The following is a 57,341-nucleotide window of genomic DNA, read 5'->3' as shown; positions in this document are numbered from 1 at the left end:
GGCAGCTAAATGCAAGGGCAACTACAGGTAACATCATGAGCGACGCTGCTTTTAACTTCCAGACCCTGAATCCCGATGTGTTGCTTGATGCAGTGTGGGAGACAGGGATCCGCGTTGAATCAGGTCTGACTGCCCTGAACAGTTATGAAAACAGGGTTTACCAGTTCAGTGATGATGAAAAACGCCGCTACGTCGCCAAGTTTTACCGTCCGCAGCGTTGGCGTGCGGAACAGATAGCGGAAGAGCATCAGTTTGCGCATGACCTCCTGGCTGACGACGTGCCGGTTGCCGCACCGCTGCGTTTGCAGGGCGAGACATTGCACCGTCACTCGGGCTTCTTTTTTGCCGTTTTCCCGAGTCTCGGCGGACGACAGTATGAGACAGACAACGAAGACCAGATGGAGTGGGTTGGCCGCTTTCTGGGACGCATGCATCAGACCGGGCGTAAAGCCCTGTTCAGCCATCGGCCTGCTATAGGGCTGGATGAGTATCTGCACGAACCCCGTCAGGTGCTGGAGCACGCTCTGCTCGTGCCTGAATCGCTTAAAGACGCATTACTACAGGCTGTCGATAAACTGGGAAACACGCTGCAGCAACAGTGGCACACTGCGTGGCAGCCGCTACGATTACATGGTGACTGCCATCCGGGAAATATTCTGTGGCGTGACGGGCCGCTGTTCGTCGATCTGGATGATGCCCGTAACGGCCCGGCTGTGCAGGATCTCTGGATGCTGGTCAACGGCGATCGGCAGGAACAGCGTATTCAGTGGGATATCCTGCTGGAGGCTTACAGCGAATTCAGCGACTTTGATATTAATGAATTGTCACTGATTGAGCCTTTACGCGCCATGCGCATGGTTTATTATCTGGCCTGGGTTCTCCGACGCTGGGAGGATCCCGCTTTTCCGCGCGCGTTTCCCTGGATGACAGATGAAAATTTCTGGCACAGGCAGATTTTACTCTTTACCGAGCAGGAGAAGCTGTTGCAGGAACCTCCTCTGCAGCTGACACCGCAATATTAATGACGTAGTCAGGAGATTTTTTCACGATGAAGAAAATTTGGTTTGCACTGATGGGTTTAGTGCTGGCATTCAACGCCTCTGCTGCCCAGTTCACCGAAGGTAAACAATATGTGAGTCTGCAGAAACCGGTGGCTGGCGAACCTCAGGTGATGGAGTTCTTCTCCTTCTTCTGCCCGCACTGCTATCAGTTTGAACGCATTTATCACGTTAATGACGCGGTGAAAAAGAATCTGCCTGCTGACGTTAAGCTGGTGAAATACCATGTCGATTTCCTCGGCGGCGATTTGGGGCCGGTCGTAACCCAGGCCTGGGCTGTCGCGATGGCGCTGGGCGTGGAAGATAAAGTCACCGCTCCTATTTTTGATGGCATCCAGAAAACGCAGACTATTACCGATCCTGCCAGCCTGAAAGAGGCCTTTGTCCAGGCGGCCGGTATCTCTGCGGCTGACTATGATGCAGCCTGGAACAGCTTTGCGGTTAAAGCGCTGGTTGCGCAGCAGCAGAAAGCCGCTGCGGATGTCGATCTTCGTGGTGTGCCTGCCATGTTCGTTAATGGCAAATACATGGTGAATAACGGCGGACTGGATACCAGCTCTATGGATAATTTCGTCGCCGACTATGCGAACGTGGTGAAATTCCTCGTAAGCCAGAAGTAATCAGCTTCTTATTCTGATTAAACGCCAGCTCTGCTGGCGTTTTTTTCAGGCTTCTGAACATCAGGATGCTTTTTGTCCATCACCAGGGCATAAATTTAATATCCACACAAGGGATCGTGCTGTTAAAAATAGCGATCGGGTCACGGAAACTAAACAAGCTATTGAAAAGTATGCTTTTTATATGGTTTCAGATTGTTCTTTTTCCTGAAAACAAAACCGAAATGATTTTTACGCACAAAGTTATCCACAGAACGATCGTTGTGATCCTGTTTCCGTAAGCGTGAAAAAATCCTGCCACAGTACACCTTAGTTCACCATTTCTGCCAGGTTGTGGCATCCTTATAAACCCACTCATCGCAACGAAGACGACACAGACTTATGGCGCAAATTGCAGAAAATCCCCTGATTCTGGTTGATGGCTCCTCCTATCTTTATCGCGCGTATCACGCGTTTCCGCCGCTGACCAATAGTGCAGGTGAACCCACTGGCGCCATGTACGGCGTGCTCAACATGCTGAAAAGCCTGCTGGCGCAATACAATCCGAGTCACGTTGCTGTGGTGTTCGATGCCAAAGGCAAAACCTTCCGGGACGAGCTGTTTGAGCATTACAAATCCCATCGTCCCCCGATGCCTGACGAGCTGCGTGCGCAGATCGAACCGCTGCATGAGATGGTGCGGGCGATGGGGCTGCCGCTGCTGGCGGTGAGCGGTGTTGAAGCCGACGATGTGATCGGTACACTGGCACTGGAGGCAGAGAAAAAAGGTCTCTCCGTGCTGATCAGTACCGGCGATAAAGATATGGCTCAGCTGGTCACGCCAGACATTACGCTGATCAACACCATGACAAACACCATCCTCGGGCCGGAAGAGGTAGAGAATAAATATGGTGTTCCACCCGCGCTGATCATCGATTTCCTCGCCATGATGGGCGATAGCTCAGACAATATTCCAGGCGTGCCGGGTGTGGGTGAGAAAACCGCGCAGGCGCTGCTGCAGGGTCTGGGCAGCATGAAGACGATCTATGAGAATCTGGATAAAGTCGCCGATCTCTCGTTCCGTGGTGCCAAAACCATGGCAGCAAAACTTGAGCAGAATCGCGAAGTCGCGTTTCTCTCCTACCAGCTGGCGACCATTAAGACCGATGTTGAACTGGAGCAGCCCTGCGAAGCCCTTACGGTTACCGATCCCGACGTTGAGGCGCTACAGGCCTTGTTCAGCCGTTATGAGTTCAAACGCTGGCTGAGCGATCTGCAGGAGGGGAAATGGCTGCAGGGCAAAAAGAGCAACACCCAGGCGCAGAAAACCCTCGCCGATGAGCCAGCTCCTGTTGTCGAAACCCGCAGCGTCCTGTCATCAGAAGGGTATGTCACTATTCTGGACCAGGCGCTGTTTGAGACCTGGCTGGAGAAGCTGAAAAACAGCGACGTCTTTGCCTTTGATCTGGAGACCGATGCGCTGGACACGCTGAGCGCCAGCATCGTTGGCATCAGTTTCGCCGTCGCGCCCGGGGAAGCCGCCTATCTGCCGGTTGCGCATGACTATCTCGATGCGCCTGATCAACTGGATCGCGCGACTGTGCTGGCGCAGCTCAAACCTCTGCTGGAAGATGACAGCGCCTGGAAAGTGGGTCAGAACCTGAAGTATGACCGCGGCGTGCTGAAGAACTACGATATCGAACTGGCGGGCATCAGATTTGACACCATGCTTGAGTCCTACATTCTCAACAGCGTAGCAGGCAAGCATGACATGGACAGCCTGTCCGCGCGCTGGCTTCACCATAAAACAATCTCCTTCCAGGAGATTGCCGGCAAAGGTAAAAATCAACTGACCTTCAACCAGATTGCACTGGAACAGGCGTCGCACTATGCGGCCGAAGATGCCGATGTCACCCTGCAGTTGCATCTGAAGATGTGGCCAGAGCTGGAGAAAGAAGCAGGGCCAAAGAACGTTTTCGAGCAGATTGAGATGCCGCTACTGACCGTGATCTCCCGGATAGAGCGCAATGGCGTACTGATCGACCAGGGCATTCTGGCGCAACACTCGAAAGAACTGACGGCACGCCTGGCGGAACTGGAGCTCAAAGCGCACGAGCTGGCGGGAGAACCCTTCAATCTCTCCTCCACCAAACAGCTTCAGGTGATCCTGTTTGAAAAACAGGGCATCAAACCGACCAAAAAAACCCCGGGTGGTGCGCCTTCCACCAGCGAAGAGGTGCTGGCTGAGCTGGCACTTGATTATCCGCTGCCAAAAGTGATCCTGGAGCACCGCGGCTTATCCAAGCTGAAATCGACCTATACCGATAAGCTACCGCAGATGATCAATCCGATCAGCGGGCGCGTGCACACCTCGTATCATCAGGCGGTGACCGCGACCGGGCGTCTCTCTTCAGCCGATCCAAATCTGCAGAACATCCCGGTTCGTAATGAGGAAGGACGGCGGATCCGCCAGGCCTTTGTGGCCGCGAAAGGTTATCGCATCGTGGCGGCGGACTATTCGCAGATCGAACTGCGTATCATGGCGCACCTCTCCCAGGACAAAGGGTTACTGGATGCCTTTGCTCAGGGCGAAGATATTCACCGCGCAACGGCATCGGAAGTTTTCGGGGTGCCGCTGGATAAAGTCAGCGGTGAACAGCGTCGTAGTGCCAAGGCGATCAACTTTGGTCTGATTTATGGCATGAGCGCCTTTGGCCTGTCACGTCAGCTGAATATCGGGGCGGGCGAAGCGAAGAAATATATGGACCTCTACTTCGAACGTTATCCTGGCGTACTGCGCTATATGGAGAACACCCGTCAGCTGGCGGCGAATAAAGGCTATGTTGAGACGCTGGAAGGCCGTCGGCTGTGGCTGCCCGATATTAAATCGGGCAATGCCATTCGCCGTAAAGCTGCCGAACGTGCCGCGATCAATGCGCCGATGCAGGGAACGGCAGCGGACATCATCAAGCGGGCGATGATTGCTGTCGATGCGTGGCTGGAACAGCAAAACGACGACGCTGTCAGAATGATTATGCAGGTTCACGATGAACTGGTCTTCGAGGTTAAAGCGGAAGCGGTGGAAGAAGCCAGCCAGAAAATCCAGGCACTGATGGAAGGCAGCGTGAAGCTCGACGTACCGCTGCTGGTGGAAGTGGGTGTTGGTGATAACTGGGACGAAGCCCACTGATAGCCTGCTACGGGTCGGTTCAGATAGAGGGAATCGATCCGGATTCAGGTATAAGAAAATCGTTGGGTTAACCGGTTTAGCTGAGCGCGCGGAGGTTTAGCAGGAAATGGGTTTTCTAACTGCTTATCGGCTAAACATTTTTTTCGTCATTTAACTACATCGCAACGCTAATTCTGTGACGGATATGGTAAAAAAAGTACTTTTTGATGTAAGTAAGCGACAAAAAAGCCTTTGTCACGCACAGAAAATCAGGTAAAGTTCGTCGCGTAGGGTACAGAGGTAAGATGTTCTATCTTTCAGACCTTTTACTTCACGTAATCGGATTTGGCTGAATTTAGCCGCCCCAGTCATTCTGTGACTGGGGCGTTTTTTATTGGGCTTTTCACACCGCCGCTTCAGCGGTGCGGGGCTGCCTCTTACGCGTCGGCGTCCTGATCCTCATAAGCCGGTTCAAGCGTGTTGAACCAGCTGTCCAGCTTCTGACGCACTTTATCCACGCCAATTTTCTTCAGTGATGAGAAGAGCTCAACCTGCACATCGCCGGCAAAATCGAGCGCCGCTTCACGCACGACATTCAGCTGGGCTTTTCGGGCGCCCGAGGCAAGTTTATCGGCTTTGGTGAGCAGCACCAGCACCGGTATGCCGCTTTCCACAGACCACTGAATCATCTGCCGATCGAGATCCTTGAGTGGATGGCGGATATCCATCAGCACGACCAGCCCTTTCAGTGCCTGTCGTTTTTGCAGGTATTCGCCCAGTGCACGTTGCCACTTCAGCTTCATCTCTTCCGGGACTTCAGCATAACCGTAGCCAGGCAGGTCGACCAGACGCTTGCCCTCTTTGACTTCAAACAGGTTAATCAGCTGCGTACGCCCCGGCGTTTTACTGGTACGCGCCAGACCTTTCTGATTGGTTAACGTATTCAGCGCACTCGATTTTCCCGCGTTCGAGCGGCCAGCAAAAGCCACTTCAATTCCGGTATCGGCAGGCAGATGACGGATATCCGGCGCGCTCATGACAAAGTGGGTAACGTGATAATTCAGTTCAGACAAGGTGACACTCCAAAAAACGCATTAAGGCAATGCCAGCGATTATACGCGTTATGGCGCGAAAGTGCTCAATCACATCTCTTTAACAAACGGTGTAAGAGATTTGCCATTGCGGCTGCGGGTTATTTCGCTTTTTACTTTAATTACTAAAAATAAAAAAAGAGTATATTCATGGTGTTATCTGTTTTCGTTTCTTTTTTGAACGAACTATTTTCGATGCCGACTTGAGGGTTTTACCAGTTGGTCTACATTAGTGTGCAGTGCACGGCAGCACACATCAGGAAGATGCGTTCAGGGATGTCAGGATGGCAATGAGCGAGAGGAATGGAAAGGGTCAGGGGAGTTGACCAGACAGGGATAAGGAAAAGCTCAGGAGTTGAGCAGGCGCGGGATTGACCGGGATGTTACGAGCCAAAAAGGATTTAAAACATGATTCCTTCTTCTGAAGGTATGAAATAAGGCGACAGCTTGAGCTGTCGCCTTTTTTCTTTGTCTGGTTTCTGCTAGATTTCGCCGCAATTCTATACTGAATAAAAAAAGCCGGGACCGAACACTATGAAGCAACCTGCACGAGCGGCGCACGGCAAACCTGCCGTCAAAGCCAAACGCAAATCGCGTGACGAAATCAATAACGAAGCGCGCGATCGCAAACGTGATAAAAAGCATCGCGGGCATGCATCCGGCAGCCGTGCGAATCCGGCTGCGCCTGCCAGCAGCAGTGGACGTCAGGCGGACAGCGCGAAAGATCCGCGTATCGGCAGTAAAAAACCGGTAGCCCTGATTGCAGACGGCAAGACCGCAGCCATTAAGCCAAAGAAAAGCGTGGAAAAGCCAGCCGCGAAAAAAGTACGCCTGACGCCTGAGGAAGAGCTGGCGAAGCTGGAAAATGATGAGCGTCTGGATGCGCTGCTGGACCGGCTGGAAAATGGCGAAACGCTGTCTGCTGAAGATCAGGGCTGGCTGGATGCCTCGCTGGATCGCATCGATGAACTGATGGAGCAGCTGGGCATCGTGATGGACGATGACGAAGATGACAAAGCAGAAGAAGATATGTATCGCCTGCTGAAGGGCAATTAAGTCATTTTGATCGGCATGTGGTTTCCGCATGCCGCACTTTTCAGGTAAACGACAATGTTTTGGCCTGGATCAATTTTCGCGTTGCTGGCGACATGTTATCTGCTGTGGTTATTGTTTAAACTACGACGCCTGTCGCGTCTGAAGCAACGTTTACGTCGGGTCTCATCCCGCTCACCTTTCATCCCTTCTTCTTCGCGACCTTCTCTCAGACGACGTCACCGGAAGGAGTGATCATGCCATCGCTGCAGACCGATCGGGATCGGGCGCTAATTGAAAAGTACAATTACGCCGGTCCACGCTACACCTCTTATCCCACCGCGCTGGAGTTCAGCGAACAGTTCGCAGAAGCCGACTTCCGGCGCGCCGTGGCACGCTATCCGGATCGCCCGCTGTCGCTCTATGTTCATATCCCTTTCTGCCATCGTCTCTGCTACTTCTGCGGCTGCAACAAGCTTGTGACGCGTCAGCGCCATAAGGCGGACCGCTATCTGGATGTGCTTGAGCAGGAGATTATTCAGCGCGCGCCGCTGTTCCGCCAGCGTCAGGTTACGCAGCTTCACTGGGGCGGAGGCACGCCCACCTTTCTCGACCAGGCGCAGGTTTCGCGGCTGGTGGCACTGCTGAAACAGCACTTCAGGGTAGCCGACGAGGCTGAGATGTCGATCGAGGTCGATCCCCGGGAAATTGAGCTGGATATGATCGATCACCTGCGATCGCTGGGGTTCAATCGTCTGAGTATGGGCGTACAGGATTTCAATAAATCGGTGCAGGAGCGCGTCAACCGGGTGCAGGATGAAGCGGTGATTTTTGGCCTGATGGCGCGGGCCCGCGAGCAGGGCTTCAGCTCGACCAGCATTGACCTGATCTATGGTCTGCCCCTGCAGACGCCTGCCAGCTTCGCCTGGACGCTGGAGCGGGTACTGGCGCTGAGTCCGGATCGCCTTAGCGTATTTAACTATGCGCATCTGCCGGCGATGTTCGCGGCGCAGCGCAAAATCAAAGAGGATGAACTGCCATCGGCTCAGCAGAAACTGGATATTCTGCAGCAGACTATCGCGACGCTGACGCAGCAGGGCTATCAGTTTATCGGCATGGACCACTTTGCCAAGCCGCAGGATGAACTGGCCATTGCGCAGCGAAACGGGCAGCTGCACCGCAATTTTCAGGGCTACACCACCCAGGGCGATAGCGATCTGCTCGGGCTGGGCGTCTCCGCCATCAGCATGATGGGCGACAGCTATGCGCAGAACCAGAAAGACCTGAATACCTGGTACGACAGTGTGGAACGGCAGGGAAATGGCTTGTGGCGCGGTCTTAGCTTAAGCAAAGATGATTGCCTGCGGCGTGATGTGATTAAAACGCTGATTTGCCACTTCTCGCTGGATTTTGCTGCCACAGAAGCGCAGTGGGGGATCAGCTTCAGAGACTACTTCGCTGAGGATCTGGCGCTGATGAAACCGCTGATTGCTGACGGGCTGGTGGAATCTGACGCAACAGGGCTGAAGGTGACAGAGATTGGCCGGTTACTGATTCGTAATATCTGCATGTGCTTCGATCGCTATCTGCGTCAGAAAGCGCGTCAGCAGCAGTTCTCTCGTGTGATCTGAAAAAATGGGCCGGCAGTCGCGCCAGCCCATTCTGAACCCCTTACTCCATGCCCAGCTCTTTCAGCTTGCGCGTCAGCGTGTTGCGTCCCCAGCCCAGTAAACGGGCGGCTTCCTGCTTGTGACCCTGGGTATGACGCAGGGCGGTGGTCAGCAGCGTCCGCTCCATCTCCGGCTGCGCTTCTGACAGCAGATTCTGATGACCGGAACGCAGGGCGCGGTCGGCCCACTGCGCCAGCAGCGTGGCCCAGCTGTCCGGCAGCGACTGCACCGGATTCTCCGGCGTGCTCGACTCGAACAGCTCGCCGGGCAGATCCTGAATCAGCACTTCCTGACCTGCAGCCATCACCGTCAGCCAGCGACAGGTGTTCTCCAGCTGGCGCACGTTACCCGACCAGTGCAGTCGGGTCAGGGCGGTTTCCGTTTCCGGATGCAGAATCTTCGCTTCCACACCCAGTTCCCGGGCGGCAACCTGCAGGAAATAGCGCGCCAGACGCGGAATATCCTCACGACGCTCACGCAGAGGAGGCAGATGCACGCGAATCACGTTAAGACGATGGAACAGGTCTTCGCGGAACTTGCCTTCCTGCACGCGCAGCTCCAGGTTCTGGTGGGTCGCGGCGATAATACGCACGTCCACTTTAACCGGCGCATAGCCGCCGACGCGATAGAACTGGCCATCAGCCAGCACGCGCAGCAGGCGGGTCTGAACATCCAGCGGCATATCACCGATTTCATCCAGGAACAGCGTGCCGCCATCGGCCTGTTCAAAACGGCCCTGACGGATCTGGTTCGCACCGGTAAAGGCACCTTTTTCGTGACCAAACAGCTCAGATTCGATCAAATCTTTAGGGATCGCGGCCATATTCAGCGCGATAAACGGTGCTTTGGCGCGCGGGCTATGGCGATGCAGCGCATGCGCCACCAGCTCTTTACCGGTCCCGGATTCACCATTAATCAGGACGCTGATCGAAGAGCGTGACAACCGTCCGATAATGCGAAAGACATCCTGCATCGCCGGGGCTTCACCGATGATATCGGTCGTGGGTCCGCTGACCGGCTGATTACGCGGCTGCTGCTGCTCCTGATAGTGGCTGATCGCACGCTCTACCAGCGCCACGGCTTCATCGATATCAAAAGGTTTAGGCAGATAATCAAACGCCCCCTGCTGATAGGCGCTGACGGCAGCATCCAGATCCGAATGCGCCGTCATAATGATGACCGGAAGCATCGGATGACGCTGTTTAATCTGTTTCAGCAGCGCCAGGCCATCCATGCCCGGCATGCGAATATCTGACAGTAAAACGTCCGGGGTTTTGGTCGAGAGGGCATCCAGCACCTCACCTGCGCTGTCAAAGGTCGCACAGCTCAAACCGGCTCCAGTGAGCGCGCGTTCAAGCACCCAGCGGATGGAGCTATCGTCATCGACGATCCAGACTATCCCTCGTTGCATAGAAACCTCACTGGCGAATAGGCAGGTAAACCGAAAATTCGGTGTGTCCTGGCCAACTGTTAAATTCTATTTTTCCTGAATGTTGATCAATCAGGCTACGGGCAATAGAGAGGCCTAAACCGGTGCCGCCTTCACGTCCGCTGACCATTGGATAAAACAGCGTATCCTGCAGCTGGGCCGGAATGCCGGGGCCATCATCTTCAATATCAATACGTGCTACCAGGCGATAACGGGTGCCGTGCAGCGTCAGCTGGAAAGCCGTGCGGGTGCGGATAATAATCGTGCCGCCCTCGCTACCCAGCGCCTGCAGTGCGTTGCGGACTACGTTAAGCAGCACCTGCTCGATCTGGTCAGGGTCGTGCGGCAGTTCGGGCAGGCTGGGATCGTAATCCCGCACCAGCGAGACATTCTCCGGCAGCTCCATCGACACCAGGTTGACCACGCGTTCTGCCACCTGATGAATGCTCTGGGTGATGTGCATGCCCGGCTGTTGCGGTCCTAACAGACGGTCAACCAGATTCCGCAGCCGATCCGCCTGTTCAATAATCACTTTGGTATATTCGTTCAGCGAGGGATCGGGCAGGGCACGGGATAAGAGCTGTGCCGCGCCGCGCAATCCACCCAGCGGATTTTTAATCTCATGGGCCAGGCCGCGAACCAGATCGCGGGCGGCCACCTGCTGAGCGTGCTGTAGCTGCTCCTGACTGAGACGACGCTGATTATCCATCGGCGCCATTTCCATCAGAATTAAGCCGTCAGGTAACCGCTGAGCGGTCAACGACATAATGTGCGCCCGGCCATCCACCACCAGCGTCACTTCACTGTCCGTAAAACCCTGGCCAGCCTCAAGACTCTCGCGCATCACGTCGATATTCAGCGAGAAGTAGCCGGTGAGCTCCGGTAACGGCGTGCCGAACAGTTTGCGTGAGCTTTGCGCCAGTAGCTGCTGCGCTGCCGGGTTGGCGTAATGAATAACCAGCTCGTTATCCACCAGCAGAATACTGTTGATCAACGCGTTGAGAATCTGCCCTGCATCGGGCAGAGAGCCTGTTGCCATATCACGTTCCTCTGCACTAAATAGGTGCATTTTACTCTTTAAGCCGGAAAGGGCGCGAATGAACGGTGAATTCGCGGAGAAAAAAGCCCATCCGAAGATGGGCTAAAAGTTTCCACGGCAACAAAAACGTCTGACCAGTTAAACGCTGTAGTAAAGCTCGAACTCAACCGGGTGTGGCGTCATGCGAACGCGGTCCAGCTCTGTTTTACGCAGTTCGATGTAAGCGTCGATGGTTTCGTCAGTGAACACACCGCCACGGGTCAGGAACTCGCGGTCTTCGTTCAGTGCATTCAGGGCTTCTTCCAGAGAGCCTGCAACCTTTGGAATCTCAGCTTCTTCTTCCGGTGGCAGGTCATACAGGTTCTTATCCATTGCATCGCCAGGATGGATCTTGTTGATGATGCCATCCAGACCCGCCATCAGCAGCGCGGTGAACGCCAGGTATGGGTTAGCCGCTGGGTCCGGGAAGCGCGCTTCGATACGACGGGCTTTCGGGCTGGCAACAACCGGAATACGGATAGAGGCGGAACGGTTACGGGCTGAGTAAGCCAGCATGACCGGTGCTTCATAACCCGGAACCAGACGCTTGTAGGAGTTGGTGGTCGGGTTCGCCAGGGCGTTGATCGCTTTAGCGTGTTTGATGATACCGCCGATGTAGAACAGTGCCATTTCAGACAGGCCGCCGTACTTATCGCCGGCAAACAGGTTCTGGCCACCTTTAGAAAGGGACATGTGGCAGTGCATGCCTGACCCGTTGTCGCCAAACATTGGCTTTGGCATAAAGGTCGCGGTTTTGCCGTAAGCGTGTGCGACGTTGTGAACGACATATTTGTAGATCTGGATTTCGTCCGCTTTCTTGGTCATGGTGTTGAAGCGGGTTGCCACTTCGTTCTGACCCGCGGTCGCCACTTCGTGGTGATGCGCTTCAACGACCAGGCCCATCTGCTCCATAGTCAGACACATGGCAGAACGGATGTCCTGTGATGAGTCAACCGGTGGCACCGGGAAGTAGCCGCCTTTCAGACCTGGACGATGGCCTTTGTTACCGCCTTCATACTCTTTACCGGTGTTCCATGCGGCTTCGATATCGTCGATTGCGACATGCGAACCCGACGTGGATGAACCGAAACGGATGTCATCGAACAGGAAGAATTCAGGTTCTGGTCCAAACAGCACCGTATCCGCGATGCCGGAAGAGCGCAGGAAATCTTCCGCGCGCTTGGCGATGGAGCGTGGATCGCGGTCATAGCCCTGCATGGTGCCTGGCTCGAGAATGTCACAACGGATGATCAGCGTAGAATCTTCGAAGAAAGGATCCATGACCGCGGTGGTTGCGTCAGGCATCAGCACCATGTCTGATTCGTTGATGCCTTTCCAGCCGCCGATAGAGGAACCATCGAACATTTTGCCTTCTTCGAAGAAGTCAGCGTTAACCTGGTGAGCAGGGATCGTAACGTGCTGTTCTTTACCTTTGGTATCGGTAAAACGCAGGTCAACAAACTTAACTTCATGCTCGTTCATCATCGAGAGAACGTGTTCAGCGGACATACTCAACTCTCCTGGAAATGGTCTTTCATTATCTACATGGCGAGGAAACGTCGTTTCCGGAAGGCGTAGCGTGAAACTGTTTTCTGCTCCATCGCTTCCGGCACGCTCTTCAACCGACATCTGACTGGCGTTTACGCTTAACAGGATAAAGCGAATTCTGTGCCAACTTTTTTGATGTTGCTTAAATCGCCTTGCGCTGCACCTTATTGCCATAAAGGCGCTGCACCACGATGGTTTTAATGCACCAAAATAGTGCTCAAGGCGAATTTACAGGCACCATTTTGGTGCGGAAAACCAACTTAGTGCATTTTCTGCACCGGGAACAGTACGAATTTGCGTCAATGCAATAAACTTTCAGTGAAAAGTGTGATCGTGTTCAGTCTTCCGCTTAATCCGTGTACAATAGCGCGCTATTTCTAATGCCTGAGGCAAAGCTGTGATCGAAAATTTGCGTAACATCGCCATCATCGCGCACGTTGACCATGGAAAGACCACCCTGGTTGACAAACTGCTGCAACAATCCGGTACTTTTGATGCCCGTACCGAAGCAACCGAGCGCGTGATGGACTCCAATGATTTGGAGAAAGAGCGTGGGATTACCATCCTCGCAAAAAACACCGCTATTAAGTGGAATGACTACCGTATCAATATCGTTGATACCCCTGGACACGCCGACTTCGGTGGTGAAGTTGAGCGCGTTATGTCCATGGTGGACTCGGTGCTGCTGGTTGTAGATGCGATGGATGGCCCTATGCCGCAAACCCGCTTCGTGACCAAAAAAGCGTTCGCGCATGGTCTGAAGCCGATTGTGGTTATCAACAAAGTAGACCGTCCTGGCGCACGTCCGGACTGGGTGGTGGATCAGGTCTTCGACCTGTTCGTTAACCTGGATGCGACCGATGAGCAGCTCGACTTCCCTATCATTTTCGCCTCTGCGCTGAATGGTATTGCGGGTCTGGAGCACACCGATATGGCTGACGATATGACGCCGCTGTATCAGGCAATCGTCGACCACGTTTCTCCGCCTAAAGTTGAGGTTGAAGCGCCACTGCAGATGCAAATCTCTCAGCTGGACTACAACAACTACCTGGGCGTGATCGGTATCGGCCGTATCAAACGCGGTAAAGTGAAGCCTAACCAACAGGTCACTATCATCGATAGCGAAGGCAAAACCCGTAACGGTAAAGTCGGCAAAGTCCTGACTCACCTGGGTCTTGAGCGTATCGACAGCGATCTGGCCGAAGCGGGCGATATCATCGCCATCACCGGTCTGGGTGAGCTGAACATCTCTGACACCATCTGTGATCCACAGAATGTGCAGGCGCTGCCAGCACTGAGCGTCGATGAGCCAACCGTCACCATGTTCTTCAACGTCAACACCTCACCGTTCTGCGGTAAAGAAGGTAAGTACGTGACGTCACGTCAGATCCTTGAGCGTCTGAACAAAGAACTGGTTCACAACGTGGCACTGCGCGTTGAAGAAACCGAAGATGCTGACGCGTTCCGCGTATCCGGTCGTGGTGAACTTCACCTTTCAGTACTGATCGAAAACATGCGTCGTGAAGGTTTCGAACTGGCGGTATCCCGTCCGAAAGTTATCTTCCGCGAATTCGAAGGCCGCAAGCAGGAGCCATTCGAAAACGTTACGCTGGATATCGAAGAGACGCATCAGGGTTCCGTTATGCAAGCCATGGGGGAGCGTAAAGGCGATCTGAAAAACATGGATCCGGATGGCAAAGGCCGCGTCCGTCTTGACTACGTGATCCCAAGCCGTGGTCTGATTGGCTTCCGTAACGAATTCATGACCATGACTTCCGGTACCGGTCTGCTCTACTCGACCTTCAGCCACTACGATGACATCCGTCAGGGCGAAGTCGGCCAGCGTCAGAACGGCGTACTGATCTCTAACGGTCAGGGTAAAGCCGTTGCGTTCGCGCTGTTCGGTCTGCAGGATCGCGGTAAGCTGTTCCTGGGTCACGGTGCAGAAGTCTATGAAGGCCAGATTATCGGTATTCACAGCCGTTCTAACGACCTGACCGTTAACTGTCTGACGGGTAAGAAGCTGACCAACATGCGTGCTTCCGGTACAGATGAAGCCACGACGCTGGTTCCACCGCAGAAAATGACGCTCGAACAGGCTATCGAGTTCATCGATGATGACGAACTGGTAGAAGTGACGCCGCTGTCAGTGCGTATTCGTAAACGTCACCTGACAGAAAACGACCGTAAACGTGCTTCACGTGGTCCTAAAGACGCATAATTGCGCCTTTAACTGAGAAAAGCTCCGCTCTGCGGGGCTTTTTTTTTGCCTGAAGCCCCGCTTTTTTCAGCCGGACCATGCACTGTTCCTCTGTGCTCCCGTATGTTTTATCCGCCTTCCGGCGTTTATGCTTTTCTCTCTGCGGATGCCTGTTCAGCCTGCACTTTTGCCGCTAGAGTGAAGAGTCCAGGGAACCAAGGGAGAGACACCATGCTGTATATCTTTGATTTAGGCAATGTGATTATCGATATCGACTTTAACCGCGTGCTGGGTGTCTGGAGTGATCTGAGTCGTGTGCCGCTGGCGTCGCTGCAAAGCCATTTCCGTATGGATGAGGCGTTTGAACAGCATGAGCGCGGCGAGATCAGCGATGAAGATTTCGCGCTGGCGCTGTGTGAAAAACTGGAAATCGCGCTGAGCTATGAGCAGTTCGCGGCGGGCTGGCAGGCGGTGTTTGTGGATGTGCGCCCGGAAACCCTGGCGCTGATGAACCGGCTGCGGCTGGAGGGGCATCGGGTGGTGATCCTCTCGAACACTAACAGACTGCATTGTGAGTTCTGGCCGACGCAGTACCCGGATGTGCAGCAGGCCGCTGATAAGCTCTATCTGTCTCAGGATCTGGGTATGCGTAAACCGGAAGCGCGGATTTACCAGCATGTTCTGGCGGCGGAGGGCGTAACGGCCGATCAGGCGGTCTTCTTTGATGATAATCCCGATAATATCCAGGCGGCCCGCGCCCTGGGAATTGAAAGTGTTCTGGTGACTGACAGTTCGACAGTCCCCAACTGGTTTGCAGGTTAACAGTGACTCATGATGTTACGTAAATTTCGTCCCGGGCTGCACGCTTTCTGGCTGTGGCTCCGGCTGTTATGGAAGCGCATTGACGAAGACGGCATGACGACCCAGGCGGGTAATCTGGCGTATGTCTCACTGCTGGCGCTGGTGCCACTGATTGCCGTGGTGTTTGCCCTGTTTGCCGCGTTTCCGGTCTTCTCTGATATCAGCGTGCAGCTGAAGCAGTTTGTCTTTAACAATTTAATGCCTGCTGCAGGTAACACGCTGCAGCGCTATCTTGAGCAGTTTGTTGCCAACGTCAACCGGATGACGGCGGTCGGGGCGATCGGCCTGATTGTGACCGCTTTACTGCTGATGCATTCAGTCGATACCGCGTTAAACACCATCTGGCGCAGTAACAAGAAGCGGCCGATGGTCTACTCCTTTGCGGTCTACTGGATGATCCTGACGCTGGGTCCGCTGCTGGCCGGTGCCAGCCTGGCGATCAGCTCTTATCTGCTGTCGCTGCGCTGGATTAACGCCACCGGCGTAACCAGTCTGGTCGATCAGATGCTGCGTATTTTTCCGCTACTGCTGTCGTGGTTCGCTTTCTGGTTGCTCTACAGCATTGTTCCGACCCAGCGGGTACCGCCGCGCGATGCGCTGATTGGTGCGCTGGTAGCGGGTGCGCTGTTTGAGCTGGGGAAAAAGGGCTTCGCGCTCTATGTTACGATGTTCCCCTCTTATCAGCTGATCTACGGTGTACTGGCCGTGATCCCTATTCTGTTTCTCTGGGTCTACTGGACCTGGTGTATTGTATTGCTGGGCGCGGAGATAACCGTCACGTTAGCCGACTACCGGCAGCTGAAACAGCAGCACAAAGAACAACAACGCGAGGAAACATGATTGCATTGATTCAGCGCGTGCAGCGAGCCAGCGTCAGCGTCGACCAGGATGTGGTCGGCGAAATTGGTACCGGACTACTGGTTTTGCTGGGCGTGGAAAAGGGTGATGACAACGCCCGTGCGGAACGTCTCGCAGAACGTGTACTGGGCTATCGCATCTTCAGTGACGAACAGGGCAAAATGAACCTGAGCCTTCGTCAGACGGGCGGAAGCGTACTGGTGGTATCGCAGTTCACGCTGGCGGCCGACACGCAAAAAGGGATGCGCCCCTCTTTTTCAGGCGGCGCCGAGCCAGCTGAAGCGGCGCGTCTGTATGATTACTTCAGCCACTGCTGTCGCCAGCAGGGCGTTACCACAGCGAACGGTCGTTTTGCCGCTGATATGCAGGTTTCGCTGGTGAACGATGGTCCTGTGACGTTCTGGTTGCAGGTGTGAGATCGCAAGCGGAGCGGCATGGTTCTGGCCACGCAAGCTGCGGACGGGAGAAACATTATATGTATCACCTTCGTGTGCCACAGACGGCAGAAGAGCTGGATATCTATTATCAGTTCCGCTGGGAGATGTTACGTAAACCTCTGCGCCAGCCGCAGGGCTCAGAACGTGACGCGTGGGATGCCCTGGCGCATCATCAGATGGTCGTGGACGAACAGGGACATCCGGTCGCTATTGGCCGTCTCTATATCAATGCCGACAACGAGGCCGCGATCCGCTTTATGGCTGTCCATCCCTCGGTGCAGGGGAAGGGGCTGGGCACGCTGGTAGCAATGACGCTGGAGTCCGTGGCGCGTCAGGAGGGAGCCAAGCGGGTAACCTGCAGCGCCCGCGAGGATGCTGTCGCCTTCTTCGCGAAACTTGGCTATATCAATCAGGGCGAAATTACCGCGCCGCAGACCACGCCGGTACGCCACTTCCTGATGATCAAACCGGTCGTCACCCTTGATGATATCCTGCATCGTGCCGACTGGTGCGGTCAGCTGCAACAGGCCTGGTACGATCATATTCCGCTCAGCGAGAAAATGGGTGTGCGTATCCTGCAGTTTACCGGGCAGAAATTTATCACCACCATGCCGGAGGCGGGCAACCAGAATCCCCATCATACCCTGTTCGCCGGCAGCCTTTTCTCACTGGCTACGCTGACCGGCTGGGGACTGATCTGGTTACTGCTGCGCGAGCGCCACCTTGGCGGCACCATTATTCTGGCAGATGCACATATTCGCTACAGTCAGCCCATCAGCGGACGTCCTGGCGCCATTGCCGATCTGGGTTCCTTAAGCGGCGATCTCGATCGGCTGGCGCGCGGACGTAAAGCGCGCGTGCAGCTTGAAGTCGAGCTGTTTGGCGACGATGAGCGCGGCGCGGTGTTTGAAGGGGTCTATATCGTTCTGCCCGCTGATCCGGACGGGCCGCTGGAGGAGGGCGGCTCCGGCGCGCGAATTAACTGAGGAGCGGGGCCGCGATATGGCCCCGCTGGGATTAACGGACCTCGCCTGCCTGCATCGTCTGCTGCACCTGCTGACTGTCGGTGACCACAGATAACGTGCCATTAACCGATGGACGCAGTGGCTGACCTGCGGCAAGTGCCGCGCGCAGCTGCAACTGCATATTACTGTCACCGGTTAACGGCAACGCTGGCCATCCCCAGTTCTGCAATACATTGACCGGCACGGCACGCCCCGTCAGCTGCAGCGTCAGCGGCCGGGCAGGCTGCTGGCCTACGGTAGCGGTACCTTCCAGCAGGCCTTTATTACTGAACGCACTCAGCTCCGTCACCTGAATCTGCTGCGCATCGGCACTCAGCGCAATCGACGGATGACGCAGGTCGGTGCGGTTAAAGGTCGACTCGGCCGCATTCAGACTGAGCTTACCTGACCATATCCCCCACTGATGCTGCTGCGCCAGCCGCAGGTTTTCACCGGTGCCATCCAGCGAAGTCAGCTGGAAGGGGAACGCCGGATTAATATCGATGATCAGGTTACGGTTCGAGGTGAAGCGCGTCACCTCAACACTCTCCAGCCAGTCGGGCAGCGTTGCCTGCCAGCGGTCGCGCCAGTCCTGCGGCAGGGTATATTCCAGTCCGGCGACCGCCAGGTTTTTCAGCGTCAGACGCTTATCGCTGCGTGACCACTCACCGTCAGCCCGGATCACCCCGTTCACCCAGCGTGAACTGAACTGGGTCAGTGCCACACCCTGCGGGGAGAAATCCAGGTTGACAATAGGATCGTTCAGCTCAAATCCGCCGTTGATAAAGTTGCTGGCATTCAGCGCCAGCGAACCATCGTTGCTCTGCCAGTCATCGTTCTGCCAGTTCACGTTTCTCAGCGTCAGATCAAGATCCGTTACCGCCCAGTCGGGCCCCTGCAGACGGGCATCGGTCAGGTCGAGTCGTGTAATGGCAATCGAGGGGGCAACCTGTAACTTATGCAGGAAATCTTTCAGACTGCTGGCGGTCTGCAGACGAATGTCATTCAGGCGCAGCTGATTCACTTTCCAGTTGCCCAGGGCATCGCGTTCACCGTTACCGGTCATGGAGCCGCGCGCCAGGTCAGCCCCCATATTGTCGATGCGCATCCGGCCCTGGGAAACGCTGCCCTGAATCAGGACGTTTTCAGCCGGCACCTCATTCAGCGTCATGCTGCCCGCGCTCATCTGGAAGCGGGCATCGCGGCCCAGCATATCCAGCGCAACAGGCTTCCACGGCATGATGCCGCCATTCACCTGGCGGGCAAACAACGGCAGTGCGGTGTTGGGGCTGTCGAGGCGCATATTATTGAGTTGCAGACGATCGGCCTGAATCGGCAGTGCGCTGCCTGCCGTCAGATTGGCCAGATTCACCTCGCCGTCGCGCAGTTCGAGGCTGCTGAAGTGCAGCGGATCGCTGAACTGAATCAGCGCCAGGCCCAGATCGACCCGTCTGGCGACCAGCACCGCAGGCTGCCCGTCGTGACCAAAACTGAAGTTATCCAGAATGATATGAGAGGGAGAGGAGAAATTGTGTTCAATTTTACTCAGGGAGAGATGCCATTCAGTTTTGTCGCTTACCCAACGGCTGAACCAGCCTGCACCCCATTGTGTCTGCAGCAGAACATAGATCACCACCAGGGTGAACAGCAGCAGTAAAAGCAGGGTGAGGAAAAACTTTCCAAGAAATTTCATTGCATCCTTCCCGAGTTAAATCCGGCGAGAGGTTGTTATGCCTGAATTCCCGTTACAGCTCAACAGCCTGGATGTAAATCCGAATAATTAGCAGGCAGGCCGAAGCCTGCCCGTGGCCTTACTTCTCCTGCGGGAAAATCAGGTTGAGGACGATCGCGGTAATACCGCCCGCCGCGATCCCGGAAGAGAGCAGGGTTTTCAGCCAGTCAGGTGCAAACTGCAGGATCAGCGGCTGCTGAGAAACGCCCAGGCCCACCGCCAGTGATAGCGCAATAATCATGATGGCGCGACGGTTAAGCGGTTCGCGTGAGACGATGCGCACCCCCGACGCGGCGATAGTGCCGAACATCACGATGGTAGCGCCGCCGAGCACCGGTTCTGGGATCATCTGCACCAGCCCGCTGACCGCCGGGAACAGCCCCAGCACAATCAGCATCAGCGCCACCACAAAGCCCACATAGCGGCTGGCCACGCCGGTCAGCTGAATCACGCCGTTATTCTGTCCGAAACAGGAGTTGGGGAAGGTGTTGAACAGCGCGGAAACAAAGGAGTTAAGACCATTTGCCAGCACGCCCCCTTTCAGGCGTTTCATATAAAGCGGGCCACTGACCGGCTGCTCTGAGACATCGGAGGTCGCAGTGATATCGCCGATGGTTTCCAGGGAGGTCACCATAAACACCAGCATCAGCGGGATAAGCAGATTCCAGTCAAAGCCCAGGCCATAGTAAAGCGGAGCAGGTACCACAATCAGCGGCTGACTGGCCGGTATACCCGCCGCAGGCAGCATCTCCATCGCCCAGGCCAGCAGATAACCCACCGCCATCGCAATCACCAGCGAGGCCACACGCAGGTAGGGATTTTTCTGCCGGTTAAGCAGCACAATCACCAGCAGCACGGCACCCGCCAGCATCAGATTTTTTGGTGCACCGAAGGTGTGGTCGTTCATGGCAGCAAAGCCGCCACCGATTGAGGTTAACCCCACCTGAATCAGCGACAGGCCAATAATCATCACGACAATACCGGAAACCAGCGGCGTAATAATCCGGCGCGCCAGATGCAACACGCGCGACAACACCATTTCGGTACAGGAGGCGACCATCAGCGTGCCAAACAGGGCCGCCATCATGGTGGGCACATCAGCCCCGCCATTTTTCAGTGCCATCCCGCCCATAATCAACGGCGTCACAAAGTTAAAGCTGGTGCCCTGAATCGACAGCAGGCCCGAGCCGACGGGTCCCCAGGTTTTGATTTGCAGCAGCGAGGCGACGCCCGAGGCAAACAGCGACATGCTGATCACATGACGGGTATCCTCTGCGGGCAGGCCCAGCGCCTGACAAATCAGAATCGCGGGTGTAATCACCGCAACGAACATCGCCAGCAGATGCTGACCGGCGGCAAACAGCGTCTGCGGCAGCGGTGGACGATCTTCGAGACGGTAAATCAGTTCGCTGTGTCTGGTGGAGGACGGATCTGGCTGCGGAGTGATGGACATCTTCTGTTCTTCCCGAAAAAATGTGTGGCGATTGTAATCATCCGGAGGCTAAAAGCAATCGTTTGCCCACAGGGATAAACCGGCCGCAACAGCGGGATCTGGCTCAGACGTTAGTGTAACGGGTATTCTCTGGCAGCCAGCGTTCAATCAGGGCGCTGGCCTGTTCAGGATAGTGTTGATGGATATGGCGCGCCACGCGCTGCACCTCCGGCACCATCGCCTGATCGCGCAACAGATCAGCCACTTTAAATTCGGCGTTTCCGGTCTGGCGCGTGCCCAGCAGCTCACCAGGCCCGCGGATCTCCAGGTCGAACTGGGCAATCACGAAGCCATCATTGCTGTCGCGCAGCACCTGCAGACGCTTCTGCGCCGTCTTGCTCAGGGGCGCTTTGTAGAGCAGTACGCAGTGGGAGGCCACCGCACCGCGACCAACCCGTCCCCGCAGCTGATGCAGCTGCGCCAGCCCTAACCGCTCCGGGTTTTCAATGATCATCAGGCTGGCGTTAGGCACATCCACGCCCACTTCTATGACGGTGGTGGCGACCAGAAGCTGCAGCTCATTAGCTTTGAACGCCTGCATGACAGCCTGTTTCTCTGCCGGTTTCATCCGGCCATGCACCAGCCCGATGTTTAAGCCAGGCAGCGCCGTTTTCAGCGATTCCCAGCTCGCTTCTGCGGCCTGGGCTTCCAGCAGATCTGACTCTTCAATCAGGGTGCAGACCCAGTAGGCCTGACGTCCTTCGCGGCAGGCGTGCTCAACCCGCGCCACGATCTCATCACGCCGGGATTCGGGGATAGCCACCGTGGTCACCGGGGTACGTCCCGGCGGCAGCTCGTCGATGGTGGAGGTATCCAGATCGGCATAGGCGGTCATCGCCAGGGTGCGCGGGATCGGGGTGGCGGTCATGATCAGCTGATGCGGATGAAAGCCCTGCTCTTCGCCCTTTTCCCACAGCGCCAGTCGCTGGTGGACGCCAAACCGGTGCTGCTCATCAATAATGACCAGCGCCAGACCGCTGAACCGGACCTGCTCCTGGAACAGCGCATGCGTACCGACCACCATCGCCATCTGACCACTGGCTATCGCTTCCTGCTGCGCCAGGCGGGCTTTGCCTTTCTGTTTACCAGCCAGCCAGCCGACTTCAATGCCCAGCGGCGCAAACCACTGACGGAAGTTACTGGCGTGCTGTTCAGCCAGCAGCTCGGTCGGCGCCATCAGCGCGACCTGCCTGCCGTGTGCGATCACATTCAGCGCAGCAAGGGCCGCAACCAGGGTTTTGCCGGAGCCGACATCACCCTGCACCAGCCGCATCATCGGAAAATCGTTAGCCAGATCCTTCTCTATCTCCGTCACCACGCGCGCCTGGGCGCGAGTGGGTGAGAAGGGCAGCGCGGCCAGCAGCTGATCGCTGAGCGTGTGCCGTGGCGGCATCGGTAACGCGTAGTAGCGCTGAGCACCGGCGCGTACCGCCAGCATGCTGAGGTTGTGGGCCAGCAGCTCTTCCAGAATCAACCGGCGCTGAGCCGGATGACGGCCACTTTCCAGCTCGCTAAGCCTGAGATCGGGTGGGGGACGATGCAGCGTGCGGAGCGCCTCGGGCAGGCTGATCAATCCGCTGCTCAGCTCCTGTGGCAGCAGCTCGGCAATCGGGCAGCTCTCCAGCAGCGTCAGCGCCTGATCGGTGAGATTACGCAGCGTGGCCTGACGGATGCCTTCGGTAGTGGGATAGACCGGCGTCAGGGTCTCTTCCAGCGTCACATTGCTCTGTTCGCCCTGAATGCGGTATTCCGGGTGAATAATCTCTGCGCCACGCTGACCGCGTTTAATTTCGCCATAGGCGGTGACGCGACGGCCTGGCGAGAGCGCGTTCTTCATGCCTGCATTGAAATTAAAGAAGCGCATTGTCAGCACGCCGCTGCCATCGCTGATCTGACAGACCATCATCCGGCGACGGCCAAAGGTGATGTCGGTGTGCAGCACTTCGCCTTCTACGGTAGCCCAGATGCCGGGCAGCAGATCGTCAATCGCATAGAGCTGGGTGCGGTCTTCGTAACGCAGCGGGAGGTGAAGCAGAAGGTCCTGAATGGTGTGCAGGCCAATTCTGGCCAGTTTTGCTGCCTGGCTGGCACCGACGCCGGTCAGGGTACTGAGCGGGATGGCATCCAGCAGACGGCCTTTCATCTTTTTTTACCGGTTGACTGCATGGTCGCCCACCAGCTGGGATCGGCGTCGATTTCGCCCTGCGTATTGATGCGCGGATAGGGTAAGCCTTTCTGTTTTGCGACTCTTGCCAGTACCGGGAAGCCGCCTTCAAACAGCAGGCGCTGCTGCTCCTCGTCATCCAGCAGACTGTGGTCGCGCAGGTAGAGTCCCGCATTCTGACGCTGCCGCTGGGCTTCATAGAGGATAAGCGCACAGGCGACGGAGACATTCAGTGACTGCACCATGCCCACCATTGGGATCACGATCTGCCTGTCGGCCAGCGCCAGGGCTTCCTCGGTGATACCGGTTTTTTCCTGGCCCATCAGGATGCAGGTCGGCAGGGTGTAGTCGATCTCGCGAAAATCCACGGCATCCGCAGAGAGATGGGTAGCTAACACCTGCATCTTCTGCTGCCGGAGCTGATTAACGGCATCGCCAATCGTGGGATGGGTAACGACCTTAACCCAGCTGTTGCTGCCGGCTGACGCAGAAGCCTGGGTGCGCATCCGCTCACTCGGCCAGACCGCATGCACTTCATGGATGCCAACGGCATCAGCGGTGCGGATCACGGCGGAAACGTTGTGCGGCTTATGCACCTTCTCCATGCAGACCGTAAGATCGTGCTGGCGCAGGGCCAGCATCGTCTGTATCCGGGCGAAGCGTTGATCGTTCATGTACTAATTACGGTTACGGTGAACTTTGATCACATCCGGCATCACGCGGATTTTGCGCATGATATTCGCCAGGTGGACGCGGTCGCGGGCGGTCAGGCGGATAAAGGCACTGTAAACGCGGCCATCACGCTCTTCGGTACTCAGGCTCTGAATATTGGAACCTGCCGTATTGATCGCTGCCGTCAGGTTCGCCAGCGCGCCCTGATGGTTAAACATGTCGACTTTGATTTCCGCCACGAACTCCTGCTCGGTGACTTTATCCCATTCGACCGGCATGAATTTTTCAGGCTCTTTCTGGTAACCGCGAATGTTCCGGCACGACTCATGGTGCACGACCAGCCCTTTACCGGGGCTGACGTGGGCGACAATCGGGTCACCAGGAATGGGTCGGCAGCATTTGGCAAAGGTAATCAATACGCCATCTGCACCTTTAATCGGCAGTTTTCCGCGCTTGCTGCTACTGCTGATCGTCTTACTGTCAGCCTGTAGCAGGTTCTTCGCCACCACCACGCTCATCGCATTGCCCAGGCCAATTTCCGCCAGCAGATCGTCAAGCGAGGTCAGCTTCATGCGGTCCAGCTCCTGGCGGATATTTTCAGCCGGGATCTCTGCCAGTTTACGGCTGCCGCCCAGCGCATGACTGAGCAGGCGACGACCCAGATTCACCGAGTCCTCACGTTTAAGGTTTTTCAGCAACTGGCGAATTTTAGCGCGCGCTTTTGAGCTGACGACGAAGTTGAGCCAGGCGGCGTTAGGACGGGCGCCTGGCGCAGTGATGATCTCAATCGTCTGACCGCTGGTCAGGGGTTGCGACAGCGGATAGGGCTGGCGGTCAACGCGTGCGCCAACACAGGCATGACCGATATCGGTGTGAACCGCATAGGCGAAGTCCACTGGCGTCGCACCGGTTGGCAGCTCCACAATGCGGCCTTCTGGCGTAAAGACATAGATCTCATCCGGGAAAAGATCGGACTTCACGCTTTCGATGAATTCAAACGAACTGCCCGCACTTTGCTGCAGCTCCAGCAGGCTCTGCAGCCAGCGCTGAGCACGGATCTGTGCGGTGGTGCCACTTTCGCCCGCCTGTTTATATGCCCAGTGCGCAGCGACCCCCATTTCCGCCATCTGATCCATATCCTCGGTGCGAATCTGCACTTCAACCGGCACGCCATGCGGGCCGATCATGGAGGTATGGAGGGATTGATAGCCGTTGGCTTTAGGAATGGCGATGTAATCTTTGACGCGGCCCGGGCGCGGCTTATAGAGGCTGTGCATCTGGCCCAGAACACGATAGCAGGTATCCAGATCTTTCACGATGACGCGAAAGGCATAGATATCCATAATCGAGTGAAAACGCTGCTCTTTCAGCGTCATTTTGCGGTAGATCGAGTAAAGATGTTTCTCGCGACCGCTGACGCGGCAGGGGATGCCCGCTTCCTGCAAACGACCATCGATCTCAGAAAGAATCTTCTGGATCATCTCTTTACGGTTACCGCGTGCGGCTTTCACCACCTCTTTAATCACCCGATAGCGATTCGGGTAGAGAGCCTCAAAACCGAGCTCTTCCAGCTCCGTTTTAAGATGATGAATACCCAGGCGATGCGCCAGCGGACTGTAAATCTCTAACGTTTCCAGCGCGATGCGGCGACGTTTGTCCGGGCGTAACGAACCCAGGGTGCGCATGTTGTGGGTGCGGTCAGCCAGCTTGATGAGAATGACGCGGATATCCTGCACCATCGCCATAATCATCTTGCGGAAGTTTTCTGCCTGCGCCTCTTTCTTGTCGCGGAATTTCAGCTTATCCAGCTTGGAAACGCCTTCGACCAGCTCCGCCACGCTTTTACCGAACAACTGTTCCATGTCCTGATAAGTCGCGGGGGTATCTTCAATCACGTCATGCAGCAGCGCGGCCATGAGGGTTTCATGGTCGAGCTTCATCTCCGCCAGAATACAGGCCACGGCAACCGGATGGGTGATATAAGGCTCACCGCTGGAGCGTGTCTGTCCCTCGTGAGCATCACGTGCGACAAGGTAGGCTTGCTGGAGGCGCTTGATCTGCTCCTCTGGCAAGTATTTTTCAATCAGCTGATTGAGACTTTCAAACAGATACAAGGGCGACCTGCAGGTAGCTGTTAACGACGACCTTCAGCGATAGCGGTAACGGCCTGTAACTCAGCGGCTTCCTGCTCTTGCTGTTCCTGACGATCACGCACATCTAAAATCTGATTGGTGACCAGACCTTCTTCGATTTCGCGCAGGGCGATAACGGTCGGCTTGTCGTTCTCTTCCGGAACCAGCGGATCTTTGCCGCCAACCTGCATCTGACGTGCACGACGTGCAGCGACCAACACCAGGTCAAAACGATTACCAACTTTTTCTACTGCGTCCTGAACGGTTACGCGTGCCATAGGTGTGCTACTCCACAGATGAAGAAATGACTGCGCATCATACTGAAACTGTATTCAGACTGCCAACAGTTTGCTGATTAAAGCATCGTGACGCGCCTTCTGGCGCGCCATACGCAGACGTTCGGCGCGAATAATGGTTTTCAGATCGGAGAGTGCCAGATCAAAATCATCATTCACAATTAAATAGTCATATTCGGCGTAGTGGCTCATTTCCGCGACGGCCTGGGCCATACGACGGGTGATGACGTCCTCGCTGTCCTGACCACGACCGCGCAGACGGCGGTCGAGCTCATCTTTCGACGGCGGCAAAACGAAGATACTGCGTGCGCCAGGCATTCTGGCGCGAATCTGCTGCGCGCCCTGCCAGTCAATATCAAGAAAAACATCAACGCCGGTTGCCAGCACCTGCTCAATCGCATGGCGCGAGGTTCCGTAATAGTTATCGAAAACCCGGGCATGTTCGAGGAAGGCATCTTCCGCGATCATCTGCTCAAATTCATGCTTCTCAACAAAAAAGTAATGTTCGCCATGGACTTCACCCGGACGCATACCGCGTGTCGTGTGCGAAACAGAGACCTGCGTGTCATACAACGGCTGGGTCTTTAACAGTGCCTGAATCAGGCTGGATTTACCTGCGCCGCTGGGGGCAGAAACAATATAAAGCGTGCCTTGAGCCATGGTTTTCTTGAATTGATTAAAAGCGGAGTCGATTTCCTGCCCAGTATACACGGCTTCCCGCTGCCACGCAGCGTTTGCGCAGCGGTAACAGCCAACTTTTGCGCATCTTCGCGCAATCCGCTGTCGTCACGCTGAAAATCTTCCCGGATTGCGTGGGGGTTTCTCGCGGAACCGGATATCGCTGCTGGTGTGTGCGGGGGCGGGGGTATGGAATGCCCCAAAACCTCAGGAGAGCGAGCATGAAAAGAGTTGGCAGGTCGCTGTTTGCGATGCTTTGGTGGATCGTCGCCGGACCAGGGCTGTGCGCCCTCTGCCCTGTCTGGCCCCCCATGCGGGCGACAGAGGAGATGCGTCGTCTGCAGCAGCAACTGCAACACTGGGATGATGCCTACTATCGGCAGGGCCAGAGTCCGGTAGCAGACGAGGATTATGATGCACTGCAGCAGCGGTTGAATCACTGGCAGCACTGCTTCACTCCTCAACAGCCCGCTTATACGCCGCAGTTACCGGTGCAGGGTGAGCACCTGCACCCGGTTGCCCATACGGGGGTAAAAAAGCTACGCAGCAGACTGGCTCTGGCTTACTGGATGCAGGACCGCCGCGATCTCTGGGTGCAGCCGAAAGTCGATGGCATTGCGGTTTCACTGGTTTATCGCCACGGCAAACTGGTTTCGCTGCTGAGTCGCGGCGATGGATTGCGCGGCGAAGAGTGGCTGCCTAAAGCCGCCGGTATCCCGGCGATTCCTCTGCATATTGACACCGATCTTGAGGATGTGGTGCTGCAGGGTGAACTCTTTCTGACGATGACCGATCATCGACAGGCACAGGCGGGTGGCAGGAATGCACGCGCGCAGGTTGCAGGTGCCATGATGAGTCAGCAGCAGGTTCCTTTACTGAAATCGCTTGGCATTTTTATCTGGGCCTGGCCGGATGGTCCCGGGACGATGGCAGAACGCCTTGAGCAGCTCGGCCGCTGGGGATTGGGTCTGGCGTCACAGTGGAGTCACCGCGTGAAAGATGAAGAGGAGGTTGCCGCCTGGCGGGAACGCTGGTTCCATGCTGCACTTCCCTTTGTCACGGACGGGGTTGTTGTACATCAGAGCCAGCGTCCGGCGGGACAACGCTGGCTGCCAGGCGAAGGAACCTGGGCTGTTGCCTGGAAGTATCAGCCGCCTGAAGTCAGCACAGAAGTGCTCTCCGTCGATTTCCCGGTAGGCCGGACCGGGAAAATCGCAGCGGTGCTGAATCTGCTGCCAGTACAGCTGGATGACAAAACGGTCAGGCGGGTGAACATCGGATCGCTGCGGCGCTGGCAGGAGAGCGATATTGTCGCAGGCGATGTGGTCACGCTGAGTCTGGCGGGTCAGGGCATTCCGCGACTGGAGCGGGTTATCTGGCGCGTGGCAGCGCGACACTATCCCCAGCCGCCTGATGCATCGCGTTATACACCAATGAGTTGCTTTACCTTCAGCGCCGCGTGTCAGAAGCAGCTTCTGGCAAAGCTGCGCTGGCTCAGCCAGAAAACCGTACTGAATATTCCGGGTGTTGAGCGCGGGACCTGGCTGCGCTTGCTGGAAAGCGGCAGCATGACGCATCTGTTCGGCTGGCTGGTATTAACCCCGCAGCAGATTGCTGCGGCAACCGGATGCTCTCCGGAGCGGGCCGGACAGCTCTGGCACCGCTTTAACCTCACCCGGCAGCGGCCGTTTCGTCGCTGGGTGGAGGCGTCAGGCGTTTCACTGCCGCGTAAGGCCCTGAATGCCCTGCCAGACCAGCAATGGGAGAGCCTGATACAGCGTGATGTTATGGCCTGGCAGACATTACCGGGTGTCGGGGCGGCGCTGGCAAAGCGCCTGGTGGAACAGTTTCATGATGCCCGGCTGCAGGCGCTGATAACATTTCTTCAGCAGCAGGGCATTCCCGCCACCTCAGTGCTCGGGATGGGGATAATTGAAAATCGGCAGACCGAGTCGGAAGCGCAGCGCCAGTAAGCGGGCAAAAAAGCCGAACAGCAGGGTAATGATGATGACCACTTCATGCGCCAGTGAGGTTTTCAGCAGCAGGATATAGATCCAGCCTGAGGCGAATGCGATACCCGCGTAGATTTCCTTCTGAAACACCAGCGGGATGCGGTTGCAGAACATATCCCGCAGCACGCCGCCAAAGACGCCGGTAATGACTGCGCTTATGGCGGCGATGATCATGGCGTGTCCTGAGTCCAGCGCAACCTGCGCGCCGATAATGGAAAAGACCACCAGACCCAGCGCATCCAGCACCAGAAAGACTTTACGCAGATGCGTCATCAGCGGTGCCAGAAAGGTGGTCACAACGGCCGCGGCCGCCACAATCATGATGTATTCGGGATGTTTCACCCAGCCCAGCGGGTAGTGCCCCAGCAGGATATCGCGCACCGAACCACCACCAATGGCGGTGACTGACGCAATGATAATGACGCCGAACAGATCCATTTTGCGGCGACCTGCGGCCAGCGCACCGGTCATGGCCTCGGCGGTAATCCCAATGATGTAGAGAACGGTCAGTAACATAGCAGACTCCGGTAAAACGGTGGCAACGCGACGGCATTGCCCGGGATACGGCGACGGCGACATGCTGGCATCTGCCGTCCGGGATGAGCGAAGTGTATACCAGCCTGCCCCGGCGGCCGCATAGAAAGAGTTCTGCAGAACATCTGCGGCAGAGACAGGGAGAACGGTGAGAGGCTCAGGTTCCGGGCAGGCGCTGGTTTCAGACGTTGCAGTGACGAGGCTGGCAGCAGGACATAGCGGAAATGGCCGGGCGCCTTTGGCTGGCATTCATTCGGACAAAAGAGAAAAGGCGGGACAGTGAATATTAATCAGAATCGAAAAGCGGGGTTATGCAGCCGGTAAAAAAGAAAAGGCGTGCTGGTTAACAGCACGCCAACGCATCGTTTCGGATGCTCAGAGCCCACCATACAGACTTATTTTATTATTTGTTTCGTGCACGAATTTTAAAAAAGTTATTCAGGCTGAAATGATATTCCGGCTGGAACCAGGAACGACCATAGTAGCAGTAAATCAGCATCCGAACAGAAGCCATCGCCAGGTAACCCCAGATAGCACATAATACGGAAGGTGTCAGCCAGACGGTAAATAAAGTCACCGCAAGCCCGGCTAATACCGAAGAGGTTTCGGCAAACGCGATGCGGGTATATTGTTTCTCTCGCTGCAGTATCGCACGATAATGCTGGCCTTGGGGAATAATAATAAACACCACGGAGACCATCTGCAACATTAAGGCCAGTTCAGGCTGATTAAATAGCACGGTCAGAAGATGACTGCCGGTAAATAAGAATCCAAAAACCGCGACGCCCATTAACATATTACCCCAGTAAAGGGTTGAGAGGTCGTTGATTGAGAGCATACAGCGGCGGATGAGCTTGTTGCAGAAGCCCCGATCGGCCAGCGTATCCACAGCCAGCAAGGTTATGACGGCGATCGCCAGCAGGTTCAGTTCATTCGCCTGCAGAATCTGCGCCAGCAAGGAGAGTTGCAGAACGCCGATGCCAATAATTTTTATTGAAGAGAGCAGAGACCATTTTGCGCTATTAAGACTGCTTTCACGTATTGCCATCATATACTCGATAGAGCCCAGCGACTCTGTGAGAATTAAATCGTCGTGTTACAGCAAGCAGAAGTTGCTGTGACACCGTTCTTTAGTGCAATTCCCCGGCCTGTGTGCTGAAAATTATTTCAGATCTGCCGTGTTATTATTGGTTTGAAAAAATAGCCGGATAAAAAAGTTCTCCGGTTAAGCGCCTGTTTCGTGTCATGGCGACGTTCTCTTTTACGGATGAGATCGCCGCCAGATCACGAATAAATCCTTTTGTCGTTTTATATTCTCCTGCCCGCATCCTTGCGGCATTCTCACTATTTTCTTCTTCAGGCACAGAAGAGAAACTGAGCGGTCCATGACGTTTTCGTGCTTTATCGTTATAGGTATTGCTGTGTGTGGAATGATTTATACATTGTTTTATTTAATTTAACACCATAAGAAAATTCTGATTACGAAACCGCAGAAATAAATGGTTTCACTTTATGCATGATAAATATTAAATCCTCAGCACAGCGTCAATAAACAACGATTAATGATTAATGAATGTGCAACAGGATAAAAGCAGGCGCGACAGGTTAAGATGCCTGAAATTATAGGGTATCAGTCTGATGACAGAGGAGGTTACCAGGAGTTTTCCTGGTAACGATGCTTAAGCCTCAGTGGTATTAAATGCTTAAGAGAGAACAACAATCAGATGTGGGCGTAATGCTTTATCAGCCGAAATTTTTCTGTTTTTTTCATAAACGACCAGCAATAAATACAGAAGAAATCCCGACCTAAGTGATTGATTTATTGCGTCAGCAGCGTGTTGAGTTTTTCGAGATCGTTACTAACCCATTCAATATCCTGCTTAAATTTCTCATCAGAGGTAAATGGCTGACGATAAATCGTCACCAGCACCTCAGCACCCTGTTCGTTAGCGATTACGCGCATCGGCACGTAGATCTCCTTTCCTGAACCGCCATCAATCCAGTGATCCATCACACCAAATGGATTATGGGGCGAGAAACGCAACTTCACATTGCCGAGCGGCCCCTTAGCGCGCCAGCGATTCCCCTCCGGTTCCAGCGCACTCTGCGTCAGTCCTGACGCCCATCTGGGAAAAAATTCCGGCTTCCAGATGGTTTCATACAGATCTAACCAGTGACGGGGAATTGTCAGACTCAGCGTGCGAGAGGAGAGCATATAACCTCCGAAGGATAAGCGAATAAGGCATTAAAGCATGGCGGCAGATTTGTTAAAACGTTGTAACAGCAGAACTGTGGAGTCAGCAGAGCTATGCGCAAATGGCAGACAGCATGATAAAGCTGCCTGCCGCAGATTCAGATAAAATTGCCGCGCGCAGAAACCGGCTGCGTTTCGCTCTGGCCGTCAGGATGACGCAGAACAAAGCTATCTGACTGCGCCATTACGGCACAACTGTGATTGGGAAAGATGCGCAGCAGCGAACCGACGTCCGGACGGCGATCCTGATAAAGCAGAAAACCGTGCTCCTCCGATAGCTTTGTCAGCTCATACGTGTGGCCGGCTTCATCCACGGCAATACCAAAACCGCTGGCACTGGTGCCATGAGGACCTTTGTCGGAACTCAGCATTTTCGATCCCGCATCCACAATCACGAAATGGTCATTCACTGCCACGACGCGGGTAATGACGCTCATGGCCAGCTGGTCAACGCGACTTAAACCGAGGCGGCAGGCGGTAAGATCCAGAAGAGCGTAGTTGCCGGGCCGGATTTCATCCAGACAGGGCGCAATCTCTGCCGCCAGCGTGGTCGGTGTGGAGCCGACGGAGAGAGGGCAATCGGTAAATCCCGCTGCCTGGAGTTTTGCCTGAAGCCGCTGCATTAAGTGGGTCTCCTGACGGGCGATAGCTTCAATGGCCCTGGCATTACCGGCACCATAAGCGTGGCCAGCATGGGAAATGAGTCCGGCAAAGCGTAACCCGTTTTTCTTCAGTGCCTGAGCTATGACTATCGCCTCATCGGTGTCCGGGTTGACGCCAATCCGATGCAGCCCGACATCCACCTTAATTGCCACTGATACTTTGCATGCCGGTTGCTGCTGACAGGCTTCCGCAATCGCCGCCACGCCTTCGACTCTGTCTGCGATCAGGATGAGTCTGGCCTGATGCTGCTCCGCCTGGCGCAGCAAATCGGCCACGCTCTTTGGATGCACAATCGGGTAAGCCAGTAGCAGATCGCGCACGCCACCCAGAATAAATGTTATCCCTTCGCTGGGCTTAGAAACCGTAATCCCCCGCGCTCCCAGCGCAAGCTGCCGCTGAGCAATCCGGATACTTTTATGCGTTTTGATATGCGGCCGCAACGCCACACCCGCCTCATCCGCTTTTTGCTGCATAAGCTGCAGGTTCTGATCCAGCCGCACACTGTCCACTTCAATATAGGGCGTAAGGCGATCATCAATCAGCGGACGCTGCCACTGCTCTGTATCGTTGATATTCATTAGATTGTCCGCAATGACGAGGTAAGAGGGATCATCATTCCCTAATTTACGCGCTGATACCAGCGGCGTAATGGGCAGGACAGCGACACGTTCAGGCGTGGTGATAACCTCAGAGAAAGCAGGACGACCAGAGGGGACGGCAGCGGACTAAAAATAAAAAAGCAGGCGCGAGGCCTGCTTTATGCGTTCACTCAGACGTAGAGCGACTGTTCACCCGGTGGCCGGGTTTTGAAACGGCGATGCAGCCAGAGATACTGTTCGGGCGCGCGTAAAATCTGATTTTCAATTACCTTATTCATGTAAGCCGCCGCCGCCGCTTCATCTGTATGAGGATAGTTTTCCAGCATCGCTTCAATGATCAGATGGTAGCCATGATTGTCCGGATTGCGGATGAGCATAATCGGCACCATCGCCGGCTTCGCCAGACGCGACAGAACAAAAGTCCCATTAGTGGTGGCGGCTTTCTCCACCGCAAACAGCGGCGCAAAGGTGCTGCCTTTCGGGCCGTAGTCCTGATCCGGCGCAAACCACACGGACTCGCCCTGTTTCAGCGCATTGACCATGCCGCGCAGGTCGCGACGATCGATCATCGCTTTGTTTGACCGCATACGGCCTTTGGTCTGCACGTACTCCATCGCCTGATTGTTGTGCGGACGATACATGGCCATCATGGGCTGGCAGAGACCGCTGATGCGCCCGCCCAGCTCCAGCGACATAAAATGCACGCCAATCAGCATCACGCCGCGCTTTTCGCTCTGCGCGGCATGGAGATTATCCATGCCGGTGACGTTAAACAGACGCCTGACCGCACGGTCAGACCAGAACCAGGCGATACCGGTTTCAGCCAGTGCCATGCCTAATGACGCAAAGTTACCGGCGATCATCGCTTCCGTTTTCTCTTCGCTGATACCGGGAAAACAGAGTTCAATATTGCGACGGGTGATACGTTCGCGGCGCTGCATAAAATGACGGGAAAGCTTGCCCGCCCCGGCACCGAGACGCATAAGAACAGGATAGGGAAGCTGGACCAGAAGCCAGAGCACGCTCAGGCCAAACCAGGTAAACCAGTAACGCGGATGCAGCAGCGAACTGCTAAATTTTCCGGTGTTTTTCATTAACTACCTTCATGAGAGAAATGGACGTAACGCATAAAGAGCACTTCCATAAGTCTCCAGGCGGTACAACTGTACTGATTTCGACCGGCACTTTATCAAAAAGTGCCTTCAAAGAAAGGGAAACTCTGGAATCTACAGGATTGACCAGTTTCATGAAGCCCTGTCGCCAGAAGTCGCCACAACGATAAAGAGCAGAAAAAGCAGATATAATTCAGCAGATTGAATGCGGTGCATCCCAAAAATCAAACGTGTCAGATGAGACGCCAGGAAGAGTCCGGAAATGATTGCTTATCTATCTTTACGAAAAAATGCGGCTGGTCGGGTGCGTGCGGGCTGCGATTTGCGGGTGAATGTTATAAGCCGATGCGGGGACGATGAGCGAAGCGTCATTACAGGATGATTTTATTGCTGTCCCCACGCGAGGGAGAGCGGTTCTATTCGTCTTTAAGTTTTGTTATTTTACCGTTCTTTTCCATACGGTATCTTCCATCATAGACTGTAAATAAAATTTCTTTTTTTCTATTATTTTCAACAGAAAAAACGACATTCTTATCTATGCAATTTTTAGCAGTATGCATGTCATCAAAGCAGCGACGGTCATACTTTCCTTGTTCTTTGTATCCATCTCTAAAATCCCAAAAATTCACATAAAAACTACCAGGGGCTGAAGGGGAGGGGATATTATACTTTATTTTTAATGCGTCTTTATTTGCCAGCCACCAATTTATTTTTGCTTTGTCGGTGAATGGGAAGCTTTTCACTAAAACCTCGCTAAAATTACCCTCCTGATGAATAGCAATAATTTCTACCGGTCGTGAGGCCAGCCACCAAAAGTAGCCTGCTAACGCGCAGCTGGTTATAACGAGAGCCAACATGATTTTTTTAAGGTTAGCTTTCATCGCGGCTCCCGGAAATCTCTACGGTGGCTTCCATGTTGGTCAGGAACGGCTTAAAGCCAAATTGGTTGTACCGCTGGAGAACAAACCATATACGGAAGAAGTGAAACTGGCTGAATTTTGTTTTGAGTATATCGTCGCTGTCGAGGCCAAAGTGATCCTGCACCTTGTAATGCACCACTGCCCGGTAACGATTATTATCGATGTGCAGTGATTTTATAGTGATGTGCGTTGCCCAGGTATCATGAACGGTTATCCCCATACCGTTATAATTATCCTGGAACCTGTCAAATTTAGGTAGCTTACTATCAAGTATTATTCTTGCTATTTCCTCTTTCATTTCAGAAGGGTAAAATCCATTATCCCAATATATATTCTTACTGATAATCCGTTTAATTCTGACAAAAGTGCTGTTGTCTGTCCTGTCATTAAGAATCTGCTCTTTCAATGCCCTGTCCAGCGATATATCCCGAAACGGCGTACCGTTACCCTTCTGCTTATGGGTGATCATCTTTTCGATCAGGTGGCTGTAGGGGCCGTAGAAGGAAAATTTGCGGGATAAGGAGCGTAACTCGTCAAACAAGATTGCAGCACACTGCTGGCGGGTAATCTTTTCACCCTGGCCGCGCAGATTGCAGCAGAACATGGACTGAGGGCGATCCATTGAGGAACGCCGGGTAAGCGTCCAGGGATCAACCCGATCAGAAATATAGTCCAGCCGGTACTGGGATTTTAACTGTGCTTCGGTCAGATCACCGCAGCGCATATCTTTAGCGCTATAGTCGTCCATCCGGTTTTGCGTTTGAAAAATAGTACAGGGGAACTGCAGGGCGGTCATCCTGATACATTCCTTGTATAATCGTCCGTTGAGGTCATCACAGGGAATAATACACCGTGAAAGGTCAGAGAGTAAATTTTGTACAGCCCCTGCCCGCCGCCTGTAACTACCTGAACGCCCTACGTCATATTCTGCGCCAGGGGTCCTGGCTTAACAGGCTTTGCTTCATCATAAGCGTATCTCACAACGCTGTGACTTCCCCGACGCCCGGATGAATTTATTCAGTTCGGGGGATTCCTGCGTCAGTCACCCGGTATTGCTGTCCATACCGGAGAAATAACCCACTACATCGGTAACTTCAAATGTGCCAGCAGGGTTAATCTCAGGCATGTGCCGCCTGATACCCTTGTCGAACAGGCAGCACGCCCCAGACTGGATCGTGTAAATAAGCCTGGGTAGATCTTTGGGTGCACTCTTTACCCGCGATAATATGCAGTCATGAGCGACAGAATGAAAATTAAAAAGCCCGCATTTTGCGGGCTATAAGGGTTTTATACATACTGAGTGCTAAAGTATGTAACGTTACTCAATATTCTGAATCTGCTCACGCATCTGCTCAATCAACACTTTCAGTTCGATCGCTGAGGCGGTGATGTCGGCGTTGATCGATTTCGAGGCCAGCGTATTCGACTCGCGATTGAACTCCTGCATCATGAAATCAAGACGACGGCCAACGGCCTCTTTCTTTTTCAGGATGTTGTAGGTTTCTTTCACATGCGCGTCCAGACGATCCAGCTCCTCGGCGACGTCAACACGCTGCGCCATCATCACCAGTTCCTGCTCAAGACGATTGTTTTCCAGCTGAACTTCAGCCTCTTCCAGTCTGGTGACCAGGCGCTCACGCTGCCATTTGATCACGTCAGGCATCTGCGCCCGCACTTTGCTGACTTCCTGCGATACGCCTTCCAGACGCTGCTCGATCATCGCTTTCAGTGCGCTGCCTTCGCTTTCGCGTGCCGCAATGAAATCATTCAGCGCATTATCCAGCGCCTGCAGCAACTGCGTATTGATGGCGTCCAGATCCTGCTCCTGCGCGGACATCACGCCCGGCCAGCGCAGAATATCCATCGGATTGATGGCGCCTTCGTCACTCTGCATTTTCACCCAGTTGGCCGCCTGGACCAGCTGTTTAGCCAGGGTTTCGTTCAGCTTCAGTTCGCCCTGCGCGCTGGGATCGGCGTCATAACGCAGATTGCACTCAATTTTACCGCGCGTCAGACGCTGACGGATGCGCTCACGGATAACCGGTTCCAGCCCGCGAAACTGCTCCGGCAGACGGATATAGGTTTCCAGATAACGCTGGTTAACAGAACGCAGCTCCCAGGCGGCGCTGCCCCATTCGCCTTTAGCTTCGCTGCGGGCATAAGCGGTCATACTGCGGATCATAAGCGGTACTCATTTGCGGAAAGATGGGTGAAGTATAGCGAGGCGAGCCATGGCATAACAGGCATAAGCGCCTCACAGGAAAATAACGAACCATTTCCGCTTTCTGCGGCAGCCACTTATGATGATTGCTGACCCCTTGTGAGGATAACTGATCTATGTCTCGCGTTATTGCCTTTCCTGTTGTGATGGCCCTGTTGCTGGCGGGCTGTCAGGCGCGCCATCACTCGCCGCCCACGAAACCGCAACCCATCTGTGCGGGAGGCGACATGATGATGCAGACCACGTTGTGGTTTGGACTGAGTAAGCCGGATGGCGGCAGAGTAAGTTCGCTCGACTGGATGAATTTTGTCGATAACGAGGTCACACCACGCTTCAAATCGGGGCTGTCGGTCTATGACGCCAGGGGGCAGTGGCTGGGTGAGAATGGTCAGCTGGCGCGCGAAAACAGCAAAGCGTTAATGCTTATCCATGGGATCGATCCCGCCACCAGCCAGCAGATTGAGGCGTTACGCAGTCTCTATAAAAAACGCTTTGGTCAGGAGTCGGTGATGCGGGTCGATGCGCCCGTCTGTGTCAGTTTCTGATGGAGAAAGGGCGGCAGCGTCGCCGCCCGTAGCGTTATCAGATAAACAGACCGGCAAAAGCGGCAGAGAGCAGGCTGACCAGCGTAGAGCCATACACCAGCTTCCAGCCAAAACGGGACACCACATTGCCCTGTTTCTCATTCAGACCTTTGATGGCGCCCGCGACGATGCCGATCGAGGCAAAGTTAGCAAAAGAGACCAGGAAGACCGACAGGATGCCCAGCCCGCGCGCGCTCATGCCCGCCGCAACTTTCTGCAGCTCAATCATGGCCACAAACTCATTCGCCACCAGCTTGGTGGCCATAATGCTGGCCGCCTGCAGGGCATCGGCTTTGGGGATCCCAACCAGCCAGGCCAGTGGATAGAAGAGATAACCGAGCAGCTGCTGGAAACTGTAGCCGAACAGGGCGGCAAACAGTGCGTTCACGGCGGCGATCAGGGCAATAAAACCAATCAGCATTGCCAGAATGATCATCGCCACTTTGAAACCCGCCAGGATGTACTCACCCAGCATTTCAAAGAAGCTCTGGTCTTCATGGAGCTTTTCCAGCGCGATAGGCTGATTCTCCTGGCTGCTCATCGGGTTGATGATCGACAGGATAATAAAGGTGCTGAACATGTTAAGCAGCAGGGCCGCAACCACATACTTCGGTTCAATCATCGACATGTAGGCACCGACAATCGACAGCGATACGGTCGACATCGCGGTTGCCGCCATGGTGTAGAGGCGGCGCGGCGGGATGTCGCCCAGAATCCCTTTGTAGGCGATGAAGTTTTCTGACTGACCCAGAATCAGCGTGCTGACGGCGTTAAACGACTCCAGCTTGCCCATGCCGTTAATCTTCGACAGCAGCGTCCCGAAAAACCGGATCAGCAGCGGCAGAATGCGCCAGTGCTGCAGGATCCCGATCAGCGCCGAAATAAAGACAATCGGACAGAGTACGCCAAGGAAAATAAAGGCCAGTCCCTGTTTGCTCATGCCGCCAAACACAAACTCTGTGCCCTGTGCGGCAAACCCCAGCAGTGTTTCAAAGAAACCGGCGAAGGCGCCGACCAGCGCCAGACCACTGGCGGCGTGAAGGAAGAACCAACCCAGTGCGGCTTCCACCACAATCAGTTGAATAATAAAGCGCAGGCGAATCTGTTTGCGGTCATGACTGACCAGCAGCGCAAGGGCGAAAATCACCACCAGCGCCAGCAGAAAATGAAGAATGGCGGCCATATAGGTTTTTTATCAGAGAGAATGGAACGCGCATTTAGCCACAGCTGGCGGGGAATTTCATCTGATGCCTGCCTCAGACCAGCGTAAGAGACAGCGGGCAAGGAAGTCCGTATAATGCGCAGCCAATCATTAGCAAGCCGGAGATTACCCATGCGTCCAGCAGGCCGTCGCGCACAGCAGGTGCGTCCAGTCACATTGACCCGCAATTACACCAAACACGCAGAGGGTTCCGTTCTGGTGGAGTTCGGCGAAACGAAAGTGCTCTGCACTGCCTCCGTAGACGAAGGGGTTCCGCGTTTCCTGAAAGGCCAGGGCCAGGGTTGGGTTACGGCCGAATATGGCATGCTGCCGCGCTCGACCCACAGCCGCATGGCGCGTGAAGCGGCAAAAGGCAAGCAGGGTGGCCGCACGCTGGAGATCCAGCGTCTGATCGCCCGTTCACTGCGCGCCGCCGTCGATCTGAAAGCGCTGGGTGAGTTCACCATTACGCTCGACTGCGACGTTATCCAGGCCGATGGCGGTACCCGCACTGCCTCCATTACCGGTGCCTGTGTGGCGCTGGCCGATGCGCTGAACAAGCTGGTTGCCAGCGGCAAGCTGAAAGCAAACCCGATGAAAGGGATGGTCGCGGCGATTTCTGTGGGCATCGTCAAGGGCGAAGCCCTGTGCGATCTGGAATACGTTGAAGATTCTGCCGCCGAAACCGACATGAACGTCGTGATGATGGAAGATGGCCGCATGATCGAGGTGCAGGGCACCGCGGAAGGCGAACCCTTCAGCCATGACGAACTGCTGACGCTGCTGGCACTGGCGCGCGGCGGCATTGAAGAGTTGATTCAGGCGCAGAAAGCGGCGCTGGAAAATTGATGTAACAGGCGACCACAGAGTCGCCTTTTCTTTATTTGAGGAGTGAGAAATGAAAGCCTGGCAGCGTCAGTTTATTGAATTCGCCCTGAACAAGCAGGTGCTGAAGTTCGGTGAGTTCACTTTAAAGTCCGGGCGTAAAAGCCCCTATTTCTTTAATGCCGGCCTGTTTAACAGCGGACGGGATTTAGCGCTGCTGGGACGCTTCTACGCGCAGGCGCTGGTCGATGGCGCGGTCGATTTCGATCTGCTGTTCGGTCCGGCTTACAAAGGCATTCCGATTGCGACCACCACGGCGGTGGCGCTGGCGGATCATCATGACCGCGACGTGCCTTACTGCTTTAACCGCAAAGAAGCCAAAGATCATGGCGAAGGCGGCCTGCTGGTGGGCAGCCCGCTGCAGGGCAAAGTGATGCTGGTGGATGACGTGATCACCGCAGGCACGGCGATTCGTGAGTCGATGGACATTATTGGCGCGCACAACGCCACGCTGGCCGGTGTACTGGTGTCGCTGGATCGTCAGGAGCGCGGACGCGGAGAGATGTCGGCGATTCAGGAAGTGGAACGTGATTACAGCTGCAAAGTAACCGCGATTATTACGCTGGCCGATCTGATTACCTGGCTGGAAGAGAAGCCGGAAATGGCCGACCACCTGGCAAAGGTGCGTGCCTATCAGAAGGAATATGGGATTTAATCGAGGCGGGCGTGATGCCCGCCTTTTTTATCCGTCAGGCGAGCTGAACGGCGATCAGCGGCCAGCGTGCCTCAAAGTCTGCGGTCGGGCTGAAGCGAAACTCAGAACGGACATAGCGCGACAGTAAACCTTCACAGAAAGCCAGCAGCTGACTGGCCAGCAGCGCCTCATCAGCCTGAAAGGCTTCCCCCTCGCGCATCTTCCGTTCACGCATGACCTGTCGCAGTTGCACTTCAATCCGCTCAAACAGCTGATTAATGCGGCCCTGCAGGCGATCCTGCTCAAACATCAGCGCATGGCCGGTCAGAATACGGGTCAGTCCCGGATTACGCTCACCAAATCCCAGAATCAATTGAACGATCAGGCGCAGACGCGTCATGGTCTCTTTTTCATCCTTGAGGATCAGATTGATGCGGGTAATCAGACTGTCTTCAATAAACTCAATCAGGCTATCGAACATCCGGGTCTTGCTGGGGAAGTGACGATAGAGCGCCGCTTCGGATACGCCTACCGTGGCCGCCAGCTTAGCGGTGGTAATGCGCTGACTGCCATCACCTGACTCCAGCATCTGCGCCAGCGCCTGCAAAATCTCTTCGCGACGATTCCGTTTCGCGACTTTTTTTTCTGCCATGACCTTAAAAACCCCTGAAATTTACCTATAAACAGGCAACACCTACGCATCTGCCACAGGCATGCGTCCCATGGCGATGAGGAAAAATAACGGGCGTAAGTGAAAGTCGGTATTGCGGGTTACTGGCGACCTGAGTGGCCAAAGCCGCCTTCACCGCGCAGGCTGGCGTCGAAATCGTCTACCAGGTTAAATTCCGCCTGCACCACGGGCACGAAGACCAGTTGTGCCATGCGGTCGCCAGGCTGCAGTGAGAAGCTCTCCTGACCGCGATTCCAGACCGAGACCATCAGTTGTCCCTGATAATCGGAGTCGATCAGGCCCACCAGATTGCCCAGCACAATCCCATGTTTGTGGCCCAGACCTGAGCGCGGCAGGATCACTGCAGCCAGTTCAGGGTCGGCGATATGAATCGCCAGGCCGGTCGGCACCAGTGTCGTGGTGCCTGGCGCGATGTCGAGAACATCATCAATGCATGCGCGTAAATCCAACCCGGCAGAACCTGCGGTCGCATAGGTCGGCAGGGGAAACTCTTTGCCGACACGCGGATCCAGGATTTTAACGTCTATTTTTTTCATCATAACGGCTGACAATCTCGTCTATTAATTGTTGGCCAAGGAGCGACTTATCGCTGAGCGGTAAGCGTTTTTCTCCATCCTGCCAAAAAAGGTGAAGAGCATTGGTATCGCTATTAAACCCCTGTCCGGTTTTAGCGACGTCGTTCGCGCAGATCAGATCCAGATTCTTGCGCACCCGTTTTTGCCGGGCGTATTCTTCCACATTCTGTGTTTCAGCCGCAAATCCGACGACGAATGGCCGGTTTTCCTGAAGTGCGGCGACGCCGGCAACAATATCGGGATTCTTAATCAGGTTCAGCGTGACGGTATCATCGCCGCCCTGTTTCTTGATTTTATCGGCCGCAACAGTGGCCGCCCGGTAGTCTGCCACGGCTGCGCTTGCAATGAAAATATGTTGTTTGTCTATCTCGCCCATCACGGCGGCCTGCATCTCCAGCGCGCTGGTGACATCGATGCGGCGCACGCCCGCAGGTGCAGGCAGGGTGACCGGGCCGCTGACCAGCGTCACCTGCGCGCCGCGTCTGGCGGCGGCGGCGGCTATCGCAAAGCCCATTTTGCCGGAGCTGTGATTGCTGATGTAACGCACCGGGTCCAGCGCCTCGCGGGTCGGACCGGCGGTTATCATAATATTGAGATGTTGCAGATCGTTGACGGGGGCGGCCCACTGCACCGCATGGTCAACAATCGCCAGCGGATCGAGCATGCGGCCCGGCCCGACGTCGCCGCAGGCCTGGCTGCCGCTGTCCGGGCCCCAGATCAGCACGCCGCGCGACGCCAGATTCTGCAGATTCTGCTGCGTGACCGCCGCGCGATACATCTGCTGATTCATCGCAGGCACCACCGCCACGGGCGAGGCCGTCGCTAAGACGGCGGTCGTCACCAGATCGTTTGCCATACCTGCGGTGATCCGGGCAATCAGGTCGGCACTGGCCGGCGCCAGCACAATCAGGTCGGCCCATTTTGCCAGCTCAATATGACCCATCGCCGCTTCCGCGGCGGGATCAAGCAGGTCGTCAAAGACCGGATAGCCGGACACGGCCTGCAGGCTGAGCGGAGTAATAAAAGCCCTGGCGCCTTGCGTCATCATCACGCGGACATCCGCGCCGCGGTCGCGCAGGCGGCGCACCAGTTCAGGTGTTTTGTAAGCAGCGATACCGCCGCTGACGCCAAGAAGAATTTTTTTGCCGGCTAATCCCATCATGATGTTGGCCTCACTAAGCTCTCAGCCGCACGTGGCGGCGAATGCACGGACTTTATCACAAAAGCGCAGATACGCCTTTTCACAGGCTGCGTTTGCGAGCCGCCTCGTAGATTGTGTCTCCACGCATAGCGGCCCGTATCCGGCCTGGCCATACTGATGCGCATCTCAGGGAGAGCAGATATGAAAATAAGCGGACCACGGGAAAAACTTCAGCAGCTGGGCGCGCATGCGCTCAGCGATACCGAACTTCTGGCTATTTTTCTCCGTACCGGGTCGCCAGGGCAGAACGTCATTGCGCTGGCTGACCAGATGTTGCAGGAATTTGGCTCGCTTTATCAGCTTATGACTTCAGGCAAACCGGCCTTCAGCGGCATCAAAGGCGTCGGCGATGCCAAGCTGGCGCAGCTGCATGCGATAGCCGAACTGGCGAAGCGTTTCTTCGCCAGTAAACTGGCCCGCGAAAGCGTGATGGAAAATCCGCAGATTACGCGCCAGTACCTGCAAAGTTTGTTAGCCGATCAGGAGCGCGAGATCTTTATGGTGCTGTTTCTGGATAATCAGCACCGGGTGCTGCGGGCACAGAATATGTTTTCAGGCTCCATCAACAGCGTTGAGGTTCACCCGCGCGAGATCGTCCGGGAAGCGCTGAAGCTCAACGCCGCCGCCCTGATCCTGGCGCATAATCATCCGTCGGGTGTGGCTGAACCGAGCCGGGCAGACCGTGAAGTTACCCACAAAGTCAGTGAGGCCTGCCAGCTTTTCGATATCCGTCTGCTGGATCATCTGGTGATAGGTCATGGCGAATATGTCTCTTTCGCCGAGCGCGGATGGCTCTGATAGCGGGAAATTTCGCGCCAGGTGGCGGCTTTTTGCCCGATCATTCGGGATCTTTATCTGTTCGGGACTTGAGCACTTGGGCTGAGCGGCGTATACTACGCCACCTTTGAGAATCTCGGGTTTGGCGGTTAGGCCAGCTTAGCGGGTTCCATGGAACTCGCCTGGCGGGCTGCAAGCCTGACGAGGCGGCCAAAACCTAATTTTTAAAGCTCGAGCTGATTTGATTTTTGGAGAATAGACATGTCACGAGTCTGCCAGGTAACTGGAAAGCGTCCGGTGACCGGTAACAACCGTTCCCACGCAATGAACGCGACGAAACGCCGTTTCCTTCCGAACCTGCACTCACACCGTTTTTGGGTTGAGAGCGAGAAGCGCTTCGTTAGTCTGCGTGTATCTGTTAAAGGTATGCGTATTATTGATAAAAAGGGCATTGATACGGTATTAGCCGACATGCGTGCCCGTGGTGAGAAGTACTAAGGAACTGAATCATGGCTAAAGGTATTCGTGAGAAGATCAAGCTGGTTTCCTCTGCTGGTACAGGTCACTTCTATACCACCACGAAGAACAAGCGTACTAAACCAGAGAAGCTGGAACTGAAAAAGTTCGATCCGGTTGTACGTCAGCATGTGATCTACAAAGAAGCTAAAATTAAGTAATTTTAGTGTTCTGCTAAAAACCCGGCTCCGGCCGGGTTTTTTGTTTGTATAAAACGCTGAGGAGAGGATATGCCAGAGTTGCCAGAGGTTGAAACCAGCCGCCGCGGTATTGAGCCGCATTTGGTCGGTGAAACTATCCTTCACGCCGTGGTGCGTAATTCACGTCTGCGCTGGCCTGTTTCGCAGGAGATCCTGGCGCTGAGCGACCAGCCAGTGCTCAGCGTGCAGCGCCGCGCAAAATATCTGCTGCTGGAGCTGCCACATGGCTGGATCATCATCCATCTAGGCATGTCAGGCAGCCTGCGCGTGCTGTCTGAAGAGCTGCCTGCCGCAAAGCATGACCATGTCGATCTGGTTATGAGCAACGGCAAAGTGCTGCGCTACACCGATCCTCGCCGCTTCGGGGCCTGGCTCTGGAGCAGCGATCTGGCGGGCAGTAGCGTGCTGGCACATCTTGGCCCTGAGCCGCTGAGCAGCCAGTTTGACGGGGATTACCTGTTTGAGAAGTCACGCGGCAAGCGCACGCTGATCAAGCCGTGGCTGATGGACAATAAAGTGGTGGTGGGCGTGGGTAACATTTACGCCAGCGAGTCGCTGTTTACCGCCGGGATCCTTCCCGATCGTGCCGCCGGCAGCCTGTCGCAGGCTGAAGCAGAGCTGCTGGTCAACACCATTAAAGCGGTGCTGTTACGCTCTATCGAACAGGGCGGCACCACGCTGCGTGACTTCTTACAGAGCGATGGCAAGCCGGGCTATTTTGCGCAGCAGCTGCAGGTCTATGATCGGGCCGGTGAACCCTGCCGCGTCTGTGGCACGCCGATTATCAGCGGCAGACATGGACAGCGCAGCACCTACTGGTGCCCCCGCTGTCAGCACTAAGCCAGTTTAGCCAGCAAGGCCTGATGGACGCAGGCGGGCAGGAAGGCGGTGACATCGCCGCCGTGACGTGCCACCTCTTTGACCAGCGACGATGAGACAAACGAGAAACCTTCGGACGGCATCAGGAAAACACTCTCCAGCGTCGGCAGCAGATGACGATTCATCTGCGCCAGCTGCATTTCGTATTCGAAGTCGGACACCGCACGCAGCCCCCGTACCAGCACATTTGCCTGCTGCTCACGAGCAAAATTCGCCATCAGATCGCTGAACCCGACCACCTTAACGTTAGGCAGATGGTGCATGACCTCGCTGGCCAGCGCCACGCGCTCATCCAGGCTGAACATCGGTTTTTTACCGGGACTGGCAGCAATGGCCAGGATCACCTGATCAAACATCAGCGCAGCGCGCGTCACGATATCAAGATGCCCGAGCGTAACGGGATCAAAGGTGCCGGGATAGATGGCTTTTGTGGTCATACTCGCCCTTTTGCCGAAGCGTGATTCAGCGCCCAGAGGGCTGAATATTTATTGAAGGTATACTGTGCGTTGACCACCGCCAGAATCCAGCCCTGTTTTCCGTCGAGGAAACCCGCACGCAGCACCAGCGTTTTCACGAAGGCACCCAGCGTATGACTGAACACGGAAACGAGGCTGCATCTTTTACCGCGCTGATGGCGTTCCGTTGCCCAGGCTTCGGCATAGGCCAGCTGCTTGCGCTGGAAAGCGATTAAATCGCGGCAGGTCAGATGCTGCAGGTCACCGGGCAACGCCACGACCGGCGCGCCTTCGCTCTGCAACGATTCATGCACCAGATTGTCATTGTAGCGGAAGGTACGCGGATAGAGCCGCATCACACGGTCAGGATACCAGCCGCTGTGCCGCATAAAGCGACCGAGAAACAGATTGCTGCGGCCCAGGCTGTAGATCGTCCGGCTGGGCGGCGCAATCAGCACCTGCTCAATCGCGGCGCGCAGTGCCGGTGAGACACGTTCATCCGCATCGATCATCAGAATCATATCGCCGGTGGCGTAGTGCTGCGCGCGCTGGCGCTGGATGCCGTAGCCCTGCCAGTCATCGTTCCGATAGACCTGCGCGCCTGCCCGGGTCGCGATGTCAGCAGTGTCGTCATCACTGCCGGAGTCCAGCACGATAACTTCATCGGCCCAGCTGACGGAGGCCAGGCACTCAGGCAGCAGCCCGGCTTCGTTTTTGGTGATCATCACCACGGAAAGACGCTGGCGTACGGACATTAGTGGGCTCGCGGTGGCAGATGGGGTTCGAGTAACTGTAGCAGGCGCTGCAGAGCGCCCTGATTCTGATGCAGCACCTCTACCGCGTGACGGCCGTAATAGCGGCGGTAATCATCATCCTGCAACAGATTGGTGACCTCTTTTTCCAGTGATACCACGTCGGTGACGGTGATCAGCCCCTGACCTTCCTGCAGCTTGCCGCAGATATCTTTGAAGTTCCAGATGTGCGGGCCCATCAGCACCGGAAGCGCATGCGCGGCCGGTTCCAGCGGATTATGGCCGCCTCGTTCCACCAGGCTGCCGCCGACAAAAGCCAGATCCGCAATGCCGTAAAGCAGCATCAGTTCACCCATCGAGTCGCCGATAACCACCTGGGTAGCGCCTGACGGGATCTCACCGCTGCTGCGCAGGGTAAAGCTGAAACCGCGTTCCTGCGTCAGCTCGCGGGCATCGTTAAAGCGCTCGGGATGGCGGGGAACCAGAATCAGCAGCAAGTCCGGGAACGTCTGCAGCAGGCGGCGATGCGCATCCAGCACGATAGCCTCTTCGCCCTCATGTGTGCTGGTGGCAATCCAGACCGGACGACGCGGTGCCCACTGGCGGCGCAGCGTCACGGCGCGTGCGGCCAGCTCTGGCGTGACGGAAATATCAAACTTCAGGCTGCCGGTAATCGCCAGTTGTGAACGTTTCAGCCCCAGCCCCAGGAAGCGGTCCCCATCTTCCGCGTTCTGTGCGGCGATCAGCGTGATGCTCTGCAGCAGCTGGCGCATAAATTTACCGAGTTTGCGATAGCCTTTGGCCGACCGGGCGGAGAGGCGGGCATTGGCGATCACCAGCGGAATATTACGCTGGTGCAGAATGCGGATAATGTTCGGCCACAGCTCGGTTTCCATGATGATCACCAGCCTGGGGTTGACCGTATCCAGAAAACGATTGATCGATCCCGGCAGATCGTAGGGCAGATAGACATGATGAACATCTTTGCCAAAGGCAGATTGTGCCCGTTCCGAGCCGGTCGGTGTCATGGTGGTGACGGTAATCGGCAGGGTCGGATAACGATGACGCAGCGCGCGCACCAGCGGAATCGCGGCCAGGGTTTCGCCCACAGAAACCGAGTGCAGTACAATGCCGTCTGGCGCGACTTTGCCGGCACAGTAGCCATAACGTTCTGCCCAGCGTTTGCGATAGGCGGGCGCTTTACGACCGCGCAACCACAGGCGCAGCCAGATCAGTGGCTGAATGAAGTAGAGCAGTGCGGTGTAAATGGTCGTCATAGTTACCGTTACAGCAGGTTCGCGTCTTAAAAAAGATTGAAATCGAATGGCGGCATGTTACCAGAAACCCCGCATGCACTCATCCCGGATTGTCAGTTGCTGCCCAGTACCTGCTGATAAAGCGACGTCAGCGCCTGCGCCAGTCGCGACGGGCCGTAAGGTTCAATTTTCCGCCGCGCGGCGTCGCCCATTCGGGAATCGCGGGAAAGTGCAGGTATGGCGTTCACCGCCTGATTTAACCCGTTGATATCCAAAGCATCACAGACAAATCCTTCCTGACCTGCGGTGATAAATTCGGCGCCACCGCAGCCGGTGCTGGTAATCACCGGTAAGCCGCAGGCCATCGCCTCCAGCACCACATTCGGGAAGGGATCGTAGAGCGTCGGCAGCAGCAGGCCATCCGCCGCGTGATAAAACGGCTGTACATCCTGCTGGACGCCAACAAAGCGCAGGCGATCCAGGCAGTTGAGTTGCCTGGCCAGCTGCTGATAGCGTGACAGTTGCTTATCCTGACCCACCACGATCAGATAGCGATCGCTGGCGGCCAGCGCCTGAATCGCCGCTTTTAGCCCTTTACGTTCAAAGCCGGAGCCGACATAAATCAGTACGGTGGCGTCAGCGGGCAGCGTCAGCTGCTGGCGAATCGTATGACGCGCTGCGTCTGTGGCGGGCTGGAAACGGCTGGCGTCGATGGCGTTGTGAATCACATGGATCCTGCTGGCATCAAGCGAGAAACAGCGCAGGATATCGCGCTTCACCATTTCTGAATTGCAGATCACCGCTTTCAGCGTCGGCGAGTTAAACATCTCTGCTTCCGCCTGCAGAACGTAGCGGTGGTAAGGACTGAGAACTGCACTCAGCCGTTGCCAGGGCGAGACGATGCGGGCGCGCTGTTCCAGCCAGACGCGATGAACGCCATCCCCTGCGCGGAAAATGTCACAGCCAGCAATGCGCTCATGGCTTTGCACAATATCGAACTGCTCCCGCTCCCAGCAGGCGCGGGCGGCGCGGGCAAAACCGCGCTCACGCGAGATGCGGCCCAGCTTTGCAGGATTACAGATATGCAGATGCCAGTCGGGGTTGGGTGTGCCCTGCCAGCTGCGGGTAATGATGTTGAGGTCGAGCTGTTCGCTACCCAGCGCCTCCAGGGCGCGTGAGATAAACCGCTCGGCTCCGCCATCCGGCCGGTATTTCTGCCGGACGATCGCCAGCCGTAACTTACTCATTCAGGTAACTCCTCGCGGCCGCGACCACATCCTCTATTGGGATTGCCGACAGATAGCGCTGGTCAGTGCGGGTGTCGATAGAATCGGGTGAGGGCAGCGGGCCATAATCGCCCGCCCAGATGACATGGTTGTTGTCACCCCAGGGCCGCCAGTGCTGCAGTTTGGTCGGACCAAACAGCGCAATACAGGGCGTCTTCAGCGCGGCGGCCATGTGCATCGGGGCGGAGTCGACACCAATAAACAGCCGGGCGTGCTCAATCAGCGCGGCCAGCTGCGGCAGCGTGAACTGACCCGCCAGTGACACCACATCCGGCGACGCACAGAGGGCCCGGATGCGGTTAATCATGGCCAGCTCCTGCTTATCCGGTCCGGCGGTCAGCACGACCTTCCGGCCTGGCTGCGCCAGTTGTTCGATCGTGGCGGCCACGCTCTCCTCTTCCCAGCATTTAAAGCCCCAGCGAGAGGTCGGCTGCACCACGATATAGGAGCCGGTTACCCGATGCTCCGCCAGGCGGGCCTGCACGATCTGCCGGTCTGCGTCGCTGTAGTGCATCGACACGCGTGCGCCATCGCTGCTGATGCCCAGGGGCGCCAGCGCCGACATATTCTGCTCAACGGTGTGCAGTTTGCTGTGATTGTGCGTGGGAACCAGGCAGTTATGACACCCTCGCCACAGGGCATTGTCCCGCTTTTTAAAGGCGAACCCGATGCGAACGGGCGCCCCGGAGAAGCGGGTAATCAGAGCTGCGCGCCACTGATCGGCCAGATTAATCACCAGGTCATACTGCGCATTACGGATGGCGCGGATCAGGTCCCGCTCATGGCCCAGCTTGCGCCAGGTGCCTTCCTGCTTCCATTTACGATCGATAACGTGCAAATGGCGGATAGCCGGATGGGCCTCCAGCATCGGACGCGTTTCCTGATAGAGCAGCACGTCGATGCTGGCCTGCGGATACCGCGCCCGCAGCGCATTGATAGCAGGCGTGGTGAGCAGCATGTCACCGTGATGGCGCAGCTTAATCAGTAAGATATTTTTTGGCGAGATGTTTGCTGGAGTCAGGCTGGCCATAAACAAGAGTTCTCAGAGTTCAGTGAACCGATTGTAGGGCAAACGCTTTTTAGGATAAAGCCAGCCTGGGCGGTTATTTAGCCCGCCACCGATAGAGCCTGCCCAGCCACAACAGTAACTGATACCACTGTTTGATGCCCCGGGCATTACGCAGCATGCGCAGATGCGTCCGGCTGGCGAAGAGATCCGCAATGATGGCCTGGCGGGCCTGTTCATCGGGCTCCCGTCTTACACTGTGGCACACGCTGAGCGCCTCATGGGTCACCTGATAGTGAAACGACGGGTAGATTCTCACGCGGTCCTGATAGCGGGTATTAAGCTCTTCCAGCAGTCGGGCAATTTTCAGGTAGTGACGCTGATATTCCACGTTGCGCGCGCCTGTCCGTTTGCGGTTACTGATCGAGGCGTCATGCATATAGTAGCGATAGAGCACCGCATCGGTATAACGCACGCGATTGGCCAGCAGCATAAATTCGGTGGTCCAGGGGATATCCTGATGATGCAGCCCAGGCTCAAACTGCAACTGATGCTGCTCAATCAGCGCCCGGCGATAGATGCCCAGCCAGACCACATGCATATAGCGGTGGGTTTTCAGCGCGGTATTGAGCCAGTCGGCGCCGTTCAGCACTGGCGTGCTGCGCAGGCGATCCAGCGGAATCAGCGGCTTTACCCGCTGGCTGTGTTTGAAAAACCACTCGGCGTTGCACTGCGCCGCATCCAGATTATCCGCTTCTGCCATCGTCACCAGCGTCTGATACATTCCGGGCTGCTGGGTGTCGTCGGCGTCCGGGAAGGTGACATATTTCCCGCGTGCAATCGCCAGTCCGGCATTCCGGGCGCGTGATACCCCACCATTTTCCTGATGAATCACACGAATGTGAGAGTGCAGTTTTGCATAGTCGTCGGCGCGTTCGCCTGAGCCGTCGGTAGAACCATCATCGACGATAATAATTTCCAGCGAGGTCAGGGTCTGCGCCAGCAGTGACTGCATGAACGCATCAAACATGCTGCCCGCGTTGTACATCGGGGTAATGATACTCAGCAGAGGAGAAGTACTCATGACACTCTCTGCACCTGCGTGGTATTCACTGCGAAAGGGCGTTGCTTCGTCATAAATCATGTCCGGATCAGCAGAATGAAAACAGGAGTGCCGCGATTATAGAACGGACGGGCCTGCCTGCTTTATTAAAAAGCCACGCACGCCCTTCAGAAGGTGTTACATGCGTTTTTTTTAAGCAGCCGGGTGGCGCAGGCCGACCGCGCATAACGCCAGCGGCCTGCCCGTGCTGGCGTTATGGCTGACGCGGATGAAAAAACTTAAGCCTGACATATTTCATCATCCAGCTCATGCTTTCAGCATACTGTTTCTGATGCCACTTTATGCGCGCAAACCGCTTTATCTCTTTGTAATGCTTAGGTGCATCAAGCGGCTGTGTAGCCCATGGCGAACGCTGGTAATAACTGAAGTAGAGACGGGAAAGATCGCTGCCTCCCCAGGCGTGCCAGGGTTTACATTTACCGGTGTAGTGAATCATCACGGTGTCGTCGGGTACGCCAGAGTCGTCCCAGACTTTGTTGGCAATGATGTCATAGATATGGTTATAACGATCCGGCAGGATCAGCGTCTCCTCCTCCAGCACAATATTCAGTGCATCCTGGTCGGGGAAACCAAACCCGGCTCCCCGCGTTACCAGCACGTCAGTGATACGGGTGGTGGTCTGCCTGTCGAGCCAGCGCGGAATATTGATCAGCATAAAGCCGGAGTTGAAATAGTGATGATGCGTCAGCCCCAGCCGTGCGCACTGGTTCTGCCGCGCCCGCGGCGTGTCATTGCAGGCTGCCAGCGTGTAATCCGTGATATCCAGCGTGAACAGGGGAGAGTAATCCCCGACGACCAGGGTGTCGGCATCGATATAGATCACCCGATCGCTATAGTGCGCCACGGTTTCCGGGATCAGGAAGCGGTAGTGAATGCTTTTGGGATAGCGTCCCACCGCAGGCAGTTGATCAACCCAGGCGCTGTTGAAGATATGCAGCGTAATCGCCAGGCGATGACCGGTCGCCAGCGCGCGCAGTTTTTCCACATCCTCTTCGCGCAGTGAATCGGAAAAAATGTGGGCGTGGAAAGCGGTATCGGGATGATGGCAAAGAAGTGAAAACAGCGTAATGCCCAGACCACGCGCGTAGGCATGGTTGATGCCAAACGCAACATGAACCGGATTATCATCCATATCAGCAAGCGTGTTCACCAGCAGCTGACTTTGCTGTACGGCACCAGCAAGAGGGGTAATGGCCATTACGCTTCACTATTCCAGATTATGAGTAATAAACGTTTGTATTCTAGCCAGTTTATCGGCATCCAGCCCGAATAATTTTTCAGCCGGCTGATCAAACTTAAAACGCGTGGCAAAAACGAACGTCGAAGCAGCAATATTATCGGGTCCGATAAACAACACATTGTTAACCGGGCGCTGTTCTCTGATTTCACAGGGTCCGTAAAGCATGATCACCGGAACCTGCTGCGCGTCGGCGATATACGCATTGCCAGAGTCCGAAGAAATGTAGAAATCCATCTGTGCGATAGCCCACGGCACCGCTTCCAGCCTGAGCTCACCAATCAGGCTGACGATATTCTCTTTCGGCCCGGTCAGGCTCAGTAATTCATCCAGCCACGGCTGCTCAGCGGGCGGACCAAAGACATAGAAGGTGCAGGGCAGGTCAGACAGCGAGGCCATCAGCTGCTGCCAGATGGTGGCCGGAATGGTTTTAGCCCGGTTACCGGCAGAGATGCTGATGCCGATTTTAATACCGCTGCGCGGGTTCAGCAACGCGGCGGGCGGCGCAGGCGGCTGCCAGAGCGGTGAGGTCGCATGCTTGGGGAAATCGGTATGGCGATAGTCGCGGTTGATGAGCTTGAGGTAGCTGTCGAGCGTTAAATCCGTTTTCGTATGTTCGACAATGCCACTGGCCCGGCGATAAAAGGTCGAATGGTAAGATTTGCGCACATAGGTACGTAGAAACTGCCGGTTGGGCGCATTGCATAACGCGGCAAAAAACAGGTTCACGCTGTTTGGCTGCACCAGATAGACGTTGTCATAGCGGTTCATCAGGGTGAACGCCAGCTTCAGTTTGGCAAAAAAGCTGCGCTTCGCCTCTTCGATCAGAAAATAGCGGCTGACCGTGTCGTCATGACGGACCAGCGGCTCCACCGCTTTACTGATCAGCAGCTCAGACTGACCCAGCGCGCGCAGCATCGGGGTGATATTGATAAAGTCCCCAATCTTCGCCGTCTGGATAATTAAGCTGCGTCCGGTCGGGCGATAAAACAGTCGCATCAGCGCCCGGAAAGGCAGCAACAACAGATAGATCAGCACATAGTTCATGGCGTATTTTCCGTAATAACGGCCCGCACCCTCTCTGCGACCGTGTCGGCCGTCAGCTCCGCCAGATTATGGTTCGGGGCGCTCAGAGCCTGCTGATTCTGCCCGTAACCGCCAATCAGTCCGGGATCGGTCGGGCCATACAGCGTGAGGTTTGGGCGATCCAGCGCCGCGGTCAGATGGCTCAGACCGGTATCGACGGAGACCACCGCCTGGGCACCCGCCAGCTGTCGGGCGACCGCCTCCAGCGTCAGTTTTGGCAACACCTCAACATGCGCGAACCCTTCTGCCAGGCGCAGCGCACGCTGATGCTCATGCTCAGCACCCCACGGCAGTTTTATCCGCAGCCCGCTGGGCTGCATCAGGGCAATCAGCTGGCGCCAGTGGGATTCGGGCCAGTGCTTATTATCCCGCGTCGTGGCATGCAGAAAGACCAGGTAATGGTGCGCGTCGGCGGGCAGATCATGCAGGAAGTGCCCGGCGATCGCATAGTCGCCCTGCTGCTGCGGCTTTTCATAGCCGAGGCTTTTGGCGAACAGTTCGCGCGTCCGCTCTACCGCGTGCTGCCGCTTGCTCACCTCATGGCGGACGTCATACCACCAGCTGGCAAAAGGCTCACGCGCGCTGCGGCTGTCCTGCCCATGTTTCACCCCTTTGGATAAGCGGGTCACCAGCGCGGCACTTTTAATCAGCCCCTGCGCATCGATCACGATATCGTACTGCCGTGACTGTAACGCGCGCTTAAACAGCACGCGCTCTTCACGCTGCTGGCTGCCAAACCAGTGTTTGCGCCAGCGCCGGATGGCGACCGGCAGCACCCTGTCGACCGCCGGATGCCAGCCAGGGATCTGGGCAAAATTCTCTTCCACCACCCAGTCGAAACGGATGCCGGGGATGGCATGCATCGCATCGGTCAGCGCCGGGAGGGAGTGCAGCACATCGCCCATCGACGACGTTTTTACGATCAGGACGTGCATGACACCTCCTGAGGCGCGAGCAACTCGCTCAGCGTCTGGTGGACGCGCTCTGGCTGGATATCGATCAGGCTCTGATGGTAACCCTGTTCGGCATCACCTTTGCGCACTTTGTGGTAGCCGGTGATCAGGCGAATAATGCGCGCCTGACGCGCCAGCGGCGGCGTAAAGTCCGGACTGCTGGGTCCATAGAGCGCCACCAGCGGGCGGTCCAGCGCCGCGGCAATGTGCATCAGGCCGGAGTCATTGCTGACCACAGCGCGACAGCGCGCCAGCAGAATGACCGCCTGCTCCAGCTGGGTTTCACCCGCCAGATTACGACAGTGACTGCGCGCCTCTTCAGGCAGCGCCGCAATAATCTCTTCGCCGGTCGGGCGATCTTTGCCTGAGCCAAACAGCACGATCTGGAAGCCTTCCGCAATCAGCTGACGGGCCAGCGCGGCGTAGTGATAGTGCGGCCAGCGTTTGGCCGGGCCAAATTCAGCACCCGGGCAAAAACCGATGATCGGGCGGGTCGCGGCGAGCCGGAACTGAGCGGCCGTTTCACACATCTCCTGCTCACCGACCTGCAGTTTTGGCCACAGCAGCGGCTGTGGCAGCTGGGCCGCCGAGGCAACGGGTGTGTCGTAGCCCAGCGCAACATAACGCTCAACCATCAGCGGAAAAGCTGCCTTGTCGAGTACCCGTATATCGTTCAGCAGGCCGTAGCGCATCTCACCACGCCAGCCGACACGGCGTCTGATGCCAGCAAAAAAGGGCACCAGCGCCGATTTGAAGGAGTTAGGCAGCACATAGGCCCGGTCGTAATGACTGGCGCGCAGCATTTTTCCCAGCCGGCGACGCTCGCCAATTTCCAGCGCGCCATGACCGAGCGGCATGGCCAGCGCCTGATTGACCTCCGGCATGCGTGACAGTAGCGGACGGCACCAGGCCGGTGCCATCACATCGATCACCGCATCGGGATGTTCGGCTTTGAGGGTGCGATAGAGACTTTGCGACATCATCATATCGCCGACCCACGACGGGCCGATTACCAGAATTTTCATCGCCGGAGCAGCTTCCTTTATGCGTTGCGATTCAGCCAGACCATATATTCAGCGACGCCCTGCGCCACCGTTTTAAAGGGTTTGTCATAGCCGGCAGCACGCAATTTTGTGAGATCGGCCTGGGTATAGGCCTGATAACGGCCTTTGAGTTTTTCCGGGAACGGGATGTACTCGATCTGACCTTTCTGATGGAAATTCAGCACGGCGTCAGCCACTTCCTGGAAGGACTCGGCGCGGCCTGTGCCACAGTTATAGATGCCGGAGATACTATTTTCCCAGCACCACAGATTCACTTCGGCCACATCATCGACATGGATAAAGTCGCGCTTAAAGCCATCGCTGCCTTCGAACAGTTTTGGATTTTCACCGTTGCTGATCTGGGTGTTCAGATGGAAAGCCACGCTTGCCATGCTGCCTTTATGGCCTTCGCGCGGACCATAGACGTTGAAATAGCGGAAGCCGCACACCGGCGAATTCGCTTCCGGCAGCATCTGACGGACATAGTGGTCGAACAGCATTTTGGAGTAGCCGTAAACATTCAGCGGCTGCTCATACTGACGCGCTTCGATGAAATGGTCGTTGCGTCCGCCGTAGGTCGCCGCAGAAGAGGCGTAGAGGAAAGGGATCTCGCGCTCAAGGCAGAAGTGCAGCAGCTCTTTGGAGTACTGATAGTTGTTCTCCATCATGTACTTGCCATCCCACTCGGTGGTGGCGGAGCAGGCGCCCTCGTGGAAAACGGCTTCGATCGGGCCTAAATCGTCGCCCGCCATTACGCTGATCAGAAACTCTTCTTTATCCATGTAATCGACGATATCAAGATCGACTAAATTGGCAAACTTGGTGCCATCCTTCAGATTATCCACCACCAGAATATCGGTGTGACCGCGTTTGTTCAGCGCTTTGACGATGTTGCTGCCAATCATGCCCGCGCCGCCAGTTACGATAATCATGTTGTTACCTTCAATGTTGTAGGGTGAAACAGGAGGTTTCACGCACCAATACCTCACATCATAACATTTCATCAGAGTGCAGGCAGCCAGATGACTCTGTAACGCTTTGTATGGATCTCCTCGCGGCGTGAACTATGCTGCAAAAATGACATTCTGTTGGGCGTTTTGTCGTGAAGATGCGGCCTGTTCAGTAAGATATGCCAGATTTTTGCCATCTCAGGAGAGCAATGATGTCTGCGCAATTTTATCAACAACTTCGTCAGCAGCTTGATGATACACGTCAGGAAGGACTGTTTAAGCAGGAGCGGATCATCACCTCCGCCCAGCAGACGGCGATCGCGGTAGGCGGCGACCCGGCAGTGATTAACTTCTGCGCTAATAACTATTTAGGGCTGGCCAACCATCCGGCGCTGATTCAGGCGGCGAAAGAGGGGATGGATTCGCACGGTTTTGGCATGGCATCAGTGCGCTTTATCTGCGGCACGCAGGACAGTCATAAGCAGCTGGAGAAGCGGCTGGCAGAGTTTCTCGGCATGGAAGATGCCATCCTCTACTCCT

The 57,341-nt window shown here is 55.7% G+C and carries 53 protein-coding genes (1 of these 53 cut by a window edge); 19 read left to right on the top strand and 34 right to left on the bottom strand.

The genetic code is table 11. The annotated features are described in order from the left end of the window. Nucleotides 1-35: 35 nt before the first annotated feature. The 3 genes from RT657_RS16885 (at nt 36) to polA (ending at nt 4,843) form a co-directional block, all read left to right on the top strand. Nucleotides 36-1,022 carry a serine/threonine protein kinase gene (locus RT657_RS16885; RefSeq protein WP_313655848.1) on the top strand — a complete coding sequence of 329 codons (987 nt, stop codon included), beginning with the start codon at nt 36-38 and terminating at the stop codon, nt 1,020-1,022. Nucleotides 1,023-1,048: 26 nt separating this feature from the next. Further along, the gene (dsbA, locus tag RT657_RS16880) at nt 1,049-1,678 is read left to right on the top strand and encodes a thiol:disulfide interchange protein DsbA (protein ID WP_313655847.1); all 630 of its coding nucleotides are present in this window, start codon (nt 1,049-1,051) and stop codon (nt 1,676-1,678) included. A 378-nt stretch (nt 1,679-2,056) separates the two neighbouring features. Next, complete coding sequence (gene polA / locus RT657_RS16875; protein WP_313655845.1) at nt 2,057-4,843, top strand: DNA polymerase I; 2,787 nt, start codon at nt 2,057-2,059, stop codon at nt 4,841-4,843. A gap of 416 nt (nt 4,844-5,259) precedes the next feature. Here the strand turns inward: polA and yihA are convergent, their stop codons facing one another. Next, a complete protein-coding gene (gene yihA, locus RT657_RS16870; RefSeq protein WP_313655844.1) occupies nt 5,260-5,895 on the bottom strand; it encodes a ribosome biogenesis GTP-binding protein YihA/YsxC in 636 nt (211 codons plus the stop codon). A gap of 552 nt (nt 5,896-6,447) precedes the next feature. Between yihA and yihI the strand changes: the two genes are divergently transcribed. Both yihI and hemN read left to right on the top strand, forming a co-directional pair. After that, a complete protein-coding gene (gene yihI, locus RT657_RS16865; RefSeq protein ID WP_313655843.1) occupies nt 6,448-6,969 on the top strand; it encodes a Der GTPase-activating protein YihI in 522 nt (173 codons plus the stop codon). Between the two features lie 233 nt (nt 6,970-7,202). Continuing rightward, nucleotides 7,203-8,576: an oxygen-independent coproporphyrinogen III oxidase gene (gene hemN / locus RT657_RS16860; RefSeq protein WP_313655842.1), complete on the top strand. Its 1,374-nt coding sequence runs from the start codon at nt 7,203-7,205 to the stop codon at nt 8,574-8,576. Between the two features lie 40 nt (nt 8,577-8,616). Here hemN and glnG read toward each other — a convergent pair whose 3' ends face one another. From glnG to glnA, 3 genes are all read right to left on the bottom strand, one after another. Continuing rightward, entirely contained in the window at nt 8,617-10,026 is a 1,410-nt protein-coding gene (glnG, locus tag RT657_RS16855; RefSeq protein ID WP_128085010.1) for a nitrogen regulation protein NR(I), read from the bottom strand. Nucleotides 10,027-10,033: 7 nt separating this feature from the next. Beyond that, entirely contained in the window at nt 10,034-11,083 is a 1,050-nt protein-coding gene (gene glnL / locus RT657_RS16850) for a nitrogen regulation protein NR(II) (protein ID WP_313655840.1), read from the bottom strand. 138 nt (nt 11,084-11,221) lie between these two features. Further along, nucleotides 11,222-12,631: a glutamate--ammonia ligase gene (gene glnA, locus RT657_RS16845; protein ID WP_313655839.1), complete on the bottom strand. Its 1,410-nt coding sequence runs from the start codon at nt 12,629-12,631 to the stop codon at nt 11,222-11,224. A 436-nt stretch (nt 12,632-13,067) separates the two neighbouring features. Between glnA and typA the strand changes: the two genes are divergently transcribed. From typA to fabY, 5 genes are all read left to right on the top strand, one after another. Beyond that, nucleotides 13,068-14,891, top strand: a complete 1,824-nt coding sequence (typA, locus tag RT657_RS16840; protein ID WP_313655838.1) for a ribosome-dependent GTPase TypA — start codon at nt 13,068-13,070, stop codon at nt 14,889-14,891. 210 nt (nt 14,892-15,101) lie between these two features. After that, the gene (gene yihX / locus RT657_RS16835; protein WP_313655837.1) at nt 15,102-15,692 is read left to right on the top strand and encodes a glucose-1-phosphatase; all 591 of its coding nucleotides are present in this window, start codon (nt 15,102-15,104) and stop codon (nt 15,690-15,692) included. Between the two features lie 9 nt (nt 15,693-15,701). Continuing rightward, nucleotides 15,702-16,571 (top strand): virulence factor BrkB family protein, encoded by an 870-nt coding sequence (locus RT657_RS16830; RefSeq protein ID WP_313655836.1) that lies wholly within the window; start codon nt 15,702-15,704, stop codon nt 16,569-16,571. Then, nucleotides 16,568-17,005, top strand: coding sequence for a D-aminoacyl-tRNA deacylase (gene dtd, locus RT657_RS16825; protein WP_313655834.1), 438 nt, complete (start codon nt 16,568-16,570; stop codon nt 17,003-17,005). Before RT657_RS16830 ends, dtd begins: the two co-directional genes overlap by 4 nt. A gap of 59 nt (nt 17,006-17,064) precedes the next feature. Beyond that, nucleotides 17,065-18,012, top strand: coding sequence for a fatty acid biosynthesis protein FabY (gene fabY, locus RT657_RS16820; protein ID WP_313655832.1), 948 nt, complete (start codon nt 17,065-17,067; stop codon nt 18,010-18,012). A gap of 31 nt (nt 18,013-18,043) precedes the next feature. Here the strand turns inward: fabY and RT657_RS16815 are convergent, their stop codons facing one another. From RT657_RS16815 to gmk, 7 genes are all read right to left on the bottom strand, one after another. After that, nucleotides 18,044-19,723 (bottom strand): AsmA family protein, encoded by a 1,680-nt coding sequence (locus tag RT657_RS16815; protein WP_313655831.1) that lies wholly within the window; start codon nt 19,721-19,723, stop codon nt 18,044-18,046. Nucleotides 19,724-19,841: 118 nt separating this feature from the next. After that, nucleotides 19,842-21,215 carry a uracil-xanthine permease family protein gene (locus tag RT657_RS16810; RefSeq protein WP_313655829.1) on the bottom strand — a complete coding sequence of 458 codons (1,374 nt, stop codon included), beginning with the start codon at nt 21,213-21,215 and terminating at the stop codon, nt 19,842-19,844. 103 nt (nt 21,216-21,318) lie between these two features. Continuing rightward, the gene (recG, locus tag RT657_RS16805) at nt 21,319-23,397 is read right to left on the bottom strand and encodes an ATP-dependent DNA helicase RecG (protein WP_313655828.1); all 2,079 of its coding nucleotides are present in this window, start codon (nt 23,395-23,397) and stop codon (nt 21,319-21,321) included. After that, nucleotides 23,394-24,092 (bottom strand): tRNA (guanosine(18)-2'-O)-methyltransferase TrmH, encoded by a 699-nt coding sequence (gene trmH, locus RT657_RS16800; protein ID WP_313655827.1) that lies wholly within the window; start codon nt 24,090-24,092, stop codon nt 23,394-23,396. The genes recG and trmH overlap by 4 nt, the downstream gene beginning before the upstream one ends. A gap of 3 nt (nt 24,093-24,095) precedes the next feature. After that, nucleotides 24,096-26,204: a bifunctional GTP diphosphokinase/guanosine-3',5'-bis pyrophosphate 3'-pyrophosphohydrolase gene (spoT, locus tag RT657_RS16795; RefSeq protein WP_313655826.1), complete on the bottom strand. Its 2,109-nt coding sequence runs from the start codon at nt 26,202-26,204 to the stop codon at nt 24,096-24,098. A gap of 20 nt (nt 26,205-26,224) precedes the next feature. Then, nucleotides 26,225-26,500: a DNA-directed RNA polymerase subunit omega gene (gene rpoZ, locus RT657_RS16790; protein ID WP_003851346.1), complete on the bottom strand. Its 276-nt coding sequence runs from the start codon at nt 26,498-26,500 to the stop codon at nt 26,225-26,227. 54 nt (nt 26,501-26,554) lie between these two features. Next, nucleotides 26,555-27,178 carry a guanylate kinase gene (gene gmk, locus RT657_RS16785; RefSeq protein WP_313655824.1) on the bottom strand — a complete coding sequence of 208 codons (624 nt, stop codon included), beginning with the start codon at nt 27,176-27,178 and terminating at the stop codon, nt 26,555-26,557. A gap of 269 nt (nt 27,179-27,447) precedes the next feature. Between gmk and ligB the strand changes: the two genes are divergently transcribed. Next, a complete protein-coding gene (ligB, locus tag RT657_RS16780; RefSeq protein WP_409521013.1) occupies nt 27,448-29,169 on the top strand; it encodes an NAD-dependent DNA ligase LigB in 1,722 nt (573 codons plus the stop codon). Here the strand turns inward: ligB and RT657_RS16775 are convergent. From RT657_RS16775 to RT657_RS16740, 8 genes are all read right to left on the bottom strand, one after another. Further along, nucleotides 29,107-29,724, bottom strand: coding sequence for a trimeric intracellular cation channel family protein (locus tag RT657_RS16775; protein WP_313655822.1), 618 nt, complete (start codon nt 29,722-29,724; stop codon nt 29,107-29,109). The genes ligB and RT657_RS16775 overlap by 63 nt on opposite strands. A gap of 421 nt (nt 29,725-30,145) precedes the next feature. Next, a complete protein-coding gene (locus tag RT657_RS16770; protein ID WP_313655820.1) occupies nt 30,146-30,790 on the bottom strand; it encodes an oligosaccharide flippase family protein in 645 nt (214 codons plus the stop codon). A 771-nt stretch (nt 30,791-31,561) separates the two neighbouring features. Continuing rightward, nucleotides 31,562-31,957, bottom strand: coding sequence for a polyketide cyclase (locus RT657_RS16765; protein WP_313655819.1), 396 nt, complete (start codon nt 31,955-31,957; stop codon nt 31,562-31,564). A 137-nt stretch (nt 31,958-32,094) separates the two neighbouring features. After that, nucleotides 32,095-33,237, bottom strand: coding sequence for an alanine racemase (locus RT657_RS16760; RefSeq protein ID WP_313655818.1), 1,143 nt, complete (start codon nt 33,235-33,237; stop codon nt 32,095-32,097). A gap of 191 nt (nt 33,238-33,428) precedes the next feature. Beyond that, a complete protein-coding gene (lpxP, locus tag RT657_RS16755) occupies nt 33,429-34,352 on the bottom strand; it encodes a kdo(2)-lipid IV(A) palmitoleoyltransferase (RefSeq protein WP_313655817.1) in 924 nt (307 codons plus the stop codon). Nucleotides 34,353-34,786: 434 nt separating this feature from the next. Continuing rightward, complete coding sequence (locus tag RT657_RS16750) at nt 34,787-35,251, bottom strand: DUF943 family protein (protein ID WP_313655816.1); 465 nt, start codon at nt 35,249-35,251, stop codon at nt 34,787-34,789. Continuing rightward, the gene (locus RT657_RS16745; protein WP_313655815.1) at nt 35,241-36,086 is read right to left on the bottom strand and encodes a YPO3983 family protein; all 846 of its coding nucleotides are present in this window, start codon (nt 36,084-36,086) and stop codon (nt 35,241-35,243) included. Before RT657_RS16745 ends, RT657_RS16750 begins: the two co-directional genes overlap by 11 nt. A gap of 522 nt (nt 36,087-36,608) precedes the next feature. Next, complete coding sequence (locus tag RT657_RS16740; protein ID WP_313655814.1) at nt 36,609-37,472, bottom strand: YicC/YloC family endoribonuclease; 864 nt, start codon at nt 37,470-37,472, stop codon at nt 36,609-36,611. Between the two features lie 155 nt (nt 37,473-37,627). Between RT657_RS16740 and RT657_RS16735 the strand changes: the two genes are divergently transcribed. Further along, the gene (locus RT657_RS16735; protein WP_313655812.1) at nt 37,628-38,056 is read left to right on the top strand and encodes a DUF3574 domain-containing protein; all 429 of its coding nucleotides are present in this window, start codon (nt 37,628-37,630) and stop codon (nt 38,054-38,056) included. Nucleotides 38,057-38,093: 37 nt separating this feature from the next. Here the strand turns inward: RT657_RS16735 and RT657_RS16730 are convergent, their stop codons facing one another. Beyond that, on the bottom strand, nt 38,094-39,278 hold the full coding sequence (locus RT657_RS16730; RefSeq protein ID WP_313655811.1) for a nucleoside transporter C-terminal domain-containing protein: 1,185 nt from the start codon (nt 39,276-39,278) through the stop codon (nt 38,094-38,096). A gap of 150 nt (nt 39,279-39,428) precedes the next feature. Here RT657_RS16730 and rph point away from each other — a divergent pair, with 150 nt between their 5' ends. Together rph and pyrE are read left to right on the top strand one after the other, a co-directional pair. Then, complete coding sequence (rph, locus tag RT657_RS16725) at nt 39,429-40,145, top strand: ribonuclease PH (protein ID WP_313655810.1); 717 nt, start codon at nt 39,429-39,431, stop codon at nt 40,143-40,145. Nucleotides 40,146-40,194: 49 nt separating this feature from the next. Beyond that, nucleotides 40,195-40,836, top strand: a complete 642-nt coding sequence (gene pyrE, locus RT657_RS16720; protein ID WP_313655809.1) for an orotate phosphoribosyltransferase — start codon at nt 40,195-40,197, stop codon at nt 40,834-40,836. Between the two features lie 34 nt (nt 40,837-40,870). Here the strand turns inward: pyrE and slmA are convergent, their stop codons facing one another. The 3 genes from slmA to coaBC all read right to left on the bottom strand — a co-directional run bounded on the left by slmA (nt 40,871) and on the right by coaBC (nt 43,243). Continuing rightward, complete coding sequence (gene slmA / locus RT657_RS16715; protein WP_313655808.1) at nt 40,871-41,467, bottom strand: nucleoid occlusion factor SlmA; 597 nt, start codon at nt 41,465-41,467, stop codon at nt 40,871-40,873. A 119-nt stretch (nt 41,468-41,586) separates the two neighbouring features. After that, nucleotides 41,587-42,045 (bottom strand): dUTP diphosphatase, encoded by a 459-nt coding sequence (dut, locus tag RT657_RS16710; protein ID WP_313655807.1) that lies wholly within the window; start codon nt 42,043-42,045, stop codon nt 41,587-41,589. After that, on the bottom strand, nt 42,023-43,243 hold the full coding sequence (gene coaBC / locus RT657_RS16705) for a bifunctional phosphopantothenoylcysteine decarboxylase/phosphopantothenate--cysteine ligase CoaBC (protein ID WP_313655806.1): 1,221 nt from the start codon (nt 43,241-43,243) through the stop codon (nt 42,023-42,025). Before coaBC ends, dut begins: the two co-directional genes overlap by 23 nt. Nucleotides 43,244-43,423: 180 nt before the next feature. Between coaBC and radC the strand changes: the two genes are divergently transcribed. The 4 genes from radC to mutM all read left to right on the top strand — a co-directional run bounded on the left by radC (nt 43,424) and on the right by mutM (nt 45,615). Then, nucleotides 43,424-44,080: a RadC family protein gene (gene radC, locus RT657_RS16700; RefSeq protein ID WP_313655805.1), complete on the top strand. Its 657-nt coding sequence runs from the start codon at nt 43,424-43,426 to the stop codon at nt 44,078-44,080. A gap of 240 nt (nt 44,081-44,320) precedes the next feature. Next, nucleotides 44,321-44,557, top strand: a complete 237-nt coding sequence (rpmB, locus tag RT657_RS16695; protein WP_111141478.1) for a 50S ribosomal protein L28 — start codon at nt 44,321-44,323, stop codon at nt 44,555-44,557. A gap of 11 nt (nt 44,558-44,568) precedes the next feature. Further along, the gene (gene rpmG, locus RT657_RS16690) at nt 44,569-44,736 is read left to right on the top strand and encodes a 50S ribosomal protein L33 (RefSeq protein ID WP_001051798.1); all 168 of its coding nucleotides are present in this window, start codon (nt 44,569-44,571) and stop codon (nt 44,734-44,736) included. Nucleotides 44,737-44,805: 69 nt separating this feature from the next. Continuing rightward, entirely contained in the window at nt 44,806-45,615 is an 810-nt protein-coding gene (gene mutM / locus RT657_RS16685) for a bifunctional DNA-formamidopyrimidine glycosylase/DNA-(apurinic or apyrimidinic site) lyase (protein ID WP_128084461.1), read from the top strand. Here mutM and coaD read toward each other — a convergent pair. The 11 genes from coaD to rfaD form a co-directional block, all read right to left on the bottom strand. Further along, on the bottom strand, nt 45,612-46,091 hold the full coding sequence (gene coaD, locus RT657_RS16680; RefSeq protein ID WP_313655804.1) for a pantetheine-phosphate adenylyltransferase: 480 nt from the start codon (nt 46,089-46,091) through the stop codon (nt 45,612-45,614). The two genes, mutM and coaD, sit on opposite strands and share 4 nt — an antisense overlap. Continuing rightward, on the bottom strand, nt 46,088-46,864 hold the full coding sequence (locus RT657_RS16675) for a glycosyltransferase family 2 protein (protein WP_313655803.1): 777 nt from the start codon (nt 46,862-46,864) through the stop codon (nt 46,088-46,090). The genes coaD and RT657_RS16675 overlap by 4 nt, the downstream gene beginning before the upstream one ends. Next, the gene (waaA, locus tag RT657_RS16670; RefSeq protein ID WP_313655802.1) at nt 46,864-48,138 is read right to left on the bottom strand and encodes a lipid IV(A) 3-deoxy-D-manno-octulosonic acid transferase; all 1,275 of its coding nucleotides are present in this window, start codon (nt 48,136-48,138) and stop codon (nt 46,864-46,866) included. Before waaA ends, RT657_RS16675 begins: the two co-directional genes overlap by 1 nt. Nucleotides 48,139-48,230: 92 nt before the next feature. Continuing rightward, nucleotides 48,231-49,364, bottom strand: coding sequence for a glycosyltransferase family 4 protein (locus RT657_RS16665; protein WP_313655801.1), 1,134 nt, complete (start codon nt 49,362-49,364; stop codon nt 48,231-48,233). Next, nucleotides 49,357-50,433, bottom strand: a complete 1,077-nt coding sequence (gene rfaQ, locus RT657_RS16660; protein WP_313655800.1) for a putative lipopolysaccharide heptosyltransferase III — start codon at nt 50,431-50,433, stop codon at nt 49,357-49,359. The genes RT657_RS16665 and rfaQ overlap by 8 nt, the downstream gene beginning before the upstream one ends. A gap of 73 nt (nt 50,434-50,506) precedes the next feature. Next, nucleotides 50,507-51,493, bottom strand: a complete 987-nt coding sequence (locus RT657_RS16655; RefSeq protein WP_313655798.1) for a glycosyltransferase — start codon at nt 51,491-51,493, stop codon at nt 50,507-50,509. A gap of 232 nt (nt 51,494-51,725) precedes the next feature. Further along, nucleotides 51,726-52,730 carry a glycosyltransferase family 8 protein gene (locus RT657_RS16650; RefSeq protein ID WP_313655797.1) on the bottom strand — a complete coding sequence of 335 codons (1,005 nt, stop codon included), beginning with the start codon at nt 52,728-52,730 and terminating at the stop codon, nt 51,726-51,728. A gap of 9 nt (nt 52,731-52,739) precedes the next feature. Next, on the bottom strand, nt 52,740-53,816 hold the full coding sequence (locus RT657_RS16645; RefSeq protein ID WP_313655796.1) for a glycosyltransferase family 9 protein: 1,077 nt from the start codon (nt 53,814-53,816) through the stop codon (nt 52,740-52,742). Then, nucleotides 53,813-54,790, bottom strand: a complete 978-nt coding sequence (gene rfaC / locus RT657_RS16640) for a lipopolysaccharide heptosyltransferase RfaC (RefSeq protein WP_313655795.1) — start codon at nt 54,788-54,790, stop codon at nt 53,813-53,815. The genes RT657_RS16645 and rfaC overlap by 4 nt, the downstream gene beginning before the upstream one ends. Beyond that, entirely contained in the window at nt 54,778-55,833 is a 1,056-nt protein-coding gene (rfaF, locus tag RT657_RS16635) for an ADP-heptose--LPS heptosyltransferase RfaF (protein ID WP_313655794.1), read from the bottom strand. The genes rfaC and rfaF overlap by 13 nt, the downstream gene beginning before the upstream one ends. Before the next feature lie 17 nt (nt 55,834-55,850). Further along, nucleotides 55,851-56,783, bottom strand: coding sequence for an ADP-glyceromanno-heptose 6-epimerase (gene rfaD / locus RT657_RS16630; protein WP_313655792.1), 933 nt, complete (start codon nt 56,781-56,783; stop codon nt 55,851-55,853). 230 nt (nt 56,784-57,013) lie between these two features. Between rfaD and RT657_RS16625 the strand changes: the two genes are divergently transcribed. Then, a protein-coding gene (locus RT657_RS16625; RefSeq protein ID WP_313655790.1) for a glycine C-acetyltransferase crosses the window boundary here: on the top strand, nt 57,014-57,341 show its 5' end (the start). The gene runs 869 nt beyond the window's last position; 328 of the gene's 1,197 nt are visible here — the first part of the coding sequence; the start codon lies at nt 57,014-57,016; its stop codon lies off the right edge, out of view.

This window comes from Pantoea sp. (assembly GCF_032114055.1).
In the GTDB taxonomy this organism is placed as follows: domain Bacteria; phylum Pseudomonadota; class Gammaproteobacteria; order Enterobacterales; family Enterobacteriaceae; genus Pantoea.
This window is presented reverse-complemented; position numbering and strand designations above follow the sequence as displayed.

Bases quoted from the DNA above. Each gene is read 5' to 3' on its own strand.
- glnA (WP_313655839.1), bottom strand. From the start codon at position 12,631: ATGTCCGCTGAACACGTTCTCTCGATGATGAACGAGCATGAAGTTAAG.
- pyrE (WP_313655809.1), top strand. From the start codon at position 40,195: ATGAAAGCCTGGCAGCGTCAGTTTATTGAATTCGCCCTGAACAAGCAG.
- RT657_RS16730 (WP_313655811.1), bottom strand. From the start codon at position 39,278: ATGGCCGCCATTCTTCATTTTCTGCTGGCGCTGGTGGTGATTTTCGCC.
- RT657_RS16745 (WP_313655815.1), bottom strand. From the start codon at position 36,086: ATGACCGCCCTGCAGTTCCCCTGTACTATTTTTCAAACGCAAAACCGG.
- RT657_RS16765 (WP_313655819.1), bottom strand. From the start codon at position 31,957: ATGCTCTCCTCTCGCACGCTGAGTCTGACAATTCCCCGTCACTGGTTA.
- RT657_RS16770 (WP_313655820.1), bottom strand. From the start codon at position 30,790: ATGGCAATACGTGAAAGCAGTCTTAATAGCGCAAAATGGTCTCTGCTC.
- RT657_RS16675 (WP_313655803.1), bottom strand. From the start codon at position 46,864: ATGTCCGTACGCCAGCGTCTTTCCGTGGTGATGATCACCAAAAACGAA.
- RT657_RS16735 (WP_313655812.1), top strand. From the start codon at position 37,628: ATGTCTCGCGTTATTGCCTTTCCTGTTGTGATGGCCCTGTTGCTGGCG.
- RT657_RS16740 (WP_313655814.1), bottom strand. From the start codon at position 37,472: ATGATCCGCAGTATGACCGCTTATGCCCGCAGCGAAGCTAAAGGCGAA.
- glnL (WP_313655840.1), bottom strand. From the start codon at position 11,083: ATGGCAACAGGCTCTCTGCCCGATGCAGGGCAGATTCTCAACGCGTTG.
- RT657_RS16810 (WP_313655829.1), bottom strand. From the start codon at position 21,215: ATGTCCATCACTCCGCAGCCAGATCCGTCCTCCACCAGACACAGCGAA.
- rpoZ (WP_003851346.1), bottom strand. From the start codon at position 26,500: ATGGCACGCGTAACCGTTCAGGACGCAGTAGAAAAAGTTGGTAATCGT.
- mutM (WP_128084461.1), top strand. From the start codon at position 44,806: ATGCCAGAGTTGCCAGAGGTTGAAACCAGCCGCCGCGGTATTGAGCCG.
- polA (WP_313655845.1), top strand. From the start codon at position 2,057: ATGGCGCAAATTGCAGAAAATCCCCTGATTCTGGTTGATGGCTCCTCC.
- RT657_RS16815 (WP_313655831.1), bottom strand. From the start codon at position 19,723: ATGAAATTTCTTGGAAAGTTTTTCCTCACCCTGCTTTTACTGCTGCTG.
- radC (WP_313655805.1), top strand. From the start codon at position 43,424: ATGAAAATAAGCGGACCACGGGAAAAACTTCAGCAGCTGGGCGCGCAT.
- rfaD (WP_313655792.1), bottom strand. From the start codon at position 56,783: ATGATTATCGTAACTGGCGGCGCGGGCATGATTGGCAGCAACATCGTC.
- rfaC (WP_313655795.1), bottom strand. From the start codon at position 54,790: ATGCACGTCCTGATCGTAAAAACGTCGTCGATGGGCGATGTGCTGCAC.
- rph (WP_313655810.1), top strand. From the start codon at position 39,429: ATGCGTCCAGCAGGCCGTCGCGCACAGCAGGTGCGTCCAGTCACATTG.
- slmA (WP_313655808.1), bottom strand. From the start codon at position 41,467: ATGGCAGAAAAAAAAGTCGCGAAACGGAATCGTCGCGAAGAGATTTTG.
- RT657_RS16665 (WP_313655801.1), bottom strand. From the start codon at position 49,364: ATGAGTAAGTTACGGCTGGCGATCGTCCGGCAGAAATACCGGCCGGAT.
- rpmB (WP_111141478.1), top strand. From the start codon at position 44,321: ATGTCACGAGTCTGCCAGGTAACTGGAAAGCGTCCGGTGACCGGTAAC.
- glnG (WP_128085010.1), bottom strand. From the start codon at position 10,026: ATGCAACGAGGGATAGTCTGGATCGTCGATGACGATAGCTCCATCCGC.
- gmk (WP_313655824.1), bottom strand. From the start codon at position 27,178: ATGGCTCAAGGCACGCTTTATATTGTTTCTGCCCCCAGCGGCGCAGGT.
- RT657_RS16885 (WP_313655848.1), top strand. From the start codon at position 36: ATGAGCGACGCTGCTTTTAACTTCCAGACCCTGAATCCCGATGTGTTG.
- rfaF (WP_313655794.1), bottom strand. From the start codon at position 55,833: ATGAAAATTCTGGTAATCGGCCCGTCGTGGGTCGGCGATATGATGATG.
- ligB (WP_409521013.1), top strand. From the start codon at position 27,448: ATGCTTTGGTGGATCGTCGCCGGACCAGGGCTGTGCGCCCTCTGCCCT.
- hemN (WP_313655842.1), top strand. From the start codon at position 7,203: ATGCCATCGCTGCAGACCGATCGGGATCGGGCGCTAATTGAAAAGTAC.
- RT657_RS16760 (WP_313655818.1), bottom strand. From the start codon at position 33,237: ATGAATATCAACGATACAGAGCAGTGGCAGCGTCCGCTGATTGATGAT.
- coaBC (WP_313655806.1), bottom strand. From the start codon at position 43,243: ATGATGGGATTAGCCGGCAAAAAAATTCTTCTTGGCGTCAGCGGCGGT.
- RT657_RS16645 (WP_313655796.1), bottom strand. From the start codon at position 53,816: ATGAACTATGTGCTGATCTATCTGTTGTTGCTGCCTTTCCGGGCGCTG.
- coaD (WP_313655804.1), bottom strand. From the start codon at position 46,091: ATGACCACAAAAGCCATCTATCCCGGCACCTTTGATCCCGTTACGCTC.
- dsbA (WP_313655847.1), top strand. From the start codon at position 1,049: ATGAAGAAAATTTGGTTTGCACTGATGGGTTTAGTGCTGGCATTCAAC.
- lpxP (WP_313655817.1), bottom strand. From the start codon at position 34,352: ATGAAAAACACCGGAAAATTTAGCAGTTCGCTGCTGCATCCGCGTTAC.
- recG (WP_313655828.1), bottom strand. From the start codon at position 23,397: ATGAAAGGCCGTCTGCTGGATGCCATCCCGCTCAGTACCCTGACCGGC.
- RT657_RS16775 (WP_313655822.1), bottom strand. From the start codon at position 29,724: ATGTTACTGACCGTTCTCTACATCATTGGGATTACCGCCGAGGCCATG.
- RT657_RS16750 (WP_313655816.1), bottom strand. From the start codon at position 35,251: ATGAAAGCTAACCTTAAAAAAATCATGTTGGCTCTCGTTATAACCAGC.
- dut (WP_313655807.1), bottom strand. From the start codon at position 42,045: ATGATGAAAAAAATAGACGTTAAAATCCTGGATCCGCGTGTCGGCAAA.
- dtd (WP_313655834.1), top strand. From the start codon at position 16,568: ATGATTGCATTGATTCAGCGCGTGCAGCGAGCCAGCGTCAGCGTCGAC.
- fabY (WP_313655832.1), top strand. From the start codon at position 17,065: ATGTATCACCTTCGTGTGCCACAGACGGCAGAAGAGCTGGATATCTAT.
- rfaQ (WP_313655800.1), bottom strand. From the start codon at position 50,433: ATGGCCAGCCTGACTCCAGCAAACATCTCGCCAAAAAATATCTTACTG.
- RT657_RS16655 (WP_313655798.1), bottom strand. From the start codon at position 51,493: ATGAGTACTTCTCCTCTGCTGAGTATCATTACCCCGATGTACAACGCG.
- yihI (WP_313655843.1), top strand. From the start codon at position 6,448: ATGAAGCAACCTGCACGAGCGGCGCACGGCAAACCTGCCGTCAAAGCC.
- yihX (WP_313655837.1), top strand. From the start codon at position 15,102: ATGCTGTATATCTTTGATTTAGGCAATGTGATTATCGATATCGACTTT.
- trmH (WP_313655827.1), bottom strand. From the start codon at position 24,092: ATGAACGATCAACGCTTCGCCCGGATACAGACGATGCTGGCCCTGCGC.
- rpmG (WP_001051798.1), top strand. From the start codon at position 44,569: ATGGCTAAAGGTATTCGTGAGAAGATCAAGCTGGTTTCCTCTGCTGGT.
- RT657_RS16830 (WP_313655836.1), top strand. From the start codon at position 15,702: ATGATGTTACGTAAATTTCGTCCCGGGCTGCACGCTTTCTGGCTGTGG.
- RT657_RS16650 (WP_313655797.1), bottom strand. From the start codon at position 52,730: ATGGCCATTACCCCTCTTGCTGGTGCCGTACAGCAAAGTCAGCTGCTG.
- waaA (WP_313655802.1), bottom strand. From the start codon at position 48,138: ATGACGACCATTTACACCGCACTGCTCTACTTCATTCAGCCACTGATC.